This is a genomic window from Mucilaginibacter frigoritolerans (genome assembly GCF_007830615.1).
In the GTDB taxonomy this organism is placed as follows: domain Bacteria; phylum Bacteroidota; class Bacteroidia; order Sphingobacteriales; family Sphingobacteriaceae; genus Mucilaginibacter; species Mucilaginibacter frigoritolerans.
Genome location: NZ_VLLI01000010.1, coordinates 173015 through 230685 on the forward strand (window position 1 = coordinate 173015; position 57671 = coordinate 230685).

The window sequence follows — 57671 nt, forward strand, 5'->3', positions numbered from 1 at the left end:
GGACAGCCTTGACCAGCCAGTAGGTGAGATTTACGAAGTTGAAATCTCATTATATGACAAAGTGAGTAACGGCAACTTCACATTTAATCCCTTTTTCCTTAACAAGATCACCGAAAATCCCTTTAAAATGACAGATAGACTATATCCGGTAGACTGGGGTATGGCATCTGATCAAAGAAATATTTTGACCATTCATTTAGCTAAGGGATACATAGTTGCAACACCGCCGCAAACATTAAACGTAGAGATGCCTAATAACGGCGGGCGGTTTTTATCCACTTATGATCCACTTGATAACACCTTTACCTTTTCAAACATCATTCAGTTTAATAAGGGAATATACAGTCCTGATGAGTATCCTTATTTAAAAGAACTATATAATAAGATTATTCAGACAGAAAAAGGTGAAATGGTTTTTAAGAAGAAATAATGAGAATATTTATAGTAATAACTTGTTTACTGCTGTTTTTTAAGGCTGCTGACGCACAAGAAAATTATGATGCGAGCCTTATTTCAAAAGAACTGATGCCCTATGCTACAGTTGTTATACGCAATAGCGAAACAACTATTGAGGTAAAAGACTTAAGTAATGTTAATTATCACATTACAAAAGCGATAACTGTACTCAATAAAAATGGTGATGATATGGCCCGGTTGATTGTTGAGTATGATAAAATCACAGAATTAAAATCCATTAAAGGGGCCATTTACAACTCATTTGGAAAACAGATCAGCAAGTTTTCAAAAAGTGACTGTGAAGATTATAGCAACGCCCATGATTTTTCTTTATTTGAAGACGCACGAGTGAAAGTATACACACCTTCTGTTACTGAGTACCCCTACACCATTGTTTACGATTACGAATATCGGTCAAAACAAACCTTGGATATAGATAAATGGGAGCCAGTTGAACATACCGGTATTGCTGTTGAAAAAAGCTCATTTACCTTTATTTGTAAACCCGATTTTAATATCAATTATAAAGCGTCAAATCTTGCTGGTAAACCATTGATAAGTACCGACACTCATGGCTTAAAAACCTATACATGGCAACTTAATAATCAAAAAGCGGCAAAGCACGAACCATTTAGCCCATATCATGACAGCTTTTTACCTGGTGTTCAAATAGCCCCTCAAAACTTCACCTATTATGGCATTAACGGAACTTATAACAATTGGGAAGATTTAGGTAAATGGGAATATAATAACCTGATTGCAAGCAGACAGAATTTAGATTCTGAAACCATCCAGCATATAAAAGAAATTACAAAAGACATTGCCGACCCAAAACAAAAAGCAAAAAAAGTATATGAGTACATGCAAAACAAAACACATTATATTAGTGTACAAGTAGGTATTGGCGGTATCCAACCATTTTTAGCAGCGGATGTTGACAAGCAAAATTATGGCGATTGCAAGGCCCTGGTTAATTACACACAGGCATTGTTAAAAGCAATTGATATAAACTCATACTACTGCATTGTACAGGCAGATAATGATTATACAATTGGCTTACAAAATGACTTCCCAAGTTTAAACCAGGGGAATCATATTATTTTATGCATTCCATTTAAAAATGATACCACATGGGCAGATTGTACCAGTCAAACTATTCCTTTTGGGTATTTAGGTAGTTTTACCGACGACCGAAACGTATTAGCCTGTACCCCTGAAGGTGGAAAACTAATGCACACTCCTAAATACACCCTAAAAGATAATGTTAAGAGGCGTAAAGCAAACTTTGCAATCGACAATGAGGGAGCAATATCTGGCAATATGACCACCGTTTTTAAGGGAGTTGACTATGAATACAGGGATGAACTAATAAATGAACCACGTACGGAGCAGAATAAAATGCTGCAAAAAATATATCCTATTAATAACCTTTTGATTGATAAGCTGGATTTGCAACAGGATAAAAGTTTTAATCCGTCAACTACAGAAAACATAACTTTACACGCCCGGGATTATGCTTCTTTCTCGGATGGGAAATATTACTTTCTGTTAAACCCTGTAAACCGGATAGAGGAAACACCTAAAGAAGTACGCAACCGCATAAATGATGTTTACATAGCGCGTGGCTATACGGAAGAAGATGAGGTAACTTATACCATCCCTTCTGGTTTTCGCCCGGAAAAAGAGCCCTTAATGGTATCTATTGAGAAACCATTCGGCAAGTTTACTGCAACAATGGTATTAATTGGAAATCAGTTGACCTATAAACGGAAGTTGCAATTTATTGAGGGTACCTACAGCAAAGACACTTATCAGGATTTAGTTGATTTTTACCAGGCCATTGTTGATGCCGACGAATACAACGTGGTACTCACCAAAAACTAACTAAAAATTATGATGCCTAAGATAATACCCACTATCATAATAACATAAAGGAGTATTTCATTGCCAGCGTACTTTTTATACTTTGTCCAGAAAGAGTAATCCTGCTTTGGTTCTTCAGCCATGTTACAAAAATACGGAATAAACTGCAATTATTTTCCGTTTGAGGCACTGGTATCATCCGGAATGATGGATCCACAGCGTGAAAAGTATTTGTAAGTATAAGGATCATGCAGTTTAGTGATCATTACCCCGTGTGATGAACTGGCATGTACGTAATAACCATTTTGCAAATAAATACCAACGTGGCTAAACTTTTTACCATCATAATCAAAAAACACCAAATCGCCTTCGGTTAATTGCTCTTCGTATTTTCTTTTAATTGCGATAACCTGCTGACCTGTTGTACGTGGTATATTAATACCATAAACTTGCTGCTCCAATAACAAAGCCAATCCCGAGCAATCAATACCATCTTTATCTAGTCCACCAAATTTGTAAGGAGTGCCCATCCATTGGTCTACAAAGGCGTATAAACGGCCATTTTGTATATCGCTTCTGTCAACCCCTAAAATAGTAGCGTATTTATCGGCAATATTGGTTTGTGGTTTAACCACTTCGCCTGGCTCACCGCGCATTACAGCTTTCCTGGAATGACATGACGAAAAACCAATAGCAAACAATAGTAAAATGCAATACAGGTAGTGTACTTTATTCATACCCTAAAAATACGGTCAAACACGTGTTCGGGTTATGCTGATATTGTTAACATATTAACAATTGGATCTGCTAAGGCCTTAAAATGACCAGCTTGAAAATTCTAGTATTACCCTTTTATTACCCTTTGTATCTCATCCAGCTTCATCAGTGCTTCAACCGGGGTTAAGGTATTTACATCAAGATTATTAAGTGTATCGCGGATTTTCACCAATACAGGGTCATCAATAGAAAACATTTGCATTTGCACGGCCTGCTTTTGCACCTTGCGGATGCTTTCTTTAATATGCTCCCCTCCCGTCCGTTCGTTTTCCAGCTTTTTAAGAATCTCATTTGCCCGGCTCAGCACTTTAGGTGGCATACCTGCCAGCTTAGCTACGTGTATACCAAAACTGTGTTCACTTCCGCCCGGAACCAGTTTACGGAGGAAGATAATTTGGTGACCAACTTCTTTTACCGATACATTGAAGTTCTTAATGCGGTTAAAGCTGTTGCTTAGCTCGTTTAATTCGTGATAATGGGTAGCAAATAATGTTTTTGCCCTGGCATTAGGCTGGCTATGTAAAAACTCAGCAATTGACCATGCTATAGAAATACCATCATAGGTAGAAGTTCCACGGCCAATTTCATCCAGCAGAATCAAACTTCTGTCTGACAGGTTGTTTAAAATACTGGCAGTTTCATTCATCTCCACCATAAAGGTTGATTCTCCAGATGAAAGGTTATCTGATGCGCCTACCCTTGTAAATATCTTATCCACCAATCCAATAGAAGCTGCCCTGGCTGGTACATAACAGCCCATTTGTGCCATGAGAACTATTAAGCCAGTTTGTCGTAACAAGGCCGATTTACCCGCCATGTTGGGCCCGGTAATAATGATGATCTGCTGGGTTTCCGAATCCAGGTAAACATCATTGGTAATGTACTCCTCGCCTAAAGGCAAATTCTTTTCTATAACCGGGTGCCTGCCACCTTTAATATCCAATATACGGCTTTCATTCACCTCTGGCTTAACGTAATAGTTTTTGACAGATATGGTTGCAAAATTAAGCAACACATCCAAACGGGCTATCAGCTGTGCATTAAGTTGAATCGGTTTAATATATTCGGCTAAGCTGTACAGTAAATCGTTATACAGCCTGGTTTCCAGCGCTAATATTTTTTCTTCGGCACCTAAAATCTGCTCCTCGTATTCTTTTAATTCGGGGGTGATATAACGTTCAGCATTTACTAGGGTCTGTTTCCTGATCCATTCAGAAGGCACCTTATCGCGGTGACTGTGTGTTACCTCCAGGTAATAACCAAATACGTTGTTGAACGATACTTTGAGCGAAGGGATCCCGGTGGCTTCTGCTTCGCGTTTCTGGATCTCCAGCAAATAGCCTTTGCCGCCGAATGCAATCTTACGTAGGCGGTCAAGCTCCTCGTTCACGCCATCATTCATCACGCCGCCTTTTACCAGCATAACCGGGGGTTCGGCACTTAATTCTTTCTCAATCTTTTCGCTGATAAGCACACAGGGGTTTAATTGCTCGGCTATAGCCTGCAAAGGTTTATTGGCTGAAGTTTCGCCCAGCTTTTTGATGGTATCAATAGCATTTAGAGCTTTTTTAAGCTGACAAACTTCACGCGGGTTAGCTTTTTGTAAACCAATTTTGGATATTAATCGTTCTAGATCGCCAATTAACCTGATGTTTTGTTTCAGTGTTTCGCTCAGCTCCCCGTGCTCAATTAAAAACTCTACTACACCCAAACGGTCGTTAATGGGTTTAATTTCTTTTAAAGGCATTACAATCCATCTACGCAGCAAACGCGCTCCCATTGGTGAACAGGTTTGATCCAGCACTTCTACCAGCGTATGCGCATTTTCATTAGCCGACCCTACCAGTTCCAGGTTACGTACACTGTATCGGTCAAGCCACAGGTAGCGGTCTTCCTCAATCCGGCTGATGGCCGATATATGTTGTAAATTGCGGTGTTCTGTTTCATTCAGGTAATGCAGGGCAACTCCCGCTGCCACAATACCCAATGTCAATTTATCAATACCAAAACCTTTTAATGATTTTACGCCGAAGTGTTTCAATAAAACTTCATTGGCATAATCGCCGCTGTAGGGCCATTCATCAAGGGTATAGGTATAAAAGCGGTCGCCGTAATTGTCTTTAAAATCCTGCTGACGGCTTTTGGGGTAAATTACCTCACTGGGCGAATAACTTTGCAACAGTTTATCGACATACTCAATACTACCCTGTGCGGTAATAAACTCACCTGTCGAAATATCAATGAGGGCTATGCCTATGCTGTTCTTTTCAAAATAAAGTGAAGCTAAGTAGTTATTGCTTTTTTGATGCAGGATATTATCGCTGATAGCCACACCAGGTGTAACCAATTCAGTAACCCCACGCTTCACAATGGTTTTGGTAGCCTTCGGATCTTCCAACTGATCGCAAATGGCTACTCGCTGCCCGGCCCTTACCAGTTTGGGTAAATAGGTATCCAGTGAATGATGCGGAAAACCGGCCAGTTCAATATGTGTAGCTGCGCCATTTGCACGGCGGGTAAGCACAATACCTAAAATTCCGGCGGCCTTAATAGCATCTTCGCCAAATGTTTCGTAAAAATCGCCCACACGGAAAAGCAATAATGCACCGGGGTACTTACCTTTAATCTGGTTGTACTGCTGCATCAACGGAGTTTCCTTATTCGTATCCTTTGCCAAAATTTGTAAATGGTTGTAATTGGGTAAAGTTAGCGCATGCTATTGTTTTTAACCCAATTGTGGAAAAAAGTATCCATTGTGGATTAAATTCAGATCTCCACTTCATCTGTCAAAAATGGCATATCAACTCCATCTATTACATAAACAACTTACCCTCAAATATTTAAAAAACACAAATGGTATCTGTTTCTCAATTAAACATTTACTAATTTTGAAACACTAAAACCTTATAACAATGGATATGAACACACATTCGCACGGTAACGGCACAGCAACCGCTACTACCGGCACTTCAACCCTTGGAATTATTACCGAATACAGCCTTAACTGGCCCGGCAGTATTAAAGGATCAACCCACGAACTGGTCATTAACGACAAATTCATTTTCGTTACCGGGCAAAACATGCACCAGGTAGCCAAGTTTGATTACAGCGGTAATGTACTGGCTTATTATAATATGCCCGAAGGCAGCGGTCCACATGGTATTTTGTTTGATAAACAAGGCCGGTTATGGGTATCGCTGGAGTTTTTTGGGCTGGTAGTACGCCTGGATGATAGCGGTAACATTGTAGAAGAAATTGATGTACGGATATTTGCCAAAGGAGCAAAAACACCTATTAATTCCGCTCCCCATGGCATCGGCCTTGATGCCAACGGAGAAACCATTTGGTTTACAGGGAAACGTACCAGTACCATAGGCCGTATTAATCCGGATAAATCTGTTGAGCATTTTCAATTAAACACACTGGCAGCATTACCCATATATCTTTCTGCCGGGCCCGATGGCGGCATCTGGGGCACCGAATTGTATGGAAGTAGCATCCTCAACATATCTAAACAAGGCGTAGTAAAAGAATACACCATTCCTACTGCTAACAGCAGACCAATTGCCGTAATTCCTGACCCAAGCGGGAATTATATGTGGTTTAGTGAAGAAGCGGGCGTTAAAATTGGTAAAATTGATATGGCCGGTAATATTACTGAATATGCCGTACCTGCCCTGCAAAAAAATGATATCGTAGCCTCATTAAGCTTTGATCGTGAAAACAATATTTGGGTACAAGTTTATGTTGATTTAAACAACCCTGTGCCAGCGGGCAATGATTATATTATTAAAATTGATAAAGCTATTCACAACGAAGGCGTTACAAGTCTTTCAGGAATACCATGCACCACACATACCATTCCAAGCAAAAACTCCATGATGCACCGCATAAGAATGGATTACGATGGCAATTTATGGTTCACCGAAATGATGACCGATAAACTGGGAAAAATAACGCTTAACAAATAATCCTGACAAGCTTAAAGGTAATGATTATTAGATTTTTAAGCGATTTACTGTAGCGTTCAGATTCAATAATGCATTCAGTGCACGTAAATGATATTAATACGCGGTTTAGAAACAAATTGCCTATCATATTAAAGGGATCGACCGAGTATTAGATTTTTTTGTTATAAAAGCGACGATGAAATTTTGTTATCCTACTATTTTAAAAGGTCAATTTCCTGTGCCAATAGTTTATCTTTTTCGCTAACCTTATCGCCAGCATCATGCGTGCTTAGCCATATCTCCACTTTGTTATAAGTATTTGTCCAGGTGGGGTGATGGTTATGCTTTTCAGCCAGGAGTGCTACCCTTGTCATAAAGGCAAACGCTGCCGAAAAATCTTTAAATTGATAAGCTTTGTGCAGTTTGTTATCTATTTCTTTCCACATATAAATTAATCTTTACTTAATAATAACTAATAACAATCAAACTCTTAAATTGTAAGCGACCAGTTAGTAAATCCATAGTAAATTTTACAAAACACCTTACCATCAATTAAATACAAATAAAACAACGTGAAATCACGTTTAAAAAAAGGTAATAATACGGTATCATATTATAAAAAACCGATTTAACTTTAACTAAAACTTAAACCACAATTATCATGGGAATCGTAGTACTTTACGGAGTAGGCATCAGGGATGCTATTGCTTCAAACGACGTTGAAAAAATGAAAGCTGTTGCTGCACAGGCAAAACAAACCATCAGGGAACAGGGCGATCTGCACCTTGCACTACTTGATCTGCTTGAAGCAATTGACAAACTCGAAAAGAAGTAAGCTTTTATTTATCACGGGGCTGCATAAAACCGGATAGTAATAATAAAACCTAAACCTTAATGTATCCCTTAGCGGTACTTTCATTACGTGTTTATGCAGCCTCTTTTTTAACCCAAATTTCATTATGGAACAACTAACAAAACGCTACAGGATAAGAGACGATTACCAAACTGCCGTTCCCGTGCATGTAGTTTGGGAAATTACTTTAGCCTGTAACCTCAAATGTTCACATTGCGGCTCAAGGGCCGGTAAAATAAGGCAGGGCGAACTTACTACAGAGCAATGTTTTGAAGTTATTGACAGCCTGAAAAAGTTAGGAACCCGCGAAATTTCCATCATTGGAGGCGAGGCGTTTTTACGGCCAGATTGGTTGCAGATTATTGAGAAAATTGACCAGAGCGGCATTGACTGTTCCATGCAAACCGGCGCTTATAATTTAACCGAAGAAAGGATTATTGCAGCCAAGGGTGCCGGAATAAAAAATATAGGCGTGTCTATTGATGGTATGCCTGATACGCATAATAGCATCAGAGGACGCAGTAATTCTTTTGACCACGCAGTACGCTGCCTTGACCTGCTGAGAAAGCATGATATTGTATCGAGTGTAAATACGGTAATTACCAAAACCAACAAGCATGAGTTAGATCAGTTGCTGGATATTTTGATATTGCACGGCGTAAAAAACTGGCAAATTCAGTTAGCCGTAGCCATGGGTAACGCGGTTGATAATGCCGATGAGCTCATCATTCAGCCATATGAACTGGTTGATTTATACGAAGATTTGATCAAGCTGTACCGCAGGGCGCTAGTTCATAACATACTGATACAGGCAGGCAATAATATAGGTTACTACGGCCCTTACGAATACATATGGCGCCAGGGTAGCGAAGGCTTTTTTTCGGGCTGTTCTGCCGGGCACACTTCATTGGGTATTGAAGCCGATGGAAAAATAAAGGGTTGCCCATCTTTACCCACTTCAGATTATACTGCTGGTAATATTAAAGATATGTCGCTGGAGGATATCTGGCACTATAGTGAAAATATATTTTTCTCCCGGTATCGGGACCGCGACGAACTTTGGGGTGGCTGCAAGGATTGCTACTATGCTTCTACCTGCTTAGCCGGTTGCACCTGGACAAGCCATGTGCTGTTTGGGAAAAGAGGCAATAATCCGTTTTGCCATCATCGCGCATTAACCTTAAAATCAAAAGGACTAAAAGAACGCGTAAGGAAAATAAAAGAAGCTGAAGGAACCTCGTTTGACTATGGCCTGTTTGAAATTGTAGTGGAAGATGAGATGGGTAACATTGTGGAAGTGCAATCACCTAATAGCTTTACTACTAAAAAGAAAGATGAGGATTATAAAGATTTCACCCCGCGTATGCCGGGTGTGCTAAAACTTTGCCAGGCCTGCAAAAACTTTGTTCATGATGACTGTGAAACCTGCGACTTCTGTGGTGTCGATGTAGCAGAAGTAAATGCCGAGTATGATAGAAATCTGGTAAAGGTTAAAGAAGCTTTTGAACGATTAGATAAAATTATGATGCGATAAAACTATGTTTGAACAGATTGAAAATTTGATAGATGGCTATACTGCCCAAACAGAAGCCACATTAAACATTGCCGAATTAACCATTACTCATGGCCTGCATTCTTTTCGTTACGGATCATCGGAGTTTTTATCAATGATATTCTCCAACCTGTCATTAAAAAAGGGCGATGTATTTTATGACCTTGGCAGCGGCTATGGCAAGGTTTTATTATACGGCGCGGTAAACTTCCGGGAGGTACTATTCAAAGGAATTGAAATACTCCCCGAAAGAAATACGGTTTGCCAGGAGATGATCAGGAAATTTAACCTAACTAACGTGCAGGCAAGCTGCGAAGATATTTTGACTGCTGATATTACTGATGGCAATATCTTCTATATCTATAACTCCCTTTACGATTTTCAGTATACCCAACTGTTTAACAAGTTAAAAGCAATAGCACAAACCAAACCCATCAAAATCATTGCAGAATCAAGATGCAATGTTTTTGACAACCAAAACTGGTTAACTGTTTGTCACACTTACGATTTGGATATCCTTAGGAAGATAAAGTTTTATGCCTCCGAATAATATTAGGGTTGTGCAGGATTAACCGGGCGAATGGACATTACGCTATCAACCACATACTCGCTCATTCCTCTCCAGGGCAGTGTATGGAAATATTCTTTATAGTGTAACTCCAGGTAAGCACCGGCGTTTTTATTCAGGATATCGGCAACTTTTTTATCAGTTACTGAAAACATAAATTCGTTTGATTGTATGGCTCCCTGTGTAGGTGTACGGATACCTGATTGAATCAGTCTGCCTTCATAGGTTTTAAAAACAACGCCTTTGTAAACAAAATAATTCATGGTACCAGCCTTGGTGCCATCGCCAAAAACAAAATAATAACGATAGTAAACTACTCCTGTTATAATAAGTATCAACACTACCGCAACAATTAGTTTAATTTTTCTATACATAATGCATATTTTAAAAAGTGTATCCGTATTTCAATCTATATTCTATCCCAACATCATCTTATCCTCATAACTTAAATTCAGGCTGTCTTCAATTTTTGTTTTGGTTGGCTTTTGTACAGCTAAATGAATGATATTTAAGCCTGAAAACAAAAGATAAAACAAATTTCCGCTTAATAGGAAAACAACAATTCCAAACATAGCAGGGCCCTCGATAAGTGCACATTTGCTGATAAAAGCTTTACTATAAATGGCCAGTTTACTACTTAAACTATCTTCATTTATTGCTTTTTTAATTGTCTGATTAAATAAATAGATACCTGTAATTCCACCAACGATAATAAATGACGGAACTAAATAAAAAAAGGCATCCTTACTCAATTCAAAGCTCATAAGTTTATTAGTATTGATATTATAAGCCACAACTGAAAATAAAATTAGCCCGGCAAGCAAGGCGGTATGAATAATATTAATTGTTTTTACAAAATTTTGTGAATTTGCTACTGAGGTCTGGTTATACATATTTAGGAATTTACAGACTAATATACAATTATCACAGATAAGTAAGCATTATCAGTCACTAATTGTATATAAATTTAACCTTATATTTAGCGTTTAAAATCCATCATTAAGCATGAGAAAAATATACTCCGCAGTATTATTTATTACCTTGGCAAATTTTGCAATCGCGCAGAAAAGCGAGCCCGTTACCTTGAAAAAAGTACCGGTAGAAACTGTAAAATATCAGGGTGGTACCAATACCTGCTGGTCATTCTCCACTACCTCGCTTATTGAAACCGGTGTAATTCAAAACGACAAAAAAGACATTGACCTGTCCGAACTATTCACCGCACGCAACCTTTACATAGAAAAAGCTAAACGATATATCCTTTCAAACGGAACCACTTTATTCGAAGCCGGAGGCTTATCGCACGATGCTTTATACGGTATTCAAAAATATGGCGCCATCCCAAATGAATTTTATTCGCGCGAAAAAGGTGTTAAGTTTTCAGACAGCTCCCCTATCCAACTCGACCAGGTGCTTAAAAGCTATCTTGATTCGGTACTAAAAACAAAACCTATCGATCCCAACTGGCTTGCAGGTTTCATCAAAAAGCATGATGATATTGCAGGTACACCACCAGAACATTTTACCTGGCAGGGTAAAGAATATACCCCTTTAACATTTGAACAAGAAGTGTTAAAGTTTAACCCTGATGATTATGTTACCATTACCTCGTTTACCCATCATCCGTTTTATCAAAATTTTGCGCTGGAAATACCGGACAATTTCCTGATGGCCGAAAAATACCTGAATGTACCTTTAAATGAATTAATCGACATAGCCAAATCAACCGTTGAAAAAGGTTACTCGCTTGTAGTGGATATGGATGTAAGCAATAATGGCTGGAACTGCGGACAAAGCAGCTACGCCTTATTTGAAAAAGACAGATTTAGTAATGTAAACAACCCGGATACTACCGAAATGGCCTACAGCCCGCAATTACGCCAGCAGTTATTTGAAACATTGGAAACACAGGATGATCACCTGATTCACGTTGCCGGGATTGCCAAGAGCAAAAACGGGAAACTATTTTTCATTTTAAAAGACTCCATGGGCAAAAACTACGGTCGCTATAATGGTTTTGATTATGTTTCTGAAAGTTATTTCGCCATCAATACCATAAGTATCACTGTACCTAAAAAGGCACTTGATCAAAAATATCTGACATTATCCGTCGATAGTAAACCCGGCAGGAACCTTTAAAGTACTTTAACGAAAATACCTTTACTATAATTAAAACTTTATAAGTTAAAAATACTTAACCTATTGTAACAGTAAATAAGTTTTATTTACTTTGAAACACAAAGAACTTTAACATGCAAAATATAATTACTTTTCATAAACCATACTTTCTGCTTGCTTTGCTGCTGCTAATTACTGAAATAATTATCGGCGTATACATGCATGATGCCTTTTTACGCCCATACGGTGGCGATTTTTTGGTGGTAATATTATTGTATTGCATAGTAAAAAGCTTCACCAATTTCCCGCTTATACCCGTGGCATTTGGCGTGCTTATATTTGCCTATGCAGTAGAGATCTCCCAATATTTTCACTTGATAAGGTTATTGGGTTTGGATAATTCCAGAACAGCAAAATTATTGCTGGGCACTTCATTTTCCTGTACCGACTTGTTTTGCTATACCTTGGGTATATTAACAGTTGTATTTATTGAAAATGTTAAAAGCAGCCTAAAAAATTTTTAAACATGAAGCACTGGTTTGTACAGCCCAATTCAATAGTAAGGCATATTTGGGGTAAGGCCGATACAGCTTTGTTCATTTTTGCAGGCGCAGCTGCGGAATTTGCCTTGAATAAGGCTGTTGACTGGCTATACTTCACCGGCCGGTTACCAGCAGATCCACTGGGGCGCTTATTTTCAACAGTTACTTACGCCCGGAAGATCATTTTTTCGGAACAGGAGGAGGCGCTGAAAGCAATTGATCAAATCACTTATATTCACAAAGGTGTAGAACAAAACCGTGGTGCACAAATACCTGAATGGGCCTATCGCGATGTTTTATTTCTGTTGATAGATTATTCTATCCGGTCATTTGAATTGCTTGATCGCAAACTTACAGATGTTGAAAAAAGTGAAGTATTTGATGTTTTTTTCCGCGTTGGTGAACGTATGCACCTTAAAAGCCTGCCATCAAACTATGCCGAATGGCTCAAAACACGAGACGAACACCTGCAGCAAAACCTGGCTTGCAGTACTTACACCATTGATTTGTATCAGCAATATAAAAAGCATCTGGGTGTATTTCGGTTTCTTATTTTAAAACAGGTACAGCTTAACCTGGTTCCTGGCAGGGTAAAACAATTGCTCCCCATTAAAAAAACAAGCTGGTTAAAGCCAATTTTACAACTTTACACATTTATACGAAGGCAAAAGATGGAAGGCTTTGTTAAAAAAGCACTGCTCCCTGTTGCTTATAAAGCACAGCTATCAGAATTAGATGTTAATCATTAAGATTGTTAATAATTTAATAACGTAAGCAATAATATTAAGCGCAAAATCACGCCATTGTGCATCAACTAAACCGAAAATCTATAAAAATCACATCCGGCAAGCATAGAAATTGAACCGGGAAAATAAGAGGAGAGTGAAAGTTTGAGGTAAACTTATACCCGGCCTAAACGTATTGATACTTTTAAGCCGGGTTAAATAAGCGTATTTAAGCTTCTGATACTGTGTTAAATTTTTTGTAAAATCAAACTAGCAAGATGCTCAATTACTTATGGTTTAAAGCCTACCAGCCTGAACCTTTTTTAGCATTTCCATTTTTAATATGCTCTTCGGCTGTTGCTTTACCCATAATTGCAGCCATTTTATTACCTGCACCATCTGTGCCTGTTGCAATGTACCTGCCTGATTTCACGTCTATTACAGGATCAACCATTGGTACATTTTTGGTTTTTGTTTTTACTGAATACGCAGTAATGCCACTTGTTGTTGCCATGATAAGTTTTGTTTTTTTTAAATGTTAACCTTTTATTAGGTTAATTGTTTTTATAAATTGATGTTAATTATTGCTTTTCAATAGTAACTATTTCAAAGGGCTGGCAAGATATATAATTAAGCTTAACAAACAAACTCAAGCTAAAATACTACTGCCGATATTTGTTAACATTAACAATACATTGCCAGTTTGTTCACTAATTTTAAACAATAACTGTAACTAAAAGGTTATTGGATTGCTTAATTTAATAAATCAAATTCTGCATATTTGTAAAGTTGTTGTAAAGTGTTAGCTTACGCAACAGTAAACTGAAACACAATTTTAAATAACTATTGTTAGCAATTTCATTATGAAAAACAGAGATTCGAGCCTCCTCTACCTCGTATTGGGCATTTATGCATTAATGGTAAGTTGGTATTACAACCATAACCTTATCATCCTTTTAATCTCCTACATTTTTTGGCCATTATATCTTATTTACGAATTACTTATCGGCCATCTGTCGCATGGAATGTGGAAAATTATTCCGTTATCCTACTTTAAATAAATTCTATTTTAATAATTAATCCCTCGGGTGCTTATTTGCAATGGCTTTTCAATGCCTTCAATCGTTAAAAAAACACTATAAATTAAATGTAAATCAGTGTTAATAAGGTCGATTGTTAAAATATGTAAAAAAAGCAACTCGTATTATATTAATATTGGGTAAAAGTCGTTCTTTTGCTAAACAATCATATATGAAGAAAATTTCACTTATTGCTACTTTAATATCTGCGGTTTTATTACTGCAAAACTGTAAAAAAGATGTTGCTATCGGCACAACTACTTCAACCGAGCCGATGATTGCTATAATTAATGATACTACCTGGATAGCTAAAGATACTGTTAGCGCTTCCATTGTATATAATGCTGCCACACAAACCAAAGTGCTTACCTGCCAGGGTACTTCAAATAACAAACAGATAAATTTATTGGTAACGCAGCATAGCGCTCTTAACACCACTGGTTTTCCGCTAACTACCTTTAATATAAACGCCACAACCGACAATGAAATGTCATACTGGGTTCCGCAAAGAAATTCGCAGGGAGTTGTAGTTTTGGCACCACTAGGGTCTACCAGTCCTGGCGGCGGCACGCTTACGGTTACCACTATAGATTCAGTTAAAAAAATAATAAGTGGTACTTTTTCCTTTAGCACAATACTAAACCACTACGATAGTAACGGTAATATCACATCCATTACCAGTAGCCAAATTCAGGCGGGCGGTTTTAACAATATTCCGTATACGCTTACCAGCAATTAATTATTGCCCATAAAAAATAAGAAAAGGCCGGAAGGAATAATTCTTCCGGCCTTTTTATTTTATACTATTTCTTCGTCTTTTTCCTCACTACAACCGCTAATCACTATTTTATTACCTTTGCCAAAATTTCAATGAGCATGCCTGCAAAAAATAAAGCTGTTTTTTTAGATCGTGATGGAGTACTTAACCAGGAAATGGGCGATTATGTGCGCCGTATAGAAGATTTTCATATCCTTGATAATTTTGAGGCATTAAAAACCTTACAGGATAAGGGCTACCTGCTTATTGTAGCAACCAATCAGGGCGGCCTGGCAAAAGGATGGTATACCGAAGATGAACTGGCTAAAATGCACCGCAGCCTGAAAGATACCTACCACCAACATGGTGTAGAAATAACCGATTTTTTTTATTGCCCGCACCACCCAAACTTTACCGGCGATTGTGATTGCCGTAAACCTAAACCCGGTTTGTTACTACAAGGAATTGCAAAATATAACATCGACCCATCAAAATCATACTTCATTGGCGACCGTGAGCGGGACGTAGAAGCAGGGACTGCCGCCGGTGTTAAAGGCATTCTGATTAACAGCGACCAACCCATAAGCACTGTTCTAGATTTGATTGATTAAAGATTTGTTTTTAATTATTAAAAACCTTTTACAACCTTTAAGCTTTAAACCCATTATAACCTTTAACAAAACTACATGAATATAAGCCGCTATTTAAAAAATATCGATTCATTAATAGCAGCCATCATTGGCTTTTACGTAATTTATCTGTACACCAAATATAGCGGCGTAGGTATATCGCCCGATTCTGTAATGTATGCCAGTACGGCAACCAATATACAGGCACATGGCACACTGCTTACTTTTAATAAAACACCCATAACTTTTTTTCCGGTATTTTACCCTTTTTTTCTGGGTGTTATCCAGTTTTTTTCGCGGATAGATCCTATTACCGCCGGGGCTGTAATAAACCAGTTTCTGTTTGCCGCAGTAATATTTACCAGTGGGTGGATCATGTCCAAATTCCTTTCACACTCCATTATTTATAAATGGCTCATCCTTGCAGCTATTATATTAAGTCCTGGTTTGCTTGAAATTTATACATTCCTCTGGTCGGAGACTTTATTTACTCTGGAGATATTATTTTTCATCATTGCTTACGCTCATTATCTAAAAACACGTTCCATAAAATCATTGGTTTGGGTTGGGGTAATAAGTGCAATAAGCTGTATAACCCGCTATGCAGGCGTAACCATTATTGGCACAGGTTGCTTAATGCTGTTGCTTGATAATCAGCTGATATTAAAAAAGAGAGTTCTCTATATCTTTTTATATGGATGTATATCCATTTCTTTACTGGTTGCCAACCTGGTGTTAAACAGGCTGTCAACCGGTTTAAGTACAGGTACCCGAGAGCCATCTATCACTCCGTTCTTTCAAAATTTATACTACTGCGGAACTGTTTTTTGCGATTGGGGCAGCTTAAGTAAAGCCACTTATCCGTTTGCAGCATTAATTACGAGCATAATATTGCTGGCATTAATAGGTATTTTAATATTTAAAACTATAAAAGGCCAGATAAACCGCTATGAAAACGTGGTTATTGCCTTTGCGCTGGTGTATGGTTTGTTTATTGTGATATCAGCCAGCATTTCCAGATATGAGCGTATCAATAGTCGCTTACTATCGCCCATGTTTATTCCTTTGCTTATTGCCTGTACCAGTTGGGTACCTGATGTTTTAAAACTGATACAAGCAAAGGCGGCCCGGTATGTATTATCTGGCGTTGCCGTTATATTGATGCTTGCATTTGAATACGCCAGCTACCAAACCGATTGGCAACGTTATGACGACGAAAGCGATTACGGTGTACCCGGCTATAGCGATGACAGTTGGAACAAGTCGGAATTTGTGGTTTACCTTAAGCAGCACAAAAACCTGTTTAAACCGGGTGTGCCTATTTATACAGATGCTAACGAGGCGGTGTATTTATTTACCGGTATGTCATCAGAGTTATTACCGCATAAATTCTTTAAGGCCGATGTACAAAAGTTTTATGCTAACAAACATTTCTATCTTATTTGGTTCGACAATTTGTACAATACAGAATTAGTTGGTTTGCCCGACATCCTGAAAAACAAAAAACTCACCAAAATTGGCGCAGCTAAAGAAGGTGAAATTTATTTGTGCGATGAAAAGTAAAGCCTCACCCCGCCATCTCCGGGTAAAGAGGGTTCTGAAGAAGAGCGAAGTTAAAGTATCTCCTCCGGAGAGGATTTAGATGAAGCTTATAACAATCAACAGACAGTCCTAACAAACTAACCATTTTTTTATATTTTTGCGTTTGATAAGGATGACAAAACATCTCCTGTCGCATCCCTAATAAATGGATATATCAGTAGTAGTACCACTTTACGACGAAATAGAATCATTACCCGAGCTCACCTCATGGATAAGCCGTGTAATGGATGAAAACCGCTTTACTTACGAAATTATTCTGGTTGATGACGGCAGCAGCGACGGCTCGTGGGAAATGATCAGAAAGCTGAACAAAAATAATCCCTTTATAAAAGGCATTAAATTCAGGCGCAACTATGGTAAATCAGCGGCATTAAATACCGGTTTTGAGGCGGCTCAGGGCAATGTAATCATTACCATGGATGCCGACCTGCAGGACAGCCCTAATGAAATCCCCGAACTTTACCGCCGTATTACCGAAGAACAATACGACCTTATATCGGGCTGGAAAGCAAAAAGGCACGATCCTTTAAGTAAAACTATACCTACCAAATTATTCAATGCAGCAACACGCCGTATGTCGGGCATCAATAACCTGCACGATTTTAACTGCGGCCTTAAAGCTTACCGTAAAACGGTAGTAAAAAACATTGAAGTTTATGGCGAAATGCACCGTTATATACCTGTAATAGCCAAATGGGCCGGTTTTGTTAAAATTGGCGAACAAGTTGTTGAACACCGTGCACGTAAATATGGCAAAACCAAATTCGGTATGAGCCGCTTTATAAATGGCTTGCTTGATTTGATGTCGATATTCTTTGTGGGTAAGTTTGCCAAAAGGCCAATGCACTTCTTTGGCTCAATGGGTGTATTAAGCTTTTTTGCAGGTACCGTTATCACCATCTGGATGATTGTTGATAAACTACACGCCATATCAAAAGGCGAACACTATCGCGATATTACACAACAACCACTGTTTTACATTGCACTGGTAGCCGTAATACTGGGTTCACAGTTGTTTTTAACAGGCTTTGTAGCTGAGCTGGTATCCCGCAGTGCTCCCGAACGTAATAAATATCAGGTTGAAGAAGTTATTTAATTGGTTAATTAGGTTGAATAAGTTAGATTGAGTTAATTAGTTAAAAATTATATGAACTTATTATCAACATATTCAGTTAACAAAATAAACCACTCACTTAATCAACCCAAATCAACTACTCACTAACTAAATGTTTTTCTCCATCATTATACCCCTATATAACCGGCCACAGGAGATAAAAGAACTGCTGGAAACACTTACACTACAAACCTATAAGCAATTTGAGGTTTTAGTGATTGAAGATGGCTCTGTTGATGATGCCGGTGAGATAGTAAAAAGCTTTGCCGATAAACTTGATATAAAATATTTTGTTAAGCCAAACGAGGGCCAAGGCTTTACCCGCAACTTCGGTTTTGAACGGGCCAAAGGCGATTACTTTGTAATTTTTGATTCTGATTGCCTCATTCCTGAAGATTATTTGCAAATAGTAAATGATTCGCTGGCCAAAAACTATCTTGATGCTTATGGGGGGCCAGATGATTCACATCACTCCTTCACCCCTATTCAAAAAGCCATCAGTTACGCCATGACCTCGCCTTTTACAACGGGTGGCACACGTGGCAGTAAAAAGGCCATAGGACAGTTTCATCCCCGTAGTTTTAATATGGGTATATCAAGGCAGGTATGGGAAAAAGCAGGTGGCTTTATCATTACCCGTTTGGGCGAAGATATTGAATACAGCATCCGCATCCATTCATTGGGATTCAAAATTGGCCTTATCTCCGATGCTAAAGTTTACCATAAACGCCGCACTAATTTTTTAAAGTTTTATAAACAGCTCCATTTTTTTGGCAGAGCCCGTATTAACGTTTATAAATTTTTTCCGAAAGGATTAAAGCTGGTGCATTTTTTCCCTGCAGCCTTCACTTTATTTCTGTTTTTCACACTTATAAGTAACCTCTTATTGTGGCCAATTGCCCAAATATGTAACTTTACGTTAGCTGTTTATATATTGTTGATATTTTTTCACGCATTGGGTAAAAATAAATCAGCAAAAATTGCATTTTTGAGCATTATTGCAGCCTTCACTTTACTGATTGCCTACGGGTTAGGATTTATGCAGGATTTTGGCAAACGTATAATACTAAAAATATCATAATTATTAAATAATACATGTTCCATCCTTTTTCGGTAACAGAAACTTTAAGCATTGCGTGGCATATTTTGAAAAAAAACATTGCAACCATTGCCGTTTACGCTTTATTGGCCGTAGTTATTATTGGCGGTTCGTTTTTTGTTATTGATATTTTTATTGACTATGTGGTTATAGCCACCATTGGCGGTTTTGCTTTACTGATAGGCATAAGTTTTATATTCCTGGGTTTTATAAAATTAGTTTTCCAGCTGATTGATGGAGAATACTACGATTTTGAATTTAAAGACATAGTTCCAAAACTACGAATGCTGCTCAGCTATATCATCCTTTTAGTTATTGTGAGTACATTGGCTGTTTTTATGTCGAATGCTATTAAAAAGCTTGATGAGGGCGTTATACAAAACATATTGGGCATATTGGTTGGTATATTTTTCGAATTTTTCTTTCTGTTTTATTTCCCTATTTGTACCTGCTTTATTGTTGATGATGACAGTGGCCCGTTCGAATCCATATCACAAAGCTATAAGCTGATTAAGGGCAACTTTTTTAAATATTTCCTGTTATTTATTATTATCGAAGCCTTGGTTTTCGTTGGATCTTTAACGGTTATAGGAATTGTATTTGTAGTTCCATTTGTAAATATATTATTGGTAGTGGCCTACCGCAAACTGGTTTATAGCCACCTTGATGTAGATGATGACATTACCGAAACGGTTTAACTTATGGGAATAAAAGCTGCATTAAGCAAACCTTTTGCCGCAATTGTTAATAGCCAACTTAATGTTCTCCGCAAAAATGCGGTTCAGCTACAACAAAAAACTTTCGAATATCTTATCCAGCAGGCTCAAGACACCTCCTTTGGTAAAACGCATCATTTTAATGAGATCCGTAATTACGATGATTTCAAGAAAAATGTGCCTGTTTATGATTACGAAGACCTGCGCCATTATATTGATCGTGTAACCCAGGGCGAAGAAGATGTGCTCTGGCCGGGCAAACCGGCTTATCTGGCAAAAACATCGGGCACAACTTCAGGTGTAAAATATATCCCTATATCAAAAGAAAGCATGCCGCAGCATATTAAGGCCGCACGCAATGCACTGCTAAGCTATATTTACGAAACCGGCAATGCTGATTTTGTTGACGGTAAAATGATCTTCCTGCAAGGCAGCCCCGTGTTAACCGAAAAGGCAGGTATAGCAGTTGGTAGGTTATCAGGTATAGTTGCGCATCATGTACCGGCCTATCTGCAAAAAAACAGGTTACCCAGTTATGAAATAAACTGCATGGATGATTGGGAGCAAAAAGTTGATGCCATTGTTGAAGAAACAAAGCATGAAGACATGCGCCTCATATCAGGCATACCACCCTGGTGCCAGATGTATTTCGACAGGCTTTCGGCAGTATCAGGTGGTAAAAAGATAAAAGATATATTTCCTAACTTTAAGCTTTATGTACATGGTGGTGTAAATTTTGAACCCTATCGTGCCCGTATGGAAGAAAGCATCGGCTTTGCTATAGATGCTATCGAAACCTATCCTGCTTCCGAAGGCTTTATTGCTTTCCAGGATTCACAAAAGGAAAAAGGCTTATTGCTGATGGTAGACTCGGGCATATTTTATGAATTTATCCCTGCCGATGAGTTTTTTAACGACGAACCAACCCGCATTAGCCTTAAAGATGTAGAGCTGGATAAAAACTATGCGCTTATATTAAATACCAGTGCAGGTCTTTGGGGATATAGCCTGGGCGATACCGTTAAGTTTGTATCAAAAAATCCTTATAAAATTGTAGTTACCGGCCGTATAAAGCATTACATATCGGCCTTTGGCGAACACGTAATAGGTGAAGAAGTTGAGCACGCTTTAATGAGTGTTGCTCATGAAGAAGGAGTTGATGTTATAGAGTTTACCGTAGCCCCACAAGTAAGCCCCAAAAAAGGGCAACTTCCTTATCATGAATGGTTTATAGAATTTGGGAAACAACCTGAAGATATGACTACCTTTGCGTTGAAAGTAGACCAGGCATTGCAAAAGAAAAATATTTATTATTTTGACCTTATTGAGGGTAACATTTTGCAACCTTTGGTAATCCAAAGCTTAAAAAAAGATACATTTATAAATTATATGCGGGCGCAGGGTAAACTGGGCGGACAAAATAAAGTACCCAGGTTATCAAACGACAGAAAGATAGCAGAAGAACTAGAAGCATACAAAATAAAATAATGGTAATGTCTGCTAATACAATAAATTGGAGTAATAAACACATTGAGTAATAAAAAGAATATAGCAATACTGGGTTCAACGGGAAGTGTGGGAACCCAAACATTAGAGGTTATTGGTGGCAACACTGATCTGTTTAATGTATTTTTAATTACTGCCAATTCTAACGCCTTTCTTTTAATAAAACAGGCACTGGAGTTTTTGCCTCAATATGCCATCATTTGCGATCAATCCAAATACAACGAAGTAAAGGATGCATTGGCAAATACAGCGGTAAAAGTACTGGCAGGCATCGAAGCCATTAATGAGGTGGTTACCCATCCGGATATTGATATTGTTTTAACCGCCATGGTAGGCTTTGCAGGTTTAGAACCTACCATTGCAGCCATTAAAGCCGGAAAAGACATCGCGTTAGCAAATAAAGAAACACTGGTGGTTGCCGGAGAGCTCATTACAGCACTGGCTAAAAAACACCAGGTAAAAATACTACCAGTTGACTCTGAACACTCAGCCATTTTTCAATGCCTTGCCGGCGAAGAAGATAATGCCATTGAGAAGATCATTCTGACAGCATCAGGAGGTCCGTTCAGAGGTAAATATATTAGCTTTTTAGAAAATGTTACCCGTGAGGATGCCCTTAAACATCCCAATTGGGTTATGGGTGCCAAAATCACCATAGACTCGGCCTCATTAATGAACAAAGGGCTGGAAGTGATTGAAGCCAAATGGCTGTTTGATTTGCAGGCCGATCAGATCGATGTAATTGTTCATCCACAATCCATCATTCATTCCATGGTTCAGTTTCAGGATGGCTCCCTTAAAGCACAAATGGGTTTGCCTGATATGAAGTTACCAATTCAATATGCTTTGTCATATCCCGGCCGGATAAAAAACAATTTTAAACGGTTTGACTTTATTAATTACCCTGAACTTACTTTCGAAAAACCTGACCTGGAAACCTTCCGTAATTTGGGTTTAGCTTTTGAAGCCTTAAAACAAGGAGGCAACATGCCTTGCATTATTAATGCAGCAAATGAAGTTGCGGTTGCAGGTTTTTTAAATAAAAGCATTGGTTTTTTAGCCATGAGCGATATTATTGAACAATGCATGCAACAAATTCAGTACGAAGCAAGTCCTGTTTTGGATGATTATTTGAATACCGATAAAGAAACACGCATATTTGCGCAAAACTTAATAAAAAAAATGCCGTTAAAAGCATTACAATTTTAATATCTACAACGAATGAGTATAGTGATAATGGTTGGCCAGTTGATACTGGGTCTTTCAATTTTAGTGATCCTGCATGAGTTTGGGCACTTTTTAGCAGCCCGTGCTTTTGGCATTAAGGTCGAAAAATTTTATCTTTTCTTTGACGCATGGGGCATTAGCCTTGTAAAATTTAATTATAAAGGTGTTGAGTACGGTATAGGCTGGTTACCATTGGGTGGCTATGTAAAAATTGCCGGGATGATTGATGAATCAATGGATACCGAACAGCTGGCAGGACCTCCACAGCCCTGGGAATTCCGCTCAAAACCAGCCTGGCAACGTTTAATTGTAATGCTTGGTGGTGTTACTGTTAATATCATATTAGGTATTTTTATATTCTGGATCTTAACTATCCGTTATGGCGAAAGCTATATTCCAAATAATGAAATCAAATACGGAATTGTCCCGGGAAAAATAGGGCTTAAAATAGGGCTCGAACCTGGCGACCGGATCACTGCTATTAACGGGCAACCTGTAGTGCGCTTTGAAGATTTAACCAGCACAAAAGTAATTTTAGGCAATACTGATTTAACCGTATTACGCGGCCAGCAGACCCTGCATGTTAGGGTACCTGGAAATTTAATTAATGATCTTTCAGATTTAGGCATCGATCAGTTTATAAGCCGTATACCCCGTTCAAAATTTGCAATTGATTCAGTTTTCCCAAACAGTTATGCACAAAAAGCAGGATTGGCCAAAGGCGATAGTATTACTGCCGTTAATGGCGTTAAAATTCAGTTTTTTGACCAGTTGCAAACTGAATTACAAAAATATAGCGATAAACAGGCCGTATTGGATGTAAAACGAAACAACGTTATTAAACAGGTTACTACCGATGTTAATAAAGACGGCTTATTGGGCACCAAAGATGGCAAACCCGGAATTGGCGCTAAGTTTGACGAGCCCAAAGAAAAAACTATTAAATACAGTTTCTTTGCTTCACTGCCTATTGGTGCTAACAAGGCTATTGGCACTTTTACTGATAATGCCAAAGGGCTTGGAAAAGTATTTAAAGGTGAAGTTAAGTTTAACAAAGCCGTTAGCGGCCCTGTTGCCATTGCTACCATGTTTGGTACCCATATTGATTGGGTACGCTTTTGGAGTCTTGTAGGCTTCTTATCAATGGTGTTAGCATTAACCAATCTGCTACCTATACCGGCACTTGATGGCGGCCATTCCCTGTTCCTGATTATTGAAATGATAAAAGGTAAACCACTTAGTGATAAGTTTTTGGAACGCGCTCAAATAGTTGGCTTTGTAATATTAATAACCCTGATGGTATTTGTTTTTGGAAACGATATTGTTAAGCAGGTAATGAAGAGATAAAAGCTTTTACGATATTAATAGAAAAGGCTCCGGATAATCCGGAGCCTTTTCTATTTCTGTTATTTAAATAATGATATTAAACGGTAGGATCAGTAAATGCATTTGCATCATTCTCGATATCAGTAATTGATTTCTCCTTTTTAAATATTGCTGCACCAATTAATGCTATAATAGCGCCTATTATTACTCCTGTTATAAGCGCCCCCGCTGCTGCAACAATTTTCCCATATTTTCTATAGAAATTCATTACAGCATCTAAAGCATCACTCGAAACATTTGGTTGTACTGAAGCCTTCGCCTGCATTGCATCCAAATATTGCTGCCAGGCTTCAGGACTTAAAAAGCTGAAATAGATATAAGAAAAAATAGCGCCAAATACTGCTGAATATATCGCGAAAAAAAGACCTACAAGAAAACCATCTCCAAACTTTAAAAAACCGCCGGTTTTATCTTTATACTCCTTTTGCGCTAAAAATAAAAAAAGGATGTAAGGGATGAAGCTTATGTACCTTACTGGCGAAATAATGTTAATATTCAGAAATTGAAAGGCAAAAGTAAAAATTACTGAGGTTATCATATAAATTACGGCCCACTTAATAGTTATGTCGGACGATGAAGGTTTTGAATTTTCCATTGTGATTTTGGTGTTTTAGTTTTTTAATAAAATTAACAATTATAATGTTAAACGCAAGGTTAGATACGGGACGGGTAAAATAGTTACAAACAAAAAAGGCACCTGTTATAGTAAACAGATGCCTTTCCTTTAAATAATAATATTTTTTTATGCCGTATAAACCGGCGGATCCTTTTTAAATAATGAACCAAATATTAGCGCAAACAGAAATACAAACAGGATGGATATTACAAAACCTTGTATAACACTGCCAACTGTGGAGTTTTTTTGCAAAGCAAAATCCTTTTTCATTTCTGCCAAATCTTTATCAATTGACTTCTGATCTTCACCTTTTTGTTTGGATATAGTAGTTTTTGCATTAATAGCAGCCAATTGTGTTTTCACAATACTATTGGGTTCAATAACCTTATCAAACACCATATCCTTACTAATAAACTGTATAATATAAGCAGTTAAAAACATGATAAAAATACCGGTAGTTGCCTGCTTAAATGTCCAGTATCCCCCTATTTTCTTCCTACCGTTAAAGCACAAAAATACAGTGATAACAATTGGAATAAACAGCGAAAACATTATAGGTGCAGCAACAAACAGCGCTGGTGACGTAGTCATCTGGGTAATAAAATAGTATGAAAAAATACCAAGTGCCGTTAAAATAACACCTAATACAATTCCGTACTTTAAAAAGTTAACTTTTATCTTTTGATCAATAGTCATTTTGTAAGTATAGTTTAGCTAAAGCTGATTAAAATTTCCAGTACAGCCATATCAAAGTCCCTGGTGATGGCTTCGTCCGCAATAGCCTTTTTGTCTTGTGCCGATGGTTTAATGTTTTGGAAGAAGCACATCATCGGATAAAATAATTCTTTCAATTCTGAATCTTCGGGTAGTTTTTCGGCTACCTTACTGATTTCGGCGACAGGGCTTTCCATTAGTACCTGGTGGGCAATTACCGGCTCGTAGATTCTGTATTCGTCCTGAAACTCATCTTCGTCAACCAATAAAAATTCTTTCAGGTAATCTTCCAGCTCGGGTTCAATACCTTCGTCCTGGCACTCATTTAAATAAAGCAGCAGGTTCAATAATTCGGTACCACGGTCAAGTGTATCTTCCTCAATCTCTTCCCATTCGGGCGAGTCAAGGTAATCTTCCTCCAACTTCTTGATATCGGCACTAAAAAAGTTAATCATCAGCAGGTCAAAGAAAACTTCGCGCAAAATTTCCAACTGCGGATAGTCATCAAAAACTTCATCCAGCATATCTACTTTGCTTAAAAAATCTTCTTCAGATGCAAACACTTCAGCAAAAACCGAAGTAAAAGGGGTAGCATCAAAGGTGCTGTATTGTGTAAAAGCGGCAAATGCTACTTTTACTGCGGTTTCAACTTTTGGGTCGATCATGATTTAATGTTTTTATTTATATAGGTGATTGTTGTTTAAAGTTAACAGCACTTTACCCTTTAAGTTCTGCCCTATAAAAGGCGAATTATAAGATTTTGACCTGTTATTGTTTTTGGTGTACTCCCACTCTGCATCTGCATCAAAAAGCACCAAATTAGCTGCTTGCCCTTCGGCTATTACAGGTACATCAATATTTAATATCTGCCTTGGATTAACAGCCAGTTTTTCAACTATCAGGTTAATATCCAACCCGGTTTGTAAAGCCAGTGATAAGGTTGTTTGTAAGCCTATCATTCCAAATTCAGCCACTTCAAACTCCACATCTTTAAATTCAACTTCGTGCGGGGTATGTTGCGATACTATGGCGTCTATTGTGCCGTCTTTTAAGCCCTCTAGCAAAGCGTTCACATCATCTTGCGTACGTAGCGGTGGCTTTACTTTATAAAGGCTGTCGAAGCCTAAAAGCGATTCATCGGTTAACACTAAATGATAAGCAGCTACATCGCAGGTAGCTTCAATACCTTTACGCTTAGCTTCTCTGATCAGTTCAACCGAACGGGTGGTTGAGATGGTACTGAAATGGATTTTTGAACCGGTATATTCAGCCAGATAAAGATCGCGCGCTATCATTAATTCTTCGGCAAGCGGTGGTATGCCTTTCATGCCTAACAATGTACTTACTTCACCTTCATTTACTTTAGCTTTCCCAGCAATAGCCGTATCTTCCGGATAAGAAAACACCAATGCATCAAAACCCTGGGCATATAAAAGGGCGCGTTCCATCAGGCCTGCATCCTGTACGGGTCTGTTACCATCGGTAAATGCCTTTGCACCGCTCAAATACATGTCATACATTTCGGCAAGGTCTTTCCCTTCGCGTTTGTATGAAATAGCACCTAAAGGATATACGTCAACCAGATTTTTGGTAGCGCGGTTTAGTAAATATTCAATTTCGGCTTTTGAATGTACCGGCGGAATAGTGTTTGGCATTAACGCTATACCGGTAAAGCCACCGGCAGCGGCTGCTTTGGTTCCGGTATAAAGATCTTCTTTAGTTTCCAGGCCCAGTTCGCCTATGTTACAGTTCAGATCGAAAAAACCTGGTGAAATAAATTTGCCTTCTCCATCAATAACTTCAGCATCAGCTTCAATATCTGTGCCTATCTTACTGATTACTCCTTTTTCAATTAAAACATCAGCAATTTTTTGATTAAATGGCGAGTTAGGGTCAATTATTTTAGCAGATTTAATAAGCAAATTCATTTACGTTGCTTTAAAAGGTGGGTATTTTTATTCATTAAACCGGTTGGGAAATCTGCTTTGTATCAGTTTTGTAATACCTGATGAGCAGTATTTCTATCCCCAGAAAAATCAATGCCAAAATTATACAAAGTTTCCATAATTGTAAGCCGAAATTTGTTTCTGTTACAGCACCTTTTAACGAGCCATTTCCACCCTCCAAAACGGGGCCCGATTGCGGCACTTGTTTACCCAGTTCGGTAATACTTAAATAGCTTAAATCTGATTCGCTCCGGTTATCATTAAAAGCGATAACCGCTACGGTACTGTCTTGTTTTTTAAGATCATACAAACCAGTATCGTGCAATTGATCGGCCACAAATAACTGGGTACTTCCCTCCTGCTGCCGGGTATCCGGAATGATGCTTTGGGTTCCTTTAACCAGTTTCAACACTTGCTTATCATTGGTTTGTACGGGTGGTATTTCAATGGTTTCATCTTTACCAAGGGTGTAAAACAAAGATTGATCATGCCCGCTTAGCAGCGCTATCCTGAACATTATGGGTACAAACAAGGCATGTCTTGGCAAATTGCTGAAGTCTTCATTCAAAGCTACAGCCGAAACATATACTTTTCCCTTTCCAGAGCTAAAGCCTGTCCAGAACGCTTGCCTGCCCGGCAGAGTCATCAGGTTTTCAGGATGACCGGATGATGAGCTTAACGTATAATATTGTTTAACCACCGGCAGATCCGGATTTTGAGGGAAACTGTCGAAAATATTTTTAAATACTGCGTTTTGCAGGTTCAGCCCATCAACTTTAGCATTACCGGTTATTAATTTTTCGGGATAAGCCACATTCATGGGTTCCAGAAAAGAACGGTAACTGGTTAAATCGGCTGTTGCCGATGGAAAAACCAACAGGGTACCACCTTTTGCAACATATGTTTTAAGTTGCTGCGACAAGCCGGTTGAAATAGCATTTATATCACTTAGTACAACCAGCGGGTAAGTGTTCAGGGAGGCATAATCCACATTACCATCGGGCACGCGTCTGGCTGCAAAAAAAGGATCGGCCGCAAAAACAGCTTTCAGGTAGGGATTAACAGTACCACCATCAATCAGTAAAACAGGCATTTGCTGCCGTACATTAAACGAAAAATAAAACTGATTATCAAAAGTTACAGGGTTATCCTGCAAAGTAATTTCGGCTCGCTGCCAGCTTGCCTGCAAGCCTGAAAAGGTAAGCGTATCATACTGCACTGAGCGTGCATTTACGGTATAGCTTCCCAAAGCTTTTTGCTGTCCGTTAATAAGTAATTTAAGCGGTATTTTTTCGGCAGCTTCATCCGCATAGTTATGCAACCTTACCACCAGCTTCTCACTCTCACCTGGGCGATGTATGGCACTCAACAACTGAACAGAATCAACAGCTACATTGGGTAATTTACTAGCTTTAAGCTGTACCAAACTGATCCGCAGGCCTGCATCTGCTTTTACGGGCTGGGGTGTTGCCATGTTTTTTTGAAAATCGGATATCACATAAACAGACCTCAAGCCACCTTTTTGCATATCCAATAAGCTCTGTTGGCGGCTAATGATCTGCTGCAGACTGCGGCTTTGTGCGCTGATCTTCACTGCATCAACGGCATCATTAAACTCATCCCGGCTTAGTAAACGCTGGTGCTTACCTTCAAAATCCTGCGTAAGCAGTTGAAACCTGTCGTTTATGCTATAGGCGGATGCAATTTCTTTGGCGCGGCGCTTGGCTTCATCCAACAAAGTGCCCTCGCTGTTAAGCGTTTGCATGGAATATGAATTATCAACAAAGATGCTTACCTGCTGCTGTTTACCGGCATTGGTTGCGTTTTTACCGGAAATGTATGGCCGGGCAAAGGCAAATACCAAAAAAGCGACGGCCAACATCCTTGACGCTAATATGAGACGTTCTTTAAGGTTTTTACGGGATGACTGCTGCTCCTGTATTTCTTTCAAAAACTGCACATTGCTGAAATACACCTTCTGATACCTGCGAAAATTAAACAGGTGAATCAGTATGGGTATAGCCAGAAATAAAAATGCAAATAGAAAAGCAGGGTATAAAAAATGCATATTTAAGATGCGGAGTGATACATACAAATTTACGAAAAACGGAGCGATTTATTGCTATGCAGGTAGCTGAATGTGTATAAAAACTTTTTCTTTTTAGCGCAAATTTTTCTTTTTATATTTGTAAATGAAAGTTGTTCCCCGTTGATTATCAATCTGAAAATCAATTTTTAAAAAATCATTTCACCCTCTATACTTCTACTACTCGTTTTGGTTTTGGTTTACTGTTTTTATTTAGTGGATCATAAGATAAACCAAAAGGTAACCCAAAACATAGCCCACCACCTGACTCATTACTCCATACAATTAACTGAATTATAATTAATTAAACGACTGCAACGCCGCCCTTAATCAGACCACAAAATTGGCAGTGTTTCATCCCCTTAAAAAAACAATTTTCAATTGTCCGGCTTATTACCATAAAATACATCTAAAATATGATAAACTGGCATATTGGCTGCTCGGGCTTTCATTATAAGGACTGGAAAGGACCGTTTTATCCAACCGATCTTCCGCAACGCAAATGGTTTGATTTTTACTGTGAGCATTTTAAAACGCTGGAACTCAATGTTACTTTTTATCGGTTTCCACAATTATCATTTTTGCAAAACTGGTATCAAAAAAGCCCTGCTGATTTCCGTTTTTCAGTGAAAGCACCGCGGGCAATTACCCATTATAAGAAATTTAACGACACAAGTGATCTGATCATCAGCTTTTATGATACTATAAATAATGGCTTACAGGAAAAATTGGGACCTGTGTTATTCCAGATGCCGCCAAGCTACCACTACAGCGAAGCCAATCTGAAGAAGATCATCAACAGCCTGAACCCCTCATTTAAAAACGTGCTCGAACTACGCCATACAAGCTGGTGGCGTGATGACGTTTACGAAGAGTTGGTTAAAAATAAAATTACCTTTTGTGGTATGAGTCACCCTACCCTGCCTGATGAGGTGATTGTAAATACCGATGTGGTTTATTATCGTTTTCACGGTGTGCCGGAATTATACCGGTCACGCTATTCTGTCGAATTTCTGCAAAAGATTGTGAACAGTATTAAAAGCAATAACCAGACTAAAGAAGCCTGGTGCTATTTTAATAATGATTATGATACCATTGGGGTAATAAATGCAAAAGAAATGCTGGGAATGGTTGGATAGAATTCTTTTCTCATTCCTTTTTACAACTTGTCTTTTCGAACGATAGAGAGAAATCTTTTTCGATAGGCTATGCGGACTATACAGAGCGGATATACAAATCGCACTACGCAAACGTTAATACAAGGCGCAAAAGATTTCTCCTCGGCGCCCTCGTTCGAAATTACAGAAGGAGTTTGATTTTACTGCTCCCCATCACCACCGCTTCCATCACTATCACTGGTGTGATGATGTTTTTTATGTTTCTTTTTGTGTTTAATTTCCGTGTTCTTCTTTTTGGTTTCTTTTGAACTTTGTTTGGGCTTAGTTGAGGTTTCAGCAGGCTTTACTGCGTCTTTTACTGCGGTTTGGGCACCTTTTGTACTGGTTGAGTCGGTGCTGAGTTGTTTTACGGTAAAGCTATTATCACGTAAACCATATTGTAACAGGCGTTTTTGTCCGCTTGGTTTGGCATCTTTTCCGCTGCCGCTATAAATCGGAAACTCCCGCATCAGCGTACCATCTTTTATGTAAAAATTATCACTACCACGATATCCCTGTCTTTGTTTTTGATTGAGTTTTGGGAAATCAAGCTTTTGTGCCTTGCCGTTACTAAACTCAAAAGCATACATGGTGGTATAGTTAATGGTATCTTTACCTTTTGCCTGAATTATTATTTCGGGATTGCCATCCAGATCCATATCTGAGTTATACACATCAACAATGCTGCCATCCAAATCGCCGGTGGTAGTGGTGTATTTGGCTGCGGCCGAATCTGAATGTAATATTTCAAACGCACCAACGGTTGCCGATCCTCTGCCCCAGCTTAGGATATCATAATCCTGCCCCGGTGAAACCTCTATCAGCTTATGGTACCTGAAGGGATCCATCACAACCGGTTTCTTCTCAATAGTAGTAGCAGCACCTGTTGGTTTATCATCATTGCTGCAACCTGTTATAAAGGCGCAACCTATCAGCATAAAAATATAAAACCCGAATATTTTTTTCATTCGAAACCTCAATTAAACAATGTATCAGGTGTTAACTCTCCTTTTGGTTTACCCGGAATAGTCATAAACACCCTTAAACTTCCGGCATTAGCGACATCAAAATACTTAACGGTAATTTTGTGATAGCCCTTTAACAGCGGAACCGATCCACCCTGATCAAAAACACCATGCTTACCATCATTATCAACTACCGGCTGGTCATCTATCAATAAAGCCGAACCATTGGCTGATGATGTGGTAAAACCATAAACACCATCACTATCAATACGAATAAAACCGCTGTATATTACGCCAAATCCTTTTATATTCTTTTTAAATGCAGCCGTATTAAAAGTTACTGCTGTGCCGGTATCAATAATCGCAGCACCATTTAATTGTGCCAGACTGGTAAATTCGCCGGTAAACAGTTGATATTTTAGGCCTTTGCCTATTACTTGGTAAGTTACAGGGTTAAACGGTGTTTTGTTGTAAACTGTTACATGTGTTACCTGGCTCCTTTTGCCCGATGGAGTAATTACAAGAGCCTTTAGCTCACGATATTGATCCTGAGGCACATCATAGGTCATCGGTATAGTAAAAGGCATATCGGTTAATCCGGGTTCGTAACCGTCAATAGTATAGTAAACTGTAGCTCCTTTTACTGATGGTTTTAAATTAACATTTAACTGGGAACCAAACATAATAGTATCCACAGCCCCAATAACTGCAGGCACGCGGAAATTGAATTTGGTATCCAGTTTTCCTAAATGCGATGGCAGGCGGGTATTAGCAAAATCAACATAATTTTTATTAGCCAAAGGCGACCATGCCACTTCTGATAGCGCCAGTAAACGAGGTAACACCATATAATCTACCTTGTTTTCGGTAGGGATGTACTCTGTCCATAAATTGGCTTGTACGCCTAATACGTATTTTTGCTGATCGGGAGTTAAAATGGCCGGAGTTGGATTGTAGCTGTATATTTTGGTTAATGGCTCGTTACCGCCAATGCTCAACGGTTCATTTTTACCTTGTGCATGGTCAATGTACAAGCCACCACTGCCAGGAGTCATGATCACATTGTGGTTTTGTTGTGCTGCCGCGATGCCACCTGCTTCACCTCTCCAGCTCATTACCGTGGCGTTTGGCGATAGGCCACCTTCCAGAATCTCATCCCAACCAATAATGCTTCGGCCTTTTGAGTTTACAAACTTCTCCATCCGCTGAATGAAGTAGCTTTGCAGCTTATCTTCCTTGCTTCCTGCTTTATCGTCTTTTAAACCCAGTTTTTTGATCAATTTCTGGCAAAAAGGCGATTGTTTCCAAACATCTTTCGGCGCCTCATCGCCACCAACGTGGATGTATTTGCTTGGGAACAGGTCCATCACCTCCGTTAAAACATCCTGCAAAAAGCTGAAAGTTTTGTCGGACGGACAATAAATATCGTGGAACACGCCCCAGGTTTCGGCAGCCTTATAGTTCATTGATGGGTCGCAGCTCAATTCGGGGTACGCAGCTAAAGCAGCTTCTGAGTGGCCGGGCATTTCAATTTCGGGCACTACATTAATATACCTGTCGGCTGCATATTTAACTACTTCGCGAATCTGATCCTGCGTATAATAACCGCCATATGGGGTATTATCAAACTGTTGTGGCGTACGGTCATGGTAATTACCGATAACGGTTTGCGCACGCTGACTGCCAATTTGGGTTAGCTTAGGATATTTTTTTATTTCGATGCGCCATCCCTGGTCATCAGTTAAATGCCAGTGAAAATTATTCAGCTTATAGGTAGCCATCAGGTCGATGTATTTTTTAACAAACTCAACCGAAAAGAAATGGCGGCATACATCCAGCATTAAGCCTCTATAGCCAAAACGTGGATAATCCTCAATCTGCACAACAGGCAAATGAATTGCTGCGGCTCTACCAGTTGGGATGAGTTGTATTAAGGTTTGGATGCCATAAAAAAGGCCCGCTCCTTTGCCCGAAATGATGATTTGTTGCGGCGATATGGTTAAACGGTAACCATCAGGCGGCAAGCCATCGGTACCAGCAGAAGTAAGTACAATACTATTTGCAGTAGAGGCACCATTATTTTGCTGAAGCTGCACATGCAGCATAGCTTTATTTTGAATATAATCTGTTAAAAAAAGTACCGCTTTATTGGTTACACTATCAGCCATGATAACGGTTTGCTGACTTAAAACAAACTCACCCTGACCTTTTTTTAAGGATACCGGGGCCGGAATAATACCCATATTAGGGTCAGTATCCTGCGCATTGGTCATACCAATACCAACTGCCATAAAAACACCAAGCAGGCAAAAAATCTTTTTAAACATAAATTAAAGTTAATGCTATCAAATTCAAGGTGGTGAAGTTAACAGATTTTGCAAAAAAACAGCAAACTACAGATGTAAAAAATCTGTTCAAAACAAAAGAGCCGCCCCGTTTAGTATCAGGGCGGCTCTTCAGCTTATTTTTTTGCTTCGGCTACAGCTTCAGCAGGTTTATCTTTTTTATGATCATGCGGTCGTGTTTTTCCGTACGATCCCATTGCAATTTTGCCTTTTCGTGTTTTTTTATCGCCTTTTCCCATGGTAGTTTAATTTATTATTGGTTAATAATATCAATAATACGAAAAAAGGTTTAAACTATTACTTTGTATGCATTAACATTTTTGAGGGTTTAAAAATCATTTGTAATAAAACATCATTTTATGGGTTTATGCAATGGCATTGCATTGTTATTATCCTTACTTTTGCGCCATCATTAAAAATTAAGAAAATGGATACGGGTCCGAGTAGAACACACCAAATGTTACTTACCTCCTGCTAAACTCAGGGCCGCTCAATTACGCAGTCCTGTTTAGTCAGGGCAAACTATTATTGTCATGCGTAAAAGAGAAAAAAGGAATTTCAAATCCCTCAAAAAACAAACAACACCTATCATTAAACATTCTGGCCCGGCTACCTTTTCTGCCCGAAAAGTAATTAGCTTTTCCCTGGCCAATAGTTTTCTTGTTTCCGAAGGCATGCTGTTATGTTGTCATCATTTTGAATACGAAGGTTGCCTGGAATGTGGTTGAGTCATCTTTTATATTGACAATTAAATACTATTCTATCAAATAAAATGACTACAGGCAAATATCATGAACGCACTAAAAAAAATATCAAAAACAAATACCGACCATTCAAAAACTGTATCCGGATTTGATGAGGCTGCTGTAGCCTTGCTCCGCAGAGTATCTAACGAAGACGCCCATTCCTTTTATAATACACTGGAATGTAGTGAAACGGGATTAAATAAGGCAAGCGTTGAAGAGAAAAAAAGAAAGTTCGGCTTAAACGAGATTGAACACGAAAAGGCGCCAGCATGGTTTGTGCAATTGTTTCAGGCTTTTTTAAACCCTTTTATAGCGGTTTTGATTGTACTGGCATCCGTTTCTTTTGTGATGGATGTGTTGATGGCTGCACCCGGTGAACAGGACTATAAAACAGTGATTGTGGTTAGCGTAATGGTTATACTGAGCTCCTTGCTCCGCTTTTGGCAGGAATATACCAGCAACCGCGCAGCTGAAGAGCTGAAAAGTATGGTTAAAACTACCGCGACTGTACAACGCCAGGAAAAAGGAAAATTTGAAATTAACATTATAGACCTTGTTCCGGGTGATATTGTATTTCTGAGTGCCGGTGATATGATACCTGCTGATTGCCGCATCATACAATCAAAAGACTTGTTTGTGAGCCAGGCAATGCTTACCGGAGAGTCATTACCATTAGAAAAACGAGAGTTAAGCATTGCTGATGCTCACAAAAAATCACCTTTAGAACTGGATAATATTTGTTTTATGGGCACCAATGTGGTTAGTGGCACTGCACATGCACTGGTGGTTACTACCGGCAACTTAACTTATTTCGGCACTATTGGTAAAGCCATCACGGGAAAACGCAACGAAACCAGTTTTGATAAAGGCGTAAATAAGGTAAGCTGGCTGCTTATCCGTTTTATGCTGGTAATGGTTCCTTTAGTTTTCCTTATCAACGGACTAACAAAACATAATTGGTTTGATGCCTTAATGTTTGCCATTTCTGTTGCTGTGGGTTTAACCCCCGAAATGTTACCCATGATTGTTACTGCTAACCTGGCTAAAGGTGCAAAAAACATGAGCAAGCGTAAGGTTATTGTTAAACGCTTGAATGCTATCCAAAATATCGGGGCAATGGATATTCTCTGTACAGACAAAACAGGCACCCTCACCATGGATAAGATTGTATTGGAAAGGCATTTAAATGTTTTTGGTGGTGAAGACGATGAGGTAATGAAATGGGCCTATTTGAATAGTTTCCATCAAACCGGGCTAAAGAACCTGCTGGATGTTGCCGTATTGGAACATGCAGAGATTCATAGCTGTGTAAATGCAGATGAGCAATTTAAAAAGATTGATGAAATACCCTTTGATTTTCAAAGACGCAGAATGAGTGTGATCCTTGAAGAAAAGAATGGGAAACATTTATTGATCTGTAAGGGTGCTGTAGAAGAAATGCTTGACCTATGTTCTCACGCCTTTGATCCGGGTGAAGATAAGCAGTTACATATTGAGAACGATAAGATTGTGTTGATGGATGACGCGATGCGTAAAATCATCTTAAATACCTCACGCAAACTAAATGAGGAGGGCTTACGCGTATTACTGGTAGCAATTAAGGAGTACGACGAACGCCCGTTAACGTACTCTGTCGCTGATGAAACAGACATGGTACTGACCGGCTTTATAGGCTTTTTAGACCCTGCTAAACCATCCGCCAAGCCTGCTATAGAAGGTTTGCAGAAGTTAGGTGTTAGTATCAAAGTGCTTACTGGCGACAACGAAATAGTAACCAAAAAGATTTGCAGGGATGTGGGCATTCCGGTGCTCCATGTTTTAACAGGCAAGGAGCTGGAACAGATGAGCGATGCCGAATTATCCATAAAACTGGATGAAACCAGTATACTGGCTAAACTAAGCCCTATACAGAAGGCCAGGATCATTAAACTGCTGCAGGCAAAAGGCCATACTGTTGGATTTATGGGAGATGGTATTAACGATGCTGCTGCCCTGCGTGATGCAGACGTGGGCATTTCTGTTGATACCGCGGTGGATATTGCCAAAGAAAGTGCAGATATTATTTTGCTGGAAAAAGACCTTATGGTATTGCGCAAAGGCGTTATTTACGGCAGAAGAACATTTGGCAACATCATCAAATACATTAAGATGACGGCCAGCAGTAATTTCGGTAATATGTTCAGCATGTTGGGTGCCAGCGCATTGCTACCTTTTCTGCCGATGCTGCCCATACAAATTCTGATTAATAATTTATTATATGATATTTCGCAAACTTCCATACCCTGGGATAGTATGGATGCTGATTTTATTGATCAACCTCAAAAATGGGATGCAAGGGGCATCAGCAAATTCATGTTATACATAGGGCCCATCAGCTCCATATTTGATTATGCTACCTTTGCGGTAATGTGGTTTGTATTTAAGGCCAACAGTCCGGCACATCAAAGCTTATTTCAAACTGGCTGGTTTGTTGAGAGCCTGCTCTCTCAAACATTAATTGTTCATATGATCCGTACCCGTAAAATACCGTTTATACAAAGCTGGGCAGCGGCACCTGTAGTGGCCCTAACCACGGCTATTATGGCTATAGCGTTGTTTATTCCATTTTCACCACTTGCCACGGCATTTAAAATGGAACCGCTGCCAATAGCCTTTTTCCCATGGCTTATCGGTATACTATTCGCTTATTGCCTGCTAACCCAAGTAGTTAAAACATGGTTCATCAAAAAATTCAACCTGTGGCTTTAAGTAAGAAAAACTAACACCAAGTACATTAAATAATAAAAGCAGATTGATTAGTAACCAATCTGCTTTTATTATTTATACATTCAGGCTTTAAAACCTGTTATTCCTTTTACTTACGCTGTAACGATGTGTTCTTTAGCGGCCAGGTAACGTTCTGCATCAATAGCTGCCATACAACCGGTACCTGCAGCAGTTACTGCCTGGCGGTAAATATGATCCTGCGCATCGCCGCAGCAAAATACGCCTTCTATGTTAGTAGTGGTTGATCCGGGAGTGGTTTTAATATAACCTGTTTCGTCCATGTGGATCCAGCCTCTAAAAATATCGGTATTCGGTTTATGACCTATCGCCACAAAGAAGCCGGTAACATCTAAAGTTTTGGTTTCGTTTGTTTTGTTGTTGATAACGGTTACACCGGTAACACTTTGGCCGTCGCCTACAATCTCTTTGGTTTCGCTATCGTATAATATCTCAATGTTAGCAGTATTTAATACCCTGCTAACCATAGCTTTTGATGCTCTGAATTCATCGCGGCGTACAATCATGTACACTTTACGGCAAAGTTTAGCCAAATAGGTTGCTTCTTCGGCTGCGGTATCACCTGCACCTACTATGGCTACATCCTGCCCCTTAAAGAAAAAGCCATCGCAAACGGCACATGCCGAAACACCAAATCCACTGTATTTTTGTTCTGAATCCAGACCTAACCATTTGGCAGATGCACCGGTAGAGATAATAACCGTATCGGCAAGAATGGTTTTGATATCATCAACCACCACTTTATGCGGCAGGCTCGAAAAATCAACTGAACTTACATAGCCATAGCGGATATCAGTACCCAGGCGTTCGGCCTGTTTGCGGAAATCCTCCATCATTTCGGGGCCCATAATACCATTCGGATAACCGGGATAATTCTCTACCTCGGTAGTTTGTGTAAGCTGGCCACCGGCAAGCAAACCTGTATACATAACCGGCTTTAAATCAGCACGTGAAGCATAAATAGCAGCCGTATATCCGGCAGGACCCGATCCAATGATCAGACATTTAACGTGTTCGTTCTCTTGAGACATCAGTAATTTATATTTATCAGCAAATTTAGCAAAAGACAGCTTAGTATCGGTCAATAAGTGGTAAACTTATTGATAGTGGGCATATTATTTATTTGTATATAAATTTCACATCAAAGTTTCTTATTCCCCGTTTTTCATTTCCAAATCCTGAAATTGAGGTACTATAAACAAAAGGAATAAGCTTTATAACAAAATGCTGTTCTATAGCAACATTATCATAAGTGGCAGGATGCCATCCTCCTGCGCTCACTACTGCAGTAATAAAAGCAGCATCTAAATCCGGCTTTATTCCTTTAACAATTTTAGCGTCTACTATTTTCCCTGTTTTATCAACCGTAAAATCCAAAACAGGAACATCGTTACTTAACTGCTCTCTATATTTTTTTAATTTTTTCTCCATATATTTCCAAAAGTCATCTGATGCTTGTGCATCACGCATATGAACGAAGGTGTTTATCAATACATTATTACTATATTCTTCTTCTCTGAGTAATACATTATCTACGTTATTATAGACGTATTGCTTGCCAACAATGGTGTCGTTCAAAATTTCCCCTTCCATACGATGGCCTGCGTCGACACCGCGATAAACATATTTCTTGAATTTAATTCTAGGCCCTCCCTCAGTATACGTATATTCAGCAGTTTTTAAATTCCTAGCCTCATATTCAATAGTGGTTCCGGTTGGAGTACCGTTTTTGTAATAAGCTACTGTTTTAATATAGTTATTTGTATCGATCTGTCCTTCAAATTCAGTAGCTCCGGTACGGTCCTTTTTATAATAAACAAATTTTCCATCTTGAATTTTAAGCGTAGAATCCATGTAAGTCCCATGCATCAAAATAGTGTCACTCATATCATATTGATTTACCAGATAGGAAGAATCACCACTTAGTTTTTCAATCAGGATATAGGAAATCGCCTTTTTTTTATTGACAGAAAAACTGCCATTTTTAGTTATATAAACTTTTTGTACTTGGGCAAAAACAGGTAACGTTAAAACTGTATAAAAAAGAATAAATATGTATTTCATTGTGATAATTTAGATCGCAAATCTAATTTATTTCCCGGTATTAGCTTTTAGCACTCTTAAAAAGTTTCCCCCTAATATTTTATCAATATCATTTTCGGTATAGCCCAATTTTAAAAGCTCGGCAGTTATTTTGGGATAGTCAGTTACATCATCCATCTCCAATGGATATGATGGGGCGCCGTCAAAGTCTGATCCGATACCTACATGGTCAACGCCAATCAATTTGGCAATGTAGTCGATGTGTTTAATCAGCAGGCTCAATGGCGGACGGATCAGATCTGTTTCAGATTTATAAATGGTACAGAGTCTGTCGGCAGCTAAATCTTCATCATTGTAGATTTTGGTTAAGGAGTCAAGCTCGGTTTTATGCACCGTTAAAAAGTGATCATATTTCTTAAAGAAGCTGCTATCTACAAATCCACTGAAAAAGTTCACAAACACTACTCCCCCATTTTTGGCCAGTGCTTTCAGCTGAGCGTCCTTTAAGTTGCGTCTGAAGGGATTGATGCTATAGGCACAGCTATGCGAAGCAATAACGGGTTTGTTGGTGGTAGCCAGCACATCATAAAAAGTTTGCTCACCGGGGTGTGAGAGGTCAATCATTACCCCCAGATCATTCAGGTGATGTATTATTTGTTTGCCATAATCGGTAAGGCCAACATGTTTTAAACTATCGCGACGAGTGGTTTCATCTGTTGCTGAACTTGCCCATGAGGTACTGTTGTTCCAGGTGAGGGTTAGGTAACACATGCCGCGTTTATGCAGGCTGTCGATATAATCCATCCTATCCTCTATCATGTGGCCACCTTCAACGCCTATTAGCGCGGCCATTTTCTTTTCTTTTACCGCTTTCTCCAATTGTGCCGAATTACGCACCAGGGTGATCCTATCCGGGTAACGGGCAATAAGGGCATAAAGGGAATCTATTTCGCGGTTGGCAAATTTAAATGCGGTGCCTTTGCCATATTGCGGCCCGCACCAAATAGAAAAAACCTGTGCATCCAATCCCCCCTGTTTGGCACGTGCCAAATCGAGGTTACTTACATCCTTGGGCTGCAGCTTGCCAATATCAAAGCCTTGTATAATCTCATTTGATAATACATCGTTATGCGTATCAACCAAAATGGCCCGTTGGTGAATTTCTTCGGGTGTTTGGGCGATGGCTCTGGTTAATGATAGCAAGAGAATGGGGAGTAAGAGTTTTTTCATGGATGGAAGATAGGAAGAAAGGAATAGAAATGAAATATCCTTAAAAAAATTAAAAAACGGCTATCCGAAACCGTCATTACTTAAAACTTGAACGACTGATTTAAAAACGGATGTAAATATTGAATAATAGAACCTACTATAAAAACCCCGCCCAATATCATTATTATCGGACCTAATAGTTTGGCATTCCCATTATCAATAATAAATTTTTTATTATCGTTGGGGTCGTATATGATGTTAATACTTTCTCCTACTTTATAAGGACATGGCGAGCTACCTATGTCATAACGCTCCGTTACCCATTCATTTTCTTTTGTAGTAAACCTAATAATGGGATGGTAATATGCCATGTTGTCCGCAGTATCATAGCTACTTTCTATACTAAAGACTATACCTTCTGTTTTAATCCCTGTATTAATCAGATTTCTATATTCTGTAAGCTTATAATTGCCAAAAACAATCATTGCAATGCCAATCAGAATAAAGATAAGAAGGTCTATATTTTCATTTGTCATGATAAGATTTTGGAATAAATATAGATGAAAGTTCATCAACCCCCAAAATTGCACATGATTTTCGGAAGTCATCTAACCTACGTCTGTATTATCCCCACATTAAAGGCTTTTTCAATGGGTGCGTGATTGGCGGCTTCTATACCCATTGATATTACTTTACGGGTCTCCAGCGGATCAATAATACCATCAACCCAAAGCCTGGCCGAGGCATAGTATGGCGTAGTTTGGGCGTTATAGCGGTCGGTAGTTTGTTTTAATAGTTCGGCTTCTTTTGCGGCATCAACTTCTTCGCCTTTTGCTTTTAGTCCGGCGGCTTGGATCTGTACGAGGGTTTTAGCAGCCGATCCACCACCCATTACCGCTATTTTAGCTGAAGGCCAGGCATAAATCAACCTTGGGTCATATGCCTTGCCGCACATGGCGTAGTTACCTGCACCGTATGAGTTGCCCACCACAATGGTAAACTTAGGCACTACAGAATTGGCAACGGCATTAACCATTTTAGCACCATCTTTAATAATGCCGCCATGCTCTGCACGGCTGCCTACCATAAAGCCGGTAACATCCTGCAAAAACACCAGCGGAATTTTCTTCTGGTTACAGTTCATAATAAAGCGGGTAGCCTTATCGGCCGAGTCGGAGTAAATGACGCCACCAAACTGCATCTCACCTTTTTTTGATTTAATTACTTTACGTTCGTTGGCAACAATGCCCACAGCCCAACCGTCAATACGGCCAAGGCCACAAATAATGGATTGCCCATACCCTGCTTTATATTCTTCAAATTCGGAGTTATCCAGTAAACGCAGCAAAACCTCCATCATGTCATAGGCTTTCTCGCGGTTATCCGGTAATATACCGTAAATATCTTTTTCGTCTAATTTAGGGGGCGATGCTTTTATTCTATCGAAGCCAGCTTTGGGGAAATCGCCGACCATGCTCATAATGTTCCGGATGGAATCGAGGCATGCCTGATCATTGGGATGTTTATAATCTGTAACGCCTGATATTTCGCATTGGGTAGTGGCACCACCCAGGGTTTCATTATCTACATCCTCGCCTATGGCCGATTTAACGAGATATGATCCCGCCAGGAAAACTGATCCCGTACCTTCTACAATCATGGCCTCATCGCTCATAACAGGCAAATAAGCACCACCTGCCACGCACGAACCCATAATAGCTGCAATTTGAATAATGCCCATACTGCTCATGATGGCATTATTGCGGAAGATGCGTCCAAAATGTTCTTTATCGGGGAAAATTTCATCTTGCAAAGGCAAATAAACGCCTGCCGAATCAACCAGGTAAATAATAGGCAACCGGTTTTCCATGGCTATTTCCTGTGCCCTTAAGTTCTTTTTAGCCGTGATGGGGAACCACGCTCCTGCTTTAACGGTAGCATCATTAGCCACCACCACACATTGCCTTCCAGACACATAGCCAATACCGCATATTACTCCACCCGATGGGCAACCGCCATGTTCAGCGTACATTTCATCGCCTGCAAAAGCGCCCACTTCCAGCCAGGGTTTGTCTTTATCCAGCAGATAAGCAACACGCTCGCGGGCCAGCATTTTGCCTTTTTCTTTTTGTTTAGCAGCTGCTTTTTCGCCTCCACCAGTGTATATTTTTTTAAGCCTCGTTTTCAGCTCATAAACAAGCTGTTTATTAATGTCCTCGTTTTTATTAAACTCGATGTCCATAGGCTTATTTTAAGCAGCTGTTTTAAATGTTAGTCACCCGGCGATCCTTTCAATGGCAACACGGTTACTATTTTATCCTCTTCATCAAATAAAATATTTAATACCTCTGTTGGTGGTTTAGCGGTATCTCCGTGTCTTATATATCTTAGGTTTGTATATGCTTTTCCTGTAAATGTAACCTGTTTCTGGCTTTGATCCAGATCCCACATTTCATTTTTTATCTCGTCTTTTAATTTATCTAATTGCTCGTCTTTAACCCGCGAGGCAACTGTATGGGTTATGTACTTTCTTAAGCTATCAAAGTTACCGGCACAAATATCAGTTAAAAATAACCTGACCTTATTGTCAAGATAAGCAACTTCATCTCTCGACATAACAAGGGACCCCTTTTGTTTAAAAGGCGACCCTACAAATACCCTTATGGTATGGGTGGGCAGTACTCTTACGTTTTTTGATACAGGATGCCTATTAGATAAAACAACATATGACTGAATATCAGTTGAATCATTTCTCCATTGATCACTTCGCCTTAAATAGTCTTTTTCTGCAAGGTCAGAAGAATCCCGTAGGTTACCTTCAGTTTGGCTTTTCCCATATTTTGCGTTGATTTGAGTAACTAACTCATTATACTTTGCATAAAGCGTTTTTGTTTGCGATATGGCCATCACCGTATCGCTTTTATCTTCCCACTCGTAAAGAATATAACTTATTGTTGAGTCCTTTTTATAATAGAAATAATATACTAAAAGATCAGGAAGGTCATTTTGTTTTTTTCGTTTATAAATTATAGGCTGATAAACCTGCTCATTATTTAAATAGTGAGATTTATCTTTTAATAACACACTTTTATTTTTTACTTCTAAAGCTTTGAAAAAATTTATTTTTTTATTTTTTATATCTAAATTAATTTGGGCAAAGAGCAATATAGGGCAACTGAAAAAAAATAAAATTAAGAACAATTTTTTCATCCGCTAAATATAAAACATAATTCATGATGGACGGCGTTTGGCCGGCGATATCGATTTAACAATCGTTTGTCCTTTAAACGTGTTTTTAGCGGGTTTAAGTTTCAAAAATGCGTTATTATAAGCCGATAATAATAACTGACTAATATATTCCTCCGGAAAATCGGCTTTATCTTTGATCCTAATGTACCGGTAAAGACTGCCTTCGCCTATTAGTTTCTTTTGAGGATCAGCTATTTCTGATCCCCTGTTAAAACCAAAATTCACATGTTCGCTATAAACAGCAATGCTGCAAAAAACATCACCTGCCTTATCTGTTAACGACCAGCCAAAAGCCAAAGCATTGTAATTATCGTAAATAAGCTCGTTGGTTTCAGGATACAGGTCCCAAACAAATTCGCGCAGCCCTAATGCCGCTGCCTTAACATGATTAGGAAAAGGCAGCAAAAATTTAATTAAATCACTAGTGTCTTGTTTGCTCAATTTGTTACTTTGGCGAAAATTACTTTACATTGCAGTTGTATGCCGTATCTTAATTTTTAAAGTTAGCGTATAAACCATTAAGTGCGAATAATAATATGAGAAAAATTATTTCTAAATATTAAAATCCCCTTAATAATAATTTAGAGAATACATGAAGATAAGAACCCCTAAAACAATGGATGACCTCCTGATAAAAAAGAGGTACAATGTTTTGGAAGTAGGCGGTGGTAATCACCCGGACAAAAGAGCCCACGTTGTTGTTGACAAATATGTTGAAGACAACACCCACCGCTCGGGAAACTTAAGAGTTTTAAAAAATCAAAAATTTCTTCAAGCCGACGGTGAGCATTTACCATTTAAAGATCAGGAATTTGATTATGTGATTTGCAGGCATGTATTGGAGCATGTAGATGACCCAATTCAGTTTGTTAAAGAACAGGCTCGTGTAGCCAAACGCGGTTATATGGAAACCCCTTCCTTACTAGGCGAGTACATTGCCCCAAAAGAATCGCACAGGTGGCTTATTCAGGATATTGACAATAAACTGGTTTTATACGATAAGGAAGTAGTAGGCTTTAAACCCTGGATGGATTTTGGAGAAGCATTTTTATACTATTTGCCAAAAACATCCATCGCTTTTAAAATTTTAGAACGCACTCAAGCCCCTATCATCACCGTAAATTACGAATGGGAGGATGAAATAGAAATATTGATTAATCCACAGGATGAATACTATTTAAATCATTTTATTAAACCCTGGGATGAAAGCATGTGCGAAAAAATGATTTCAAAAAGAAGCTTCGGAAAGGAAGTTACGACCACCATTGGAGCTATGTTTGATATTATGGTATCGGTTACCAGGAACAAATTACTTGGCTCTGATTCATAAACTGACAAGAACATCAAAAAACATCAACTTATAAACCAACCTTAACCGGGTTGGTTTATTTTTTTAATGCCGATGCTGATTTAGCAATACTTTCACCGTTACCAAAAGCTGCCCCACATGCCGCATGGTATGCTCGGCCGAGTGTACATACAAGCCTATAACTGTTGAAGGTAGCTTGCCCCGCCCTACTTCCCGGTAAGCTGATAAATCATTCACATCTGTATTACTTAACTGATTTAGGGCATCATCTACCTGTTTATTAAACTGATTAACCAGCGAGGTAACTGTTATGTCGTCGTCGGTCAGTTTCCCTTCAGCAGCTAAGGCAATTAGTTGATCGCGGTTAAGCTGTTGGCCTTGGGCATAGGTAAAAAGCCTGTTAATAACCCCGGTAAGATGCTGTAAATGAAAGCCGGGAGATGCCATGCCCGCTACCTTTTCCCATAGCAAGTCGTTACGAAAATTGAACATCAATTCATTAATTTCTTCGCGGGCCTGCAACAGGGCATGCGCCACAGGCTGCACTAAGGCAGGCATATCACTTAACGGCCCACGAAGCCAAACTTCAGGCTTGCTGCTCATGCTTTATTTTTTAAACGAATCAAGCTTTGTCTTCACCTCATCATGATTCAGTGTTTGAGGCCGGTAGTAAACCTGTTTAACCCTATCGTGGGTATTATCTGTCCAAAGCCAGCTAGTCCATACCATAAACCAGGTCCATTGTGGTTGTACTTTCAATATTTCGGGTTTGGGTAGTTCGCCGGTTTCGGTAAGTGCTATAGGTTTACCATGGGCCACTTTTAATAATGCTTCGTAATCACTCTGTTCGTAATCAAAATGATAAACATCAGCACCTAAAACATCCACATAATTTGCACCCGGGTAATAATCCTGGTAAGCATAAGCCTCATCAAACGGAATATCCCTTAAGCCATTGGCTCCCCAAACCCAAATCAGGTTATTTAAATGGTGATAATTGGTGTATCTGTCGTACATCATTTTCCAAAGTTTCACTATGCCGTTTTCGCCTTTTTTGTTACCCCACCAAAACCAAACGCCGTTCATTTCGTGGTATGGGCGCCACAAAACGGGTACACCCGCATCCCTTAGTTGTTTTAAATATCCGGCAATAACATCTATCTGAGCCAGCCATTTTTTGTTAAGCTCAGTGCCTGGTGTAACCAATTCGTTCCAGTCGGCATCGCTCATTTTGGCAATTACGTTTTTGGAGAATTCATAAGGAGGATTGTCCGTTGGTTTGCCCTCGTGCCACATTAAGGTAACCAGGTAACCTTCTTGCCATTTTTTGGTGGCTTCGGCAACAATCTGGGGGCCAAGGTCTTTATCGCCCCAGTTAATAAAATCACTCCCCCAAACGGCTGGGTATTTCCCTGTAATGTTTTTAGCACTATCTGAAAACACATTCAGGTCACTATTATAATTTTGCTGACCAGACATAATGTATTTCCCTTTTATATCATACAGCAGCTTTAATGTTTTTTTAACGCCATCGCTGGCATCTGGGTTTACAGGAGCGTATGTTTGCGCCTTTGTTTTAAGGCCACAAAATATTATTATAAAAAATAAAAAAAATCTCTTTACTGGCATATTATTCGCTTTAAAATTCATTTATCTAACCGGGCAGTGAACTATGATCTCAAAATTAACAAAAATCTAACACCACGTTGTAGTACTTAATTTGCTAATAATTATTATCTTTAATCCGATTAACAACTATGACTAAACTCACACCGGTAAACAAATTTAGTGTTTACCTATTAATACTCTTGCTGCCTGCCTTTTTATTTACCCTTCAAAGCTGTAAAAAGAAACGATCAGAAATGGCCAATGTGTTGTTTAAAAAAACACACAATAAAGTTTTCAGAGATTTTGAACCTGATAGTTTTGCAGAAGTATTTAAACAAGTATTATCAGATACCACACTGAAGATTAAGCATAATGAATTTATACTTGATTATTATGCAAAGAATGAATACAAGCCCGGCTTTATACTCAACCACTTATTTAATGGCGACCTGAATACTGCCGATAATTATTTTGCGCGCGCCAATGAACATGGTCTGGATGCCGAATTATTTAAGGCTGCAGAGCTAAAAAACATGATCAATAAATTTACTGCCAAAAATGAAATCAAAACAGTAAACCAGGCCTATCATGATATGGCGCTGTTGGAATTAACGGCTGCCAGTTCCATTATCAACTACAGTAATGCTTTGCGATACGGGGTTATAAACCCTAAAGACATTTACCAGCGGTACTTTATGGCTACAAAAAAGCCTGATAGTTTAACAATGGTACAAGTTTTCCATATCCATGATATGAAAAATTACCTCGATAGCATACAACCTAAAGACCCACAATATATTGCTTTACAAAATGCTTTAAAGACTGGCTTTACTGCGGATGGAATAACACAGGAAGAAACCAAACGCATATTATTGGTAAACCTGGAGCGTTTACGCTGGAGAAATAAGCCTTATGAAACCAAGTATGTAATTGTAAACATTCCTGATTTTGGTTTAAATGTAATTGACAGCGGAAAATCTGTAACAAAAATGAAGGTGTGTGTGGGTCAGGGCCGTAATATGGCTAATGCCAACACGCTGATAGCTTATAATGACAGTTGTAAAATTGATAAGCCTAATGAGCATGAAACGCCTTTATTAAATAGTTTGATACACAGCGTTGAAGTTAACCCTGTATGGAATATACCAAGAAGCATAGCCAATAAAGAAATTATTGTTGAAGCTGCCAAGGATCGTTTTTACCTGGCAAACAAAAATATTAATGTTTATCAGAACGACAAACTGGTTAAAGATCCTGAGAATATTAACTGGGCAAAAGTAACCAAATACAATTCGGATTATGAGTTTAAGCAGGCGCCCGGGGATGCCAATTCATTAGGTAAAATAAAATTCCTTTTCAATAATAAAAGCAGTGTTTACCTGCACGATACGCCTGCAAAATCTGCTTTTTACAAAAAGATGCGGGCCGTTAGTCATGGCTGTGTACGCCTTGGCGATCCGAAAGGGCTTGCCTTAACGCTGTTTGGTGCCGGTAAAAAGTACGACCTGATCTCTAAAGATATGGATGCCAATAATCCAGACCCTACTGAGATTTACCTATCTAAAAAAGTACCGGTTTACATTACTTATATAACCTGCTGGGCCGATGAAAGTAACGTACTACAATTCAGACCAGATGTTTATGGCTTGGATATTGTTTTGTATGATCACCTTCTTAAAGATTTACCTGCTGCTTCAATTAATTAAACTTAGTGCTGCTTGTTTAAGTAGTTACAGCGAAGGGCAAAAAAAACCGGGAACCTGTTTAAAGCTCCCGGTTTTTTTGAAGTATAAATTATTGCTGTTGAAACAGACTAATAGTGATGTTTTAAGCTTATAAATTCGCGATGTAATTGTTAGCAGGATCATTGTAAACAAAGTTTGCTGCAAGATCCTGGTTAAGATATTTTGATGAATAGTTTTTGCTGATACCATTAATAAACATTACCGTTTTATCTTTAATGTTATCAATAACCAAATCGGCAACATCAGGAGAAACAGCCGGGCAGCCATAACTGCGACCCAGACGACCTTCTTCATCAATATTACCTTCGCCAACGTAATCAGCACCATGAACAACAATTGCACGGGCACGGGCATTGGTATTAAAACCGGCATCCAAACCATCCAATCTTAATGAACGGCCATTTTTGCCATAATAAACATCATCGGTTAAATAGAAGCCCAAACTGCTTTTGTGTGAGTTCATTTTATCAGAAAAGCGAGTAGCCATATCTTCACCACTTCCATGTCCGTGAGCTACCCATGTATTTAACACCAGGGTTTTATTTAAAATATCAATTATCCACATGCGTTTTTCGTGGCTTGATTTTGCCAGATCAACAACGGTAAGAATTGAACTGCTTGCTGGGATTTTATTTTTTCCCCTTAAATTAAGGTAACCTGTAATGGCTTTTTTAAACACCTCTACTTCCAGGCCCGATTCCTGCAAATGTGCAGATTCATAAATATTAGAGATATATTTTTCAAGAAATTCACCTGCGGTAAACGGTCTGTTAAAATGTGCAGTGTTGTGTCGTGATGCAGGTTTCCAGCTGATACCAGCTATTGAAAGTATTACTAAAATACAAACAAATCCCAAAAAATTTCTCTTCATTCCTTTACCTATGAGTTAAATCAATATTTTAATTAGAATTAGTTCTACGTAAAAAAAACAATTAGGTTTCTCTTTTTTACCACTATTTAATTCCGCGCAAAGCCAATAGAAAATATTCATTGAATTAAAATAATTAACCAATAATTATAGTTAGCAATTCCAGTTAATCAAAAATGAAAATTTATCAAATCATCAAGCTTAATTATGAATTAACTCATAAAAAGCTTTATTATTATTTAACCCACTTTATTTTTTCTTCTAAAGGGGTTGTACGCTTGCCTTCTGTTGCAATAACATCTGCGTGGCCAAGATATAAAACTCCGATGATAATATCATCAACATCAAACTGAAAAAAATCTCTGAACTCAGGTTTGTTAGCCATGCCGCCGGTGCTCCAGAAAGAAGCAATATTTAAAGCTGTTGCCCCAAGCAATATGTTTTGTACGGCACATGATACTGCTGCAATCTCTTCAAAAACAGGCAGTTTAGATAAGCCACTTCGTTTCATTGCAGCAATAATAACATGCGAAGCCATATCGCCCTGATGAACTAAATTATTATAGGTTGTTGCATTAAAATTATCGCCCATGCTGTTTTGTTTATACAGATCAGCATGTTGCTGGCAAAACTCAGTCGGGTTTTCAAAAACAATAAAACGCCATGGTTCAGTATAAGCATGGGTTGGTGCCCAATCTGCCAGCTCCAGTAAAGCTGCAATATGTCCATTTGGAATTTTGTTGCCGTTCATTGCAAATGCTTTTGTAGTGCGGCGGCTTTTAATTATTGATGAAATGGTTGAAAATGTAGTATCCATAGTTATAAAAAATAAAAATCCCGGTTCAAGAACCGGGATGCAAAAATAAGTTTATTATGCTGATTGAAAAATCAGCTAACTGACACATTAAAAAATTGACGGGTACTTATGTGGATCTGTTTCATTCATCATACTATACACTACTTCAATAACATCATCTACTGATGGTTTGGTAAAGTAATCACCATCAGAGCCATAAGGAGGCCTGTGTTCTTTGGCACTTAAGGTGCGGGGTTGCGCATCTAACGAATAATATCCTTTTTGCGCTTCTAATACTTTTTGCAAAATATAGGCAGATGCTGCTCCGGGTAAATCCTCATCAACAATTAAAAGCTTGTTGGTTTTCTTTAATGATTGTCCGCAAACATTATCTGTATCAAACGGATGCAATGTTTGAGGGTCAATCACTTCCATATGAATGCCCATGCTTTCCAGTTCTTTAGCCGCTTCCATTACTATGCGTAAAGTTGAGCCATAAGAAATTACGGTTAGGTCGGTACCTTCTTTCAAAATTTCGGCCTTGCCTAAAGGAACAGTAAATTCCCCTACGTTTGCAGGAAGTTTTTCTTTTAATCGGTAACCATTTAAACACTCTATTACCAAAGCAGGTTCATCTCCGCGTAGTAATACATTATACATACCGGCAGCCTGTGTCATATCGCGAGGAACACAAATATGCAAACCACGCATGGAGTTTAAGATAAGACCCAATGGCGAACCTGAATGCCAGATACCTTCTAACCGGTGACCGCGTGTACGTATAATAAGCGGGGCTTTTTGACCACCGTAGGTACGGTAGCTTAAGCTCGCCAAATCATCGCTGATCACGTTCATGGCGTATATTAAATAGTCGAGGTATTGAATTTCGGCAATGGGTTTTAAACCACGCATTGCCAGGCCCATACCCTGCCCTATAATAGTAGCTTCACGAATACCTGTATCGGTGATACGCAAATCGCCATATTTACTTTGTAAACCTGCAAAACCCTGGTTAACATCGCCAATAGCGCCCACATCTTCACCAAAGGCAACAATACTTTTATCGCGGCTAAAATTTGCATCAAAACAAGCGTTCAATACTTCACGGCCATCTATTAATTTAGCATCTTCGGCGTATTGAGCCTCAATAAGCTCCGTATTTAAAGGTGATTGTAGTGTACCACTAAATAATTTGGAATTGTACCGCTCTTTATTTCTATTATTTTCGTTGCCAAGCCAGCTGATCAACTCACCTCTTTGGTAAACGTCATCACGAACAGTAAGCCGTAATACTTTACGGATAGCACTAACCGTATCATTACGGCCAGGGTCGACAACATCGCGCAAGTTTGAAGCTATTGATAACAATTCATCCTGCCCGGGTACAACCTGTGCAAGATTTTCTATTAGCCTGGCAGCATCGTTTAACTCGCTCTTTATCCCTCTGCTAAGATCGTTCCATACCTGGCGCTGACAGTCGCGTACATATTTTTTAGCAGTAGCCTCAAGTTCATCCATTTCCGCTTCTGTAGCAATAGCTGATGCTATCATCCATTTACGCATCTGCAACAAACAGTCGTGCTCATCTTCCCAGGCCAAACGTTCCTTTGATTTATACCTTTCGTGTGATCCAGAGGTGGAATGCCCTTGCGGCTGGGTCATTTCAGTAACGTGTATCAGTACAGGTACATGCTCTTCGCGACAAACTTTTATAGCGCGTTCGTATGTTTCGCACAAAGCAGGGTAATCCCATCCGCGTACCTTAAAAATTTCGTAACCATTTGTACCGTTTTCACGCTGAAATCCTTTTAATATTTCAGATATATCTTCTTTAGTAGTTTGCAGTTTTGCAGGAACAGATATAGCATAGGCATCATCCCAAACAGAAATAGCCATGGGTACCTGTAGCACACCGGCAGCATTAAAGGCCTCAAAAAACAAGCCCTCGGAAGTTGACCCGTTTCCTATAGTTCCAAATGCAACTTCATTACCATTAACCGAAAATTGGTTCAAATATTCGAGTTCTTTATTTTGGCGATATAATTTTGAAGCATAGGCTAAGCCCAGTAAGCGCGGCATATGACCACCTGTAGTTGAAATATCCGAACTACAATTCATGCTTTCGGCCTGATTTGCCCAACTACCATCGGCATTAACATATCGCGTAGCATAATGGCAATTCATTTGACGGCCAGCCGATGCCGGGTCTTTCTCCACATCAGGATAAGCATATAGTTGTGCAAAAAACTCAAACAGATTGCTCATGCCTGTAGCAAACATAAAGGTTTGGTCGCGGTAGTATCCGGCACGCCAATCCCCTTTGCGAAATGCCTTGGCCATAGCCAGTTGTGCTACTTCCTTGCCATCTCCAAATATCCCAAATTTGGCCTTGCCCGTTAGTACTTCCCTCCTACCTATTAAACTTGCCTGGCGGCTCTCCACACCAATCCGGTAATCATTGATTACTAACTTTTTAAAATCATCAAAACTGAGCTCAGCCGTATTTAACTTATCTGTAGCGTTTATTGCAGTTTCGGGCATATAAAATTTTGTTTAGTCGGTAAAATTATAAAATTCTATTCTGTATTTAGGCATACTACTTATAAAACATCCAGTTTGTTTAATAGTTTTTTTATTGCAACAAACCTTTTATATTTGTCGTATACACAACCCAGAATATGAAAAAATTACTTTTAGTATGCGCAGTAATTTTAGGCTTCGCCTTCACTGCATCGGCACAAGATAACGAAAAAGCTGAATTTAAATTCAACGAAGAAAAACATGATTTTGGTAAAATTCCACAAGGAACTCCGGTAACTACTGTGTTTGAATTTACTAACATTGGAAAAGAACCGTTGATTTTAACAGAAGTTAAACCAACATGTGGCTGTACCATTGCTGATTACACCAAGACGCCGGTAAAAAGCGGCGAAAAAGGATTAATCAAAATTACTTACAATGCTGCCGTAGCTGCACCGTTTAACAAAACTATTGTTGTTACCTCAAATGCTAAAACTCCTCAAAAATATTTAAATATTGTGGGCGAGGTGATAGCAAAACCCGCAACAAGCAGTAGTAATTAAACAGACTTAAATTCTGTAGAATTCTAAGCTTATAAAAATCTTATCGAAAAAATTACATAAGGTACACTTTAGTGTACCTTTTTTGTTTTTATGGCATTGGTATCTTTTTACTAATTTTGCACATGCCAAAAATTTCGCACAAAGGGCAGCAGATGCCCGCCTCACCCATACGTAAATTAACGCCTTATGCTGATAGGGCCAAGCTTGATGGTAAAAAAGTTTACCATTTAAATATAGGTCAGCCGGATATTGAAACGCCGGAAGGAATGCTAAACGCCATTAAGAATATTGATTTTAAGGTGTGGGCCTATACCCCATCGGAAGGCACTTTATCATACCGCAAAAAGCTGACTGAATATTACAACAAAATAGGTTATAACATTAGTCCTGAAAATATTATTGTTACTACTGGCGGATCGGAAGCTATTACTATTTCTATGATGGCATGCCTTAATCCGGGAGATGAGGTAATTATTCCGGAACCATTTTATGCCAACTATAATGGTTTTGCCTGCCAAAGCGACATCGTTGTAAAACCCATTTTATCTTACATCGATAATGGATTTGCTCTTCCATCAATTGAAGAGTTTGAAAAGCTGATTACACCAAAAACCAAGGCCATCATCATTTGCAATCCGAACAACCCTACAGGTTATCTATATTCAAAAGAAGAGATGGAGGCATTAAAGGCACTGGTTTTAAAATATGATCTGTACCTATTTTCGGATGAAGCTTACCGTGAGTTTTGTTATGACGGACAATCATTTATATCTCCAATGCATTTAAGCGGACTGGATGAAAATGTGATTGTGATGGATACCGTAAGCAAGCGTTACAGTGCATGTGGTGCCAGACTAGGTTGCCTTATCACCAAAAACAAAGCTGTTTTAACTGCGGGCCTTAAATTTGCACAGGCCAGGCTTAGTGCAGGCATGGTTGAACAGATTGCCGGAGAAGCTGCTGTTGATACCCCTGATGAATACTTTGAAGCAGTTAATAAAGAATATACTTCACGCCGCAATACTATTGTAAATGCTTTAAATAAAATGGAAGGCGTTTATTGCCCTAATCCGGGTGGTGCATTTTATGTGGTGGCCAAACTACCTATTGACAATGCCGATAATTTTTGCCAATGGATGTTGGAGAGCTTTAGCCTGAACAATGAAACAGTAATGATGGCCCCTGCTACCGGCTTTTACAGTACACCCGGCGCAGGTGTTAACGAAGTGCGGATGGCTTATGTATTAAACAATAACGATATTGAAAAAGCAATGATTTGCCTGGATGAGGCCCTGAAAGTTTATCCGGGAAGAACGGTTAACAGTGAGGCAGTTGGCAGTTTTCAGTAACTCAATAGCAGTATATTAGTTTGCAGTTTTCAGCAGGCATCAGTAAATATTACTTTTAAGGCAGTAAACTTAATTGTATATTTGATGCCTTATCAAAAAACTGCTGATTGCAAACTGGCAAACTGCAAACTCAAAAATGGGGTCGACCGGAATTGACAGGATGGAGATAAGTAGGTAAGCATGCAGCGCGTTGGGTGAATTAGCGCTTTAATCTGAACGCTCAAACTTACAAATGGCGAAAATAACTACGCCTTAGCTGCTTAATTTAGAATTTAGCTAGCTTTTGTCCCGCCGGTTTTCCGTTTCATCGGATCGGCATCAGGGGCATCGAAAGATGAAACTGGTTTGCTTAAGGTGTGCATAGCGAACGAGATAAAGCACCTAAGGAAGACGGTATAGGTAAGCGACTGACCTTCCCCTTCCCTACAAATAAACAGAAGCTAAGCATGTAGAAAGCTTACCTTATACCATGTTTGGACGAGGGTTCGAATCCCTCCGGCTCCACAAACAACAAAACCCGCTAAATAGGCGGGTTTTGTTGTTTATTGTAGTTCCAAACTTCAGACAGCGGGTTGTGTGAGCCCCCCCCCTCCCGGCACCACTTAATTCGGTATAAAAACCAAATCAAATACTGCAAATCAAATCATTTCAGGCTTTTAGTTTTTTAGTCGAACGCTATTCGTGATCAATAACTGAGTCTGGTTGCTTTTTAACTACGCCTTTAAATTGTTTTTTTATAAAATCCGGATTACTGTTATTGAAGGTAGGGTTAGTGGAAAAAAAGCCAAAAGGCATCAACGAAAAACCCATATGATGTACAGGCATAACCGGCCATTCTTCGGGCCTTACTATATGCGTTATGCCGGCAACGTACCATATTACGATATCGTTGTTATCAATCGTCCTGTTTTTTGCGGTCCACTCGGGTAACCCATCGTAAACTTTATTGCTGGCAGGGTATTTTCCGGCGGGATAAATTTCATCATCATGGTATTGTGTAACCCAAACCTGGTGATTTAAAAAACCAGCCTTCTTTCGCAACAATGAACCCTCTGGTGAAAAGGTGTTTGCCTGCGCGCCCGGCATTAACATATAACCTACATGTTGACCATAATCATTCATTTCGTTATTATTCATGATATGCCAATTACGTGCAGATTCGTAATTCACAGACCGCTGTGCTTCTTTTTCAGTTTTAAACTTTGTGTGTTCTACATAAAATGCATTGCCATACGGATTTTGATCACCAACGGGAACAGGTTTACTGTTCATCTCCATTACACTATTGTTTTCGGAGCCATCAATGTCCATGTCTAACCTGAAAACAAAATAATGCTGATGATTAATTGCCTCAACATGCGGGCGTACAAGTGTACCAAATGAATTTCCCTGGTACGAGTAATCATCCTTATCCGGTTGATCCATTTCATTTGTCCGGTGCACACCCTTTACTTCAACAATCCCGGTTAGTTCAACATCAACATCAATGGTTCCGTCTTCTTTAAACCTCCAGGTAAATCCATAATCATAATTCTCAATCATGGTATAGTATTTAACAACCAGGTTAGTGGCCCTGCGGGATACAGTATCGTGACGCCATAATACACCGCCATTTTCTTCAAATATAGCAACTGCCCTATCCATCTGGAACGGAACACCATTTTCGGTATGCAAAATTGCAGGCATATATTGTGCGTTTTCCGGAGCATCCGCACCCGGACTCATCGAATGTGCTACACCTTGCCCCAGACGATATTCACCTGCATCAAAAAAATTATAGGCCGCCTGCAAAAGATCAGGTGATCCATAAGGAACAACCATTTCGGGCATGGAGCCTCTGTACATAACCGACCGCTCTTTTCCATTGTCTACGTAACGTACATCGTAAATAACAAGTCCTTCGCGGTTATCAACGCCATAGCGTAACTTCCAGTTTTGCCAGGTTATTTCATGTCCTTTTACCTCGAATGTATGCCCTTCTGGCTGGGTAATAATTAAAGGTTTTGGCGCTTTATTAATTTCTTTAACAGAATCCGGATTAAAATAATTCAGGTTCACCTTGTCGTAAAAACCATTGCTTTCATCTACTATTTTTAAAATTTTACCGGTCGTGAAATCTGTATAGGCCATTAAGCCTTCAATTACCATATTGCTTTTTTTATACCTGGCAAGTACTAATTGTTCCCTATGCCCTATAGGGGCAATTCCCATGTCGCCGGTAAAAATACTTTTATGTGTTACCGAATCAATCGAAATACCCCGTTTTTTTAAAGCGGCTATCCAATTTTTGTCTTTCCTCACAATGGCATCACATACCGAATCGGCATCCAGACCCATCCCAATAACATTAGGAATATTTTTAACAGACAATACTTTGTCCGCGTTTAAATCAACCACTGCTTCGGTAACTCCGTTTTTGCTGTAATCATAAAAACTGGTAAATGCCTCCCGCCTGAAAGCATTGCCCGGTTTATAGGCCAACACTTCTTTTTTTGGTGGCTCCTTTAAATTAATGATGTTAAAAATGTCGTTGC

At 39.1% G+C, this 57671-nt stretch carries 53 protein-coding genes and 1 other RNA gene (2 of these 54 running past the window's edge); 26 read left to right on the top strand and 28 right to left on the bottom strand.

What is annotated here, in order from left to right; translation table 11 throughout:
* Together JN11_RS17040 and JN11_RS17045 are read left to right on the top strand one after the other, a co-directional pair.
* Nucleotides 1-430: the 3' end of a DUF3857 domain-containing protein gene (locus JN11_RS17040; protein WP_144914488.1), read on the top strand. 1553 nt of this gene lie to the left of the window's left edge; only the last 430 of its 1983 coding nucleotides appear in the window; its start codon lies off the left edge, out of view; the stop codon is at nt 428-430.
* Nucleotides 430-2340 carry a DUF3857 domain-containing protein gene (locus JN11_RS17045; RefSeq protein ID WP_144914490.1) on the top strand — a complete coding sequence of 637 codons (1911 nt, stop codon included), beginning with the start codon at nt 430-432 and terminating at the stop codon, nt 2338-2340. The genes JN11_RS17040 and JN11_RS17045 overlap by 1 nt, the downstream gene beginning before the upstream one ends.
* Here the strand turns inward: JN11_RS17045 and JN11_RS24855 are convergent.
* The 3 genes from JN11_RS24855 to mutS all read right to left on the bottom strand — a co-directional run bounded on the left by JN11_RS24855 (nt 2337) and on the right by mutS (nt 5773).
* Nucleotides 2337-2462 (bottom strand): hypothetical protein, encoded by a 126-nt coding sequence (locus JN11_RS24855; RefSeq protein ID WP_262713291.1) that lies wholly within the window; start codon nt 2460-2462, stop codon nt 2337-2339. The two genes, JN11_RS17045 and JN11_RS24855, sit on opposite strands and share 4 nt — an antisense overlap.
* Nucleotides 2463-2489: 27 nt before the next feature.
* Nucleotides 2490-3056 carry a C40 family peptidase gene (locus tag JN11_RS17050; RefSeq protein ID WP_144914492.1) on the bottom strand — a complete coding sequence of 189 codons (567 nt, stop codon included), beginning with the start codon at nt 3054-3056 and terminating at the stop codon, nt 2490-2492.
* Between the two features lie 107 nt (nt 3057-3163).
* Nucleotides 3164-5773, bottom strand: coding sequence for a DNA mismatch repair protein MutS (mutS, locus tag JN11_RS17055; protein WP_144914493.1), 2610 nt, complete (start codon nt 5771-5773; stop codon nt 3164-3166).
* A gap of 235 nt (nt 5774-6008) precedes the next feature.
* Between mutS and JN11_RS17060 the strand changes: the two genes are divergently transcribed.
* Entirely contained in the window at nt 6009-7067 is a 1059-nt protein-coding gene (locus JN11_RS17060; protein ID WP_144914495.1) for a Vgb family protein, read from the top strand.
* Between the two features lie 194 nt (nt 7068-7261).
* Here the strand turns inward: JN11_RS17060 and JN11_RS17065 are convergent, their stop codons facing one another.
* On the bottom strand, nt 7262-7492 hold the full coding sequence (locus tag JN11_RS17065) for a 4a-hydroxytetrahydrobiopterin dehydratase (protein WP_144914496.1): 231 nt from the start codon (nt 7490-7492) through the stop codon (nt 7262-7264).
* A 215-nt stretch (nt 7493-7707) separates the two neighbouring features.
* On the opposite strand from JN11_RS17065, the gene JN11_RS17070 reads away from it, so the two are divergent.
* The 3 genes from JN11_RS17070 to JN11_RS17080 all read left to right on the top strand — a co-directional run bounded on the left by JN11_RS17070 (nt 7708) and on the right by JN11_RS17080 (nt 10001).
* Nucleotides 7708-7881, top strand: coding sequence for a DUF1843 domain-containing protein (locus JN11_RS17070; protein WP_144914498.1), 174 nt, complete (start codon nt 7708-7710; stop codon nt 7879-7881).
* Nucleotides 7882-8005: 124 nt separating this feature from the next.
* The gene (locus JN11_RS17075; protein WP_144914499.1) at nt 8006-9433 is read left to right on the top strand and encodes a radical SAM/SPASM domain-containing protein; all 1428 of its coding nucleotides are present in this window, start codon (nt 8006-8008) and stop codon (nt 9431-9433) included.
* A 4-nt stretch (nt 9434-9437) separates the two neighbouring features.
* The gene (locus JN11_RS17080) at nt 9438-10001 is read left to right on the top strand and encodes a class I SAM-dependent methyltransferase (RefSeq protein ID WP_144914501.1); all 564 of its coding nucleotides are present in this window, start codon (nt 9438-9440) and stop codon (nt 9999-10001) included.
* 2 nt (nt 10002-10003) lie between these two features.
* Here JN11_RS17080 and JN11_RS17085 read toward each other — a convergent pair whose 3' ends face one another.
* A complete protein-coding gene (locus tag JN11_RS17085; protein ID WP_144914503.1) occupies nt 10004-10393 on the bottom strand; it encodes a hypothetical protein in 390 nt (129 codons plus the stop codon).
* 42 nt (nt 10394-10435) lie between these two features.
* Nucleotides 10436-10912 (bottom strand): hypothetical protein, encoded by a 477-nt coding sequence (locus JN11_RS17090; RefSeq protein WP_144914504.1) that lies wholly within the window; start codon nt 10910-10912, stop codon nt 10436-10438.
* A gap of 112 nt (nt 10913-11024) precedes the next feature.
* Here JN11_RS17090 and JN11_RS17095 point away from each other — a divergent pair, with 112 nt between their 5' ends.
* The 3 genes from JN11_RS17095 to JN11_RS17105 all read left to right on the top strand — a co-directional run bounded on the left by JN11_RS17095 (nt 11025) and on the right by JN11_RS17105 (nt 13428).
* A complete protein-coding gene (locus JN11_RS17095; RefSeq protein WP_144914505.1) occupies nt 11025-12158 on the top strand; it encodes a C1 family peptidase in 1134 nt (377 codons plus the stop codon).
* Between the two features lie 113 nt (nt 12159-12271).
* Nucleotides 12272-12661: a ribosomal maturation YjgA family protein gene (locus tag JN11_RS17100; protein ID WP_144914507.1), complete on the top strand. Its 390-nt coding sequence runs from the start codon at nt 12272-12274 to the stop codon at nt 12659-12661.
* Between the two features lie 2 nt (nt 12662-12663).
* Nucleotides 12664-13428: an oxygenase MpaB family protein gene (locus tag JN11_RS17105; RefSeq protein ID WP_144914509.1), complete on the top strand. Its 765-nt coding sequence runs from the start codon at nt 12664-12666 to the stop codon at nt 13426-13428.
* Between the two features lie 280 nt (nt 13429-13708).
* Here JN11_RS17105 and JN11_RS17110 read toward each other — a convergent pair whose 3' ends face one another.
* Nucleotides 13709-13918, bottom strand: a complete 210-nt coding sequence (locus JN11_RS17110) for a hypothetical protein (protein WP_144914511.1) — start codon at nt 13916-13918, stop codon at nt 13709-13711.
* Between the two features lie 349 nt (nt 13919-14267).
* On the opposite strand from JN11_RS17110, the gene JN11_RS17115 reads away from it, so the two are divergent.
* From JN11_RS17115 to rseP, 10 genes are all read left to right on the top strand, one after another.
* Nucleotides 14268-14465 (top strand): hypothetical protein, encoded by a 198-nt coding sequence (locus tag JN11_RS17115; protein WP_144914512.1) that lies wholly within the window; start codon nt 14268-14270, stop codon nt 14463-14465.
* A gap of 190 nt (nt 14466-14655) precedes the next feature.
* The gene (locus tag JN11_RS17120) at nt 14656-15222 is read left to right on the top strand and encodes a DUF6252 family protein (RefSeq protein ID WP_144914514.1); all 567 of its coding nucleotides are present in this window, start codon (nt 14656-14658) and stop codon (nt 15220-15222) included.
* 137 nt (nt 15223-15359) lie between these two features.
* The gene (locus JN11_RS17125) at nt 15360-15851 is read left to right on the top strand and encodes a D-glycero-alpha-D-manno-heptose-1,7-bisphosphate 7-phosphatase (protein ID WP_144914579.1); all 492 of its coding nucleotides are present in this window, start codon (nt 15360-15362) and stop codon (nt 15849-15851) included.
* Between the two features lie 75 nt (nt 15852-15926).
* Nucleotides 15927-17432: a hypothetical protein gene (locus tag JN11_RS17130; protein WP_144914515.1), complete on the top strand. Its 1506-nt coding sequence runs from the start codon at nt 15927-15929 to the stop codon at nt 17430-17432.
* 184 nt (nt 17433-17616) lie between these two features.
* On the top strand, nt 17617-18567 hold the full coding sequence (locus tag JN11_RS17135; RefSeq protein ID WP_144914516.1) for a glycosyltransferase family 2 protein: 951 nt from the start codon (nt 17617-17619) through the stop codon (nt 18565-18567).
* Between the two features lie 130 nt (nt 18568-18697).
* Nucleotides 18698-19666, top strand: a complete 969-nt coding sequence (locus tag JN11_RS17140) for a glycosyltransferase (RefSeq protein WP_144914517.1) — start codon at nt 18698-18700, stop codon at nt 19664-19666.
* 14 nt (nt 19667-19680) lie between these two features.
* The gene (locus tag JN11_RS17145; protein WP_144914518.1) at nt 19681-20382 is read left to right on the top strand and encodes a hypothetical protein; all 702 of its coding nucleotides are present in this window, start codon (nt 19681-19683) and stop codon (nt 20380-20382) included.
* A gap of 3 nt (nt 20383-20385) precedes the next feature.
* Nucleotides 20386-21888: a GH3 auxin-responsive promoter family protein gene (locus tag JN11_RS17150; RefSeq protein WP_144914519.1), complete on the top strand. Its 1503-nt coding sequence runs from the start codon at nt 20386-20388 to the stop codon at nt 21886-21888.
* A gap of 42 nt (nt 21889-21930) precedes the next feature.
* Nucleotides 21931-23115, top strand: a complete 1185-nt coding sequence (locus JN11_RS17155; RefSeq protein WP_144914520.1) for a 1-deoxy-D-xylulose-5-phosphate reductoisomerase — start codon at nt 21931-21933, stop codon at nt 23113-23115.
* Nucleotides 23116-23127: 12 nt separating this feature from the next.
* A complete protein-coding gene (gene rseP, locus JN11_RS17160) occupies nt 23128-24480 on the top strand; it encodes an RIP metalloprotease RseP (protein ID WP_144914521.1) in 1353 nt (450 codons plus the stop codon).
* Between the two features lie 76 nt (nt 24481-24556).
* Here the strand turns inward: rseP and JN11_RS17165 are convergent, their stop codons facing one another.
* The 5 genes from JN11_RS17165 to JN11_RS17185 all read right to left on the bottom strand — a co-directional run bounded on the left by JN11_RS17165 (nt 24557) and on the right by JN11_RS17185 (nt 29863).
* Nucleotides 24557-25114 (bottom strand): DUF4199 domain-containing protein, encoded by a 558-nt coding sequence (locus JN11_RS17165; protein WP_144914522.1) that lies wholly within the window; start codon nt 25112-25114, stop codon nt 24557-24559.
* Nucleotides 25115-25261: 147 nt separating this feature from the next.
* Nucleotides 25262-25831: a DUF4199 domain-containing protein gene (locus JN11_RS17170; RefSeq protein ID WP_144914523.1), complete on the bottom strand. Its 570-nt coding sequence runs from the start codon at nt 25829-25831 to the stop codon at nt 25262-25264.
* Nucleotides 25832-25845: 14 nt separating this feature from the next.
* Complete coding sequence (locus JN11_RS17175) at nt 25846-26514, bottom strand: hypothetical protein (RefSeq protein WP_144914524.1); 669 nt, start codon at nt 26512-26514, stop codon at nt 25846-25848.
* 12 nt (nt 26515-26526) lie between these two features.
* Complete coding sequence (locus JN11_RS17180) at nt 26527-27777, bottom strand: dihydroorotase (RefSeq protein WP_144914525.1); 1251 nt, start codon at nt 27775-27777, stop codon at nt 26527-26529.
* A 34-nt stretch (nt 27778-27811) separates the two neighbouring features.
* Nucleotides 27812-29863, bottom strand: a complete 2052-nt coding sequence (locus JN11_RS17185; RefSeq protein WP_144914526.1) for a BatA domain-containing protein — start codon at nt 29861-29863, stop codon at nt 27812-27814.
* Between the two features lie 434 nt (nt 29864-30297).
* On the opposite strand from JN11_RS17185, the gene JN11_RS17190 reads away from it, so the two are divergent.
* Nucleotides 30298-31020 (top strand): DUF72 domain-containing protein, encoded by a 723-nt coding sequence (locus JN11_RS17190; protein WP_144914527.1) that lies wholly within the window; start codon nt 30298-30300, stop codon nt 31018-31020.
* A gap of 179 nt (nt 31021-31199) precedes the next feature.
* Here the strand turns inward: JN11_RS17190 and JN11_RS17195 are convergent, their stop codons facing one another.
* The 3 genes from JN11_RS17195 to JN11_RS17205 all read right to left on the bottom strand — a co-directional run bounded on the left by JN11_RS17195 (nt 31200) and on the right by JN11_RS17205 (nt 34587).
* Nucleotides 31200-32006 carry a hypothetical protein gene (locus JN11_RS17195; RefSeq protein ID WP_144914528.1) on the bottom strand — a complete coding sequence of 269 codons (807 nt, stop codon included), beginning with the start codon at nt 32004-32006 and terminating at the stop codon, nt 31200-31202.
* Between the two features lie 8 nt (nt 32007-32014).
* Nucleotides 32015-34330 (bottom strand): family 20 glycosylhydrolase, encoded by a 2316-nt coding sequence (locus tag JN11_RS17200; protein WP_144914530.1) that lies wholly within the window; start codon nt 34328-34330, stop codon nt 32015-32017.
* Between the two features lie 134 nt (nt 34331-34464).
* Nucleotides 34465-34587, bottom strand: a complete 123-nt coding sequence (locus JN11_RS17205; RefSeq protein WP_144914531.1) for a 30S ribosomal protein THX — start codon at nt 34585-34587, stop codon at nt 34465-34467.
* A 552-nt stretch (nt 34588-35139) separates the two neighbouring features.
* Between JN11_RS17205 and mgtA the strand changes: the two genes are divergently transcribed.
* Nucleotides 35140-37842 (top strand): magnesium-translocating P-type ATPase, encoded by a 2703-nt coding sequence (gene mgtA, locus JN11_RS17210; RefSeq protein WP_144914533.1) that lies wholly within the window; start codon nt 35140-35142, stop codon nt 37840-37842.
* A gap of 110 nt (nt 37843-37952) precedes the next feature.
* Here the strand turns inward: mgtA and trxB are convergent, their stop codons facing one another.
* The 7 genes from trxB to JN11_RS17245 all read right to left on the bottom strand — a co-directional run bounded on the left by trxB (nt 37953) and on the right by JN11_RS17245 (nt 44820).
* The gene (trxB, locus tag JN11_RS17215) at nt 37953-38909 is read right to left on the bottom strand and encodes a thioredoxin-disulfide reductase (protein ID WP_144914535.1); all 957 of its coding nucleotides are present in this window, start codon (nt 38907-38909) and stop codon (nt 37953-37955) included.
* A gap of 88 nt (nt 38910-38997) precedes the next feature.
* Nucleotides 38998-39942 (bottom strand): energy transducer TonB, encoded by a 945-nt coding sequence (locus JN11_RS17220; RefSeq protein ID WP_144914536.1) that lies wholly within the window; start codon nt 39940-39942, stop codon nt 38998-39000.
* Nucleotides 39943-39969: 27 nt separating this feature from the next.
* Complete coding sequence (locus JN11_RS17225) at nt 39970-41151, bottom strand: dipeptidase (RefSeq protein WP_144914538.1); 1182 nt, start codon at nt 41149-41151, stop codon at nt 39970-39972.
* Between the two features lie 80 nt (nt 41152-41231).
* Complete coding sequence (locus tag JN11_RS17230; protein ID WP_170227784.1) at nt 41232-41666, bottom strand: DUF3592 domain-containing protein; 435 nt, start codon at nt 41664-41666, stop codon at nt 41232-41234.
* Between the two features lie 77 nt (nt 41667-41743).
* Nucleotides 41744-43372 carry an acyl-CoA carboxylase subunit beta gene (locus tag JN11_RS17235; protein WP_144914541.1) on the bottom strand — a complete coding sequence of 543 codons (1629 nt, stop codon included), beginning with the start codon at nt 43370-43372 and terminating at the stop codon, nt 41744-41746.
* A 29-nt stretch (nt 43373-43401) separates the two neighbouring features.
* On the bottom strand, nt 43402-44214 hold the full coding sequence (locus JN11_RS17240; protein ID WP_144914543.1) for a hypothetical protein: 813 nt from the start codon (nt 44212-44214) through the stop codon (nt 43402-43404).
* A 147-nt stretch (nt 44215-44361) separates the two neighbouring features.
* Entirely contained in the window at nt 44362-44820 is a 459-nt protein-coding gene (locus JN11_RS17245; RefSeq protein ID WP_144914544.1) for a DUF1801 domain-containing protein, read from the bottom strand.
* A gap of 151 nt (nt 44821-44971) precedes the next feature.
* Here JN11_RS17245 and JN11_RS17250 point away from each other — a divergent pair, with 151 nt between their 5' ends.
* Nucleotides 44972-45709 (top strand): class I SAM-dependent methyltransferase, encoded by a 738-nt coding sequence (locus tag JN11_RS17250; protein WP_144914546.1) that lies wholly within the window; start codon nt 44972-44974, stop codon nt 45707-45709.
* A gap of 63 nt (nt 45710-45772) precedes the next feature.
* Here the strand turns inward: JN11_RS17250 and JN11_RS17255 are convergent, their stop codons facing one another.
* Together JN11_RS17255 and JN11_RS17260 are read right to left on the bottom strand one after the other, a co-directional pair.
* The gene (locus JN11_RS17255; protein WP_144914548.1) at nt 45773-46291 is read right to left on the bottom strand and encodes a DinB family protein; all 519 of its coding nucleotides are present in this window, start codon (nt 46289-46291) and stop codon (nt 45773-45775) included.
* A gap of 3 nt (nt 46292-46294) precedes the next feature.
* Nucleotides 46295-47317, bottom strand: coding sequence for a glycosyl hydrolase (locus JN11_RS17260; RefSeq protein WP_170227785.1), 1023 nt, complete (start codon nt 47315-47317; stop codon nt 46295-46297).
* Between the two features lie 128 nt (nt 47318-47445).
* Here JN11_RS17260 and JN11_RS17265 point away from each other — a divergent pair, with 128 nt between their 5' ends.
* Complete coding sequence (locus JN11_RS17265; protein WP_144914551.1) at nt 47446-49002, top strand: L,D-transpeptidase family protein; 1557 nt, start codon at nt 47446-47448, stop codon at nt 49000-49002.
* Between the two features lie 127 nt (nt 49003-49129).
* On the opposite strand, the gene JN11_RS17270 is transcribed toward JN11_RS17265, so the two are convergent.
* The 3 genes from JN11_RS17270 to JN11_RS17280 all read right to left on the bottom strand — a co-directional run bounded on the left by JN11_RS17270 (nt 49130) and on the right by JN11_RS17280 (nt 53246).
* A complete protein-coding gene (locus JN11_RS17270; protein WP_144914552.1) occupies nt 49130-49912 on the bottom strand; it encodes a murein L,D-transpeptidase catalytic domain family protein in 783 nt (260 codons plus the stop codon).
* A gap of 232 nt (nt 49913-50144) precedes the next feature.
* A complete protein-coding gene (locus JN11_RS17275; RefSeq protein ID WP_144914554.1) occupies nt 50145-50726 on the bottom strand; it encodes a nitroreductase family protein in 582 nt (193 codons plus the stop codon).
* Between the two features lie 87 nt (nt 50727-50813).
* Nucleotides 50814-53246 carry an alpha-ketoacid dehydrogenase subunit alpha/beta gene (locus JN11_RS17280; protein ID WP_144914555.1) on the bottom strand — a complete coding sequence of 811 codons (2433 nt, stop codon included), beginning with the start codon at nt 53244-53246 and terminating at the stop codon, nt 50814-50816.
* Between the two features lie 137 nt (nt 53247-53383).
* On the opposite strand from JN11_RS17280, the gene JN11_RS17285 reads away from it, so the two are divergent.
* From JN11_RS17285 to ssrA, 3 genes are all read left to right on the top strand, one after another.
* Nucleotides 53384-53788: a DUF1573 domain-containing protein gene (locus JN11_RS17285; RefSeq protein WP_144914557.1), complete on the top strand. Its 405-nt coding sequence runs from the start codon at nt 53384-53386 to the stop codon at nt 53786-53788.
* A gap of 122 nt (nt 53789-53910) precedes the next feature.
* Nucleotides 53911-55137: a pyridoxal phosphate-dependent aminotransferase gene (locus JN11_RS17290; RefSeq protein ID WP_144914559.1), complete on the top strand. Its 1227-nt coding sequence runs from the start codon at nt 53911-53913 to the stop codon at nt 55135-55137.
* A 138-nt stretch (nt 55138-55275) separates the two neighbouring features.
* Nucleotides 55276-55644, top strand: a transfer-messenger RNA (tmRNA) gene (ssrA, locus tag JN11_RS17295).
* 168 nt (nt 55645-55812) lie between these two features.
* Here ssrA and JN11_RS17300 read toward each other — a convergent pair.
* Nucleotides 55813-57671 carry the 3' portion of a primary-amine oxidase gene (locus JN11_RS17300; protein ID WP_170227786.1) on the bottom strand. Its footprint extends 160 nt past the window's final position, so the window shows 1859 of its 2019 coding nt (coding positions 161-2019); its start codon lies off the right edge, out of view; the stop codon is at nt 55813-55815.

Excerpts from the sequence above, each read along its gene's own strand:
- JN11_RS17045 (WP_144914490.1), top strand. The coding sequence starts at position 430 with ATGAGAATATTTATAGTAATAACTTGTTTACTGCTGTTTTTTAAGGCT.
- JN11_RS24855 (WP_262713291.1), bottom strand. The coding sequence starts at position 2,462 with ATGGCTGAAGAACCAAAGCAGGATTACTCTTTCTGGACAAAGTATAAA.
- JN11_RS17050 (WP_144914492.1), bottom strand. The coding sequence starts at position 3,056 with ATGAATAAAGTACACTACCTGTATTGCATTTTACTATTGTTTGCTATT.
- JN11_RS17060 (WP_144914495.1), top strand. The coding sequence starts at position 6,009 with ATGGATATGAACACACATTCGCACGGTAACGGCACAGCAACCGCTACT.
- JN11_RS17065 (WP_144914496.1), bottom strand. The coding sequence starts at position 7,492 with ATGTGGAAAGAAATAGATAACAAACTGCACAAAGCTTATCAATTTAAA.
- JN11_RS17070 (WP_144914498.1), top strand. The coding sequence starts at position 7,708 with ATGGGAATCGTAGTACTTTACGGAGTAGGCATCAGGGATGCTATTGCT.
- JN11_RS17075 (WP_144914499.1), top strand. The coding sequence starts at position 8,006 with ATGGAACAACTAACAAAACGCTACAGGATAAGAGACGATTACCAAACT.
- JN11_RS17080 (WP_144914501.1), top strand. The coding sequence starts at position 9,438 with ATGTTTGAACAGATTGAAAATTTGATAGATGGCTATACTGCCCAAACA.
- JN11_RS17085 (WP_144914503.1), bottom strand. The coding sequence starts at position 10,393 with ATGTATAGAAAAATTAAACTAATTGTTGCGGTAGTGTTGATACTTATT.
- JN11_RS17090 (WP_144914504.1), bottom strand. The coding sequence starts at position 10,912 with ATGTATAACCAGACCTCAGTAGCAAATTCACAAAATTTTGTAAAAACA.
- JN11_RS17095 (WP_144914505.1), top strand. The coding sequence starts at position 11,025 with ATGAGAAAAATATACTCCGCAGTATTATTTATTACCTTGGCAAATTTT.
- JN11_RS17100 (WP_144914507.1), top strand. The coding sequence starts at position 12,272 with ATGCAAAATATAATTACTTTTCATAAACCATACTTTCTGCTTGCTTTG.
- JN11_RS17105 (WP_144914509.1), top strand. The coding sequence starts at position 12,664 with ATGAAGCACTGGTTTGTACAGCCCAATTCAATAGTAAGGCATATTTGG.
- JN11_RS17110 (WP_144914511.1), bottom strand. The coding sequence starts at position 13,918 with ATGGCAACAACAAGTGGCATTACTGCGTATTCAGTAAAAACAAAAACC.
- JN11_RS17115 (WP_144914512.1), top strand. The coding sequence starts at position 14,268 with ATGAAAAACAGAGATTCGAGCCTCCTCTACCTCGTATTGGGCATTTAT.
- JN11_RS17120 (WP_144914514.1), top strand. The coding sequence starts at position 14,656 with ATGAAGAAAATTTCACTTATTGCTACTTTAATATCTGCGGTTTTATTA.
- JN11_RS17125 (WP_144914579.1), top strand. The coding sequence starts at position 15,360 with ATGCCTGCAAAAAATAAAGCTGTTTTTTTAGATCGTGATGGAGTACTT.
- JN11_RS17130 (WP_144914515.1), top strand. The coding sequence starts at position 15,927 with ATGAATATAAGCCGCTATTTAAAAAATATCGATTCATTAATAGCAGCC.
- JN11_RS17135 (WP_144914516.1), top strand. The coding sequence starts at position 17,617 with ATGGATATATCAGTAGTAGTACCACTTTACGACGAAATAGAATCATTA.
- JN11_RS17140 (WP_144914517.1), top strand. The coding sequence starts at position 18,698 with ATGTTTTTCTCCATCATTATACCCCTATATAACCGGCCACAGGAGATA.
- JN11_RS17145 (WP_144914518.1), top strand. The coding sequence starts at position 19,681 with ATGTTCCATCCTTTTTCGGTAACAGAAACTTTAAGCATTGCGTGGCAT.
- JN11_RS17150 (WP_144914519.1), top strand. The coding sequence starts at position 20,386 with ATGGGAATAAAAGCTGCATTAAGCAAACCTTTTGCCGCAATTGTTAAT.
- rseP (WP_144914521.1), top strand. The coding sequence starts at position 23,128 with ATGAGTATAGTGATAATGGTTGGCCAGTTGATACTGGGTCTTTCAATT.
- JN11_RS17165 (WP_144914522.1), bottom strand. The coding sequence starts at position 25,114 with ATGGAAAATTCAAAACCTTCATCGTCCGACATAACTATTAAGTGGGCC.
- JN11_RS17170 (WP_144914523.1), bottom strand. The coding sequence starts at position 25,831 with ATGACTATTGATCAAAAGATAAAAGTTAACTTTTTAAAGTACGGAATT.
- JN11_RS17175 (WP_144914524.1), bottom strand. The coding sequence starts at position 26,514 with ATGATCGACCCAAAAGTTGAAACCGCAGTAAAAGTAGCATTTGCCGCT.
- JN11_RS17180 (WP_144914525.1), bottom strand. The coding sequence starts at position 27,777 with ATGAATTTGCTTATTAAATCTGCTAAAATAATTGACCCTAACTCGCCA.
- JN11_RS17185 (WP_144914526.1), bottom strand. The coding sequence starts at position 29,863 with ATGCATTTTTTATACCCTGCTTTTCTATTTGCATTTTTATTTCTGGCT.
- JN11_RS17190 (WP_144914527.1), top strand. The coding sequence starts at position 30,298 with ATGATAAACTGGCATATTGGCTGCTCGGGCTTTCATTATAAGGACTGG.
- JN11_RS17195 (WP_144914528.1), bottom strand. The coding sequence starts at position 32,006 with ATGAAAAAAATATTCGGGTTTTATATTTTTATGCTGATAGGTTGCGCC.
- JN11_RS17200 (WP_144914530.1), bottom strand. The coding sequence starts at position 34,330 with ATGTTTAAAAAGATTTTTTGCCTGCTTGGTGTTTTTATGGCAGTTGGT.
- JN11_RS17205 (WP_144914531.1), bottom strand. The coding sequence starts at position 34,587 with ATGGGAAAAGGCGATAAAAAAACACGAAAAGGCAAAATTGCAATGGGA.
- mgtA (WP_144914533.1), top strand. The coding sequence starts at position 35,140 with ATGAACGCACTAAAAAAAATATCAAAAACAAATACCGACCATTCAAAA.
- trxB (WP_144914535.1), bottom strand. The coding sequence starts at position 38,909 with ATGTCTCAAGAGAACGAACACGTTAAATGTCTGATCATTGGATCGGGT.
- JN11_RS17220 (WP_144914536.1), bottom strand. The coding sequence starts at position 39,942 with ATGAAATACATATTTATTCTTTTTTATACAGTTTTAACGTTACCTGTT.
- JN11_RS17225 (WP_144914538.1), bottom strand. The coding sequence starts at position 41,151 with ATGAAAAAACTCTTACTCCCCATTCTCTTGCTATCATTAACCAGAGCC.
- JN11_RS17230 (WP_170227784.1), bottom strand. The coding sequence starts at position 41,666 with ATGACAAATGAAAATATAGACCTTCTTATCTTTATTCTGATTGGCATT.
- JN11_RS17235 (WP_144914541.1), bottom strand. The coding sequence starts at position 43,372 with ATGGACATCGAGTTTAATAAAAACGAGGACATTAATAAACAGCTTGTT.
- JN11_RS17250 (WP_144914546.1), top strand. The coding sequence starts at position 44,972 with ATGAAGATAAGAACCCCTAAAACAATGGATGACCTCCTGATAAAAAAG.
- JN11_RS17255 (WP_144914548.1), bottom strand. The coding sequence starts at position 46,291 with ATGAGCAGCAAGCCTGAAGTTTGGCTTCGTGGGCCGTTAAGTGATATG.
- JN11_RS17260 (WP_170227785.1), bottom strand. The coding sequence starts at position 47,317 with ATGCCAGTAAAGAGATTTTTTTTATTTTTTATAATAATATTTTGTGGC.
- JN11_RS17265 (WP_144914551.1), top strand. The coding sequence starts at position 47,446 with ATGACTAAACTCACACCGGTAAACAAATTTAGTGTTTACCTATTAATA.
- JN11_RS17270 (WP_144914552.1), bottom strand. The coding sequence starts at position 49,912 with ATGAAGAGAAATTTTTTGGGATTTGTTTGTATTTTAGTAATACTTTCA.
- JN11_RS17275 (WP_144914554.1), bottom strand. The coding sequence starts at position 50,726 with ATGGATACTACATTTTCAACCATTTCATCAATAATTAAAAGCCGCCGC.
- JN11_RS17280 (WP_144914555.1), bottom strand. The coding sequence starts at position 53,246 with ATGCCCGAAACTGCAATAAACGCTACAGATAAGTTAAATACGGCTGAG.
- JN11_RS17285 (WP_144914557.1), top strand. The coding sequence starts at position 53,384 with ATGAAAAAATTACTTTTAGTATGCGCAGTAATTTTAGGCTTCGCCTTC.
- JN11_RS17290 (WP_144914559.1), top strand. The coding sequence starts at position 53,911 with ATGCCAAAAATTTCGCACAAAGGGCAGCAGATGCCCGCCTCACCCATA.